This window comes from Pseudomonas sp. MWU347, assembly GCF_017947305.1.
Taxonomy (GTDB): Bacteria; Pseudomonadota; Gammaproteobacteria; order Pseudomonadales; family Pseudomonadaceae; genus Aquipseudomonas; species Aquipseudomonas putida_A.
In genome coordinates this window covers 1-56,443 of the sequence record NZ_JAFGZB010000008.1, presented here as the reverse complement: position 1 = coordinate 56,443, position 56,443 = coordinate 1, and the positions used below count along the sequence as shown (strand labels likewise).

Sequence of the window (56,443 nt, the reverse complement as noted above, 5' to 3'; positions counted from 1 at the left end):
AAGAGTCGCGTCAGGCGCTGGATAAATACACCGTCGACCTGACCAAGCGTGCCGAAGAAGGCAAGCTCGATCCGGTGATCGGCCGTGACGACGAAATTCGCCGCACCATTCAGGTTCTGCAGCGTCGCACCAAGAACAACCCGGTGCTGATCGGTGAACCTGGCGTGGGTAAAACCGCGATTGCCGAAGGTCTGGCCCAGCGCATCATCAACGGCGAAGTGCCGGACGGCCTCAAGGGCAAACGTCTGCTGTCGCTGGACATGGGCGCGCTGATTGCCGGTGCCAAGTATCGCGGTGAGTTCGAAGAGCGCCTGAAAGCGCTGCTCAATGAGCTGTCGAAGCAGGAAGGGCAGATCATTCTGTTCATCGACGAACTGCACACCATGGTCGGCGCTGGCAAGGGCGAAGGCTCGATGGATGCCGGCAACATGCTCAAACCGGCACTGGCGCGCGGTGAGCTGCACTGCGTCGGCGCAACCACGCTTAACGAGTACCGCCAATATATAGAGAAGGATGCGGCGCTTGAGCGGCGTTTCCAGAAAGTCCTGGTGGACGAGCCGAGTGAAGAAGACACCATCGCCATTCTGCGTGGCCTCAAGGAGCGTTACGAGGTTCACCATAAAGTGGCGATCACCGACGGCGCGATTATCGCCGCGGCCAAGCTCAGCCATCGTTACATCACGGATCGGCAGTTGCCGGACAAGGCCATCGACCTGATTGACGAGGCCGCCAGCCGTATTCGCATGGAGATCGACTCCAAGCCGGAAGTGCTGGATCGTCTGGAGCGTCGCCTGATTCAGCTCAAGGTTGAATCTCAGGCGCTGAAGAAAGAAAGCGATGAAGCGGCGATGAAACGCCTGGAAAAACTCCAGGAAGAAATCGTCCGCCTCGAGCGTGAATATTCGGATCTGGAAGAAATCTGGAACTCGGAAAAAGCCGAGGTACAGGGTTCGGCGCAGATTCAGCAAAAGATCGAGCAGTCGCGTCAGGAGCTGGAAGCGGCGCGCCGTAAAGGCGACCTCAACCGCATGGCCGAATTGCAGTACGGGGTGATCCCGGATCTGGAGCGCAGCCTGCAAATGGTCGACCAGCACGGCAAGAGCGAAAACCAGTTGCTGCGCAGCAAGGTGACCGAAGAGGAAATCGCCGAAGTCGTGTCGAAGTGGACCGGTATTCCGGTATCGAAAATGCTCGAAGGCGAGCGCGACAAGCTGATGAAGATGGAAAGCCTGTTGCACCAGCGTGTGATCGGTCAGGACGAAGCGGTGGTCGCGGTCGCCAACGCGGTACGGCGCTCGCGTGCCGGACTGGCGGATCCGAATCGTCCGAGCGGCTCGTTCATGTTCCTCGGCCCGACCGGTGTCGGTAAAACCGAGCTGTGCAAGGCGCTGGCCGAATTCCTCTTTGATACCGAAGAGGCAATGGTGCGGATCGACATGTCCGAGTTCATGGAGAAACATTCCGTGGCGCGGCTGATCGGGGCGCCACCAGGCTACGTGGGTTACGAGGAGGGCGGTTACCTGACCGAAGCGGTACGTCGCAAGCCTTACTCGGTGATCCTGCTGGACGAGGTCGAGAAGGCGCATCCGGATGTATTCAACATCCTGCTGCAAGTGCTTGAGGATGGACGGCTGACCGACAGCCACGGACGCACGGTGGATTTCCGCAATACCGTGATCGTCATGACCTCGAACCTCGGTTCGTCGCAGATCCAGGAACTGGTCGGTGATCGTGAGGCCCAGCGTGCAGCGGTGATGGACGCGCTGACGTCGCACTTCCGTCCCGAGTTCATCAACCGGGTCGACGAAGTAGTGATCTTCGAGCCACTGGCGCGGGATCAGATCGCGGGCATTACCGAGATCCAGTTGGGCCGTCTGCGCAGTCGTCTGGCCGAGCGCGAGCTGAAGCTGGAACTGAGCCCGGAAGCGATGGACAAGCTGATTGCCGTTGGTTACGACCCGGTTTATGGCGCACGCCCACTCAAACGTGCGATCCAGCGCTGGATCGAAAACCCGTTGGCGCAGTTGATCCTGTCGGGGCATTTCCTGCCGGGCGATACAGCAACCGGCAAGGTCGTGAACGACGAAATCGTTTTCGACTGAGCGGCAACGCCAATGAAATAAGGAAGGCCTCGCTTTGCGAGGCCTTTTTTTCGTTAGGCTGTTGAAGTCTAAGGAAAAGGCTTGTAAAGTGCGCCCCGCAGTCAGTCACCCGCAGCATCTCAGCTCACTGAGCTGAAATCTGAAATAAGTTGCAAATCATTAACTTGAAAGCGATTTAGGGGGTTGACAGAGGTGTTCTAGGTTGTAGAATAGCGCGCCTCAGACACACGAACGCAGCGATGCGAACGGAAGTCTAAGAGCTGTAAGTTTCATCGTTGTAAATTGAAATATGTAGTTCCGTGATAGCTCAGTCGGTAGAGCAAATGACTGTTAATCATTGGGTCCCAGGTTCGAGTCCTGGTCACGGAGCCAATTTCAAACCGGGGTATAGCGCAGTCCGGTAGCGCGCCTGCTTTGGGAGCAGGATGTCAGGAGTTCGAATCCCCTTACCCCGACCATTTTTGGGTCGTTAGCTCAGTTGGTAGAGCAGTTGGCTTTTAACCAATTGGTCGTAGGTTCGAATCCCACACGACCCACCATTTTTGAAACCAGGTAACACTGGGATCGAATCTTAAGATCAGAGGCCAAAAGCGCTGATCGAAGAAGGCGATCTTTGATAGGTCGCCTTTTTTTTACCGGGGTATAGCGCAGTCCGGTAGCGCGCCTGCTTTGGGAGCAGGATGTCAGGAGTTCGAATCCCCTTACCCCGACCATATTAAAAATCCTCGTATCGAAAGATACGGGGATTTTTTTTGTCCTCGCGAAAGACAATTCCCTTCAAGTCATCGTACAACTTGCCGATAGCCCGCTAACGAGAGGGGGACTGCCGCTGTTCGCCCCTTCAATCTGGCCAATACAAGAATAAGGGCGTCCGTCATGTTGCTTCGTCAGTTGAATATTGCTCCACGTGCCGCACTGGGTTTCGCCCTGATCGCGGTCCTGGTGGCGCTGCTTGGGGTATTCGCCTTGGGGCAGATGTCGAGCATCCGTAACAGTGAGGTCGCGGTAGAGAGCCAGTGGTTGCCGAGCATTCGCGGCGGTGACGAGATTCGCGAGCTGATGTTGCGGATCCGCACGATTTCCCTGCGCATGGCGCTTGATCAGGATCCGAAGAACGTCGCGACTTACCGCAGCCAGATGGATACCCGCGACAAGGAGCTGAGCGAGAAGATCGCCGCCTACGACAAACTGGTCACCACGGCGGAAGGCCAGCAGCTCTATGACCAGTTCAAAACAACCTTCGCCGCGTATCGCACCGGCATCGCGCAATCCTTCACCCTGGCCGATCAAGGCCAGCGTGATGAACTGACCAAATTGTTGCTGGTTGATATGAAGACCGTGGTCGACGGCTCCGGCAAGCAGCTCAATGACCTGGCGGATCTGTTCGCCAAACAGGTTGCTGCGGAGAGCCAGAAATCCGCTGACCACTATCAGACCTCACGCACCATCGTCAGTCTGTTCATCGCGCTGGCGGCGCTGGCCACGGTGGCGCTGGCCATGTTGCTCACCCGCAGCATCATTCGTCCGTTGAGCACGGCCGTCAGCGCTGCCGAAAGTGTGGCCCAAGGCGACCTGACCCGACCGATCGAAACCCACGGTAACGATGAAGTCAGCCGCTTACTCAAGGCCTTGGCAACCATGCAGCAGAACCTGCGGGAAACGCTGCAAGGCATCAGCGGTTCGGCCACGCAATTGGCCACCGCTGCCGATGAGCTCAACGCGGTGACGCTCGACAGCACACAAGGCCTGCAGCAGCAGAACAACGAAATCGAACAGGCCGCCACGGCGGTCAATGAAATGACCACGGCCGTTGAAGAAGTCGCGCGCAATGCGGTGTCGACGTCCGATGCCACCCGCCAATCCAGTGAGTCGGCGCAACTGGGGCAGGCGCGGGTCAGTGACACCGCATCGGCGATCAATGCGCTGGCCAGCGATGTGCAGCACACCGGCGAATTGGTGCAATCGCTGGCCAACCAGTCGCAAGACATCGGCAAAGTGCTGGATGTGATCCGTGCGATTGCCGAGCAGACTAATCTGCTTGCGCTCAACGCTGCCATCGAGGCGGCCCGCGCAGGGGAGAGCGGACGCGGTTTTGCGGTGGTTGCCGATGAGGTGCGGGCGCTGGCCTATCGCACTCAGCAATCGACGCAGGAGATCGAGCAGATGGTGCAGGGCATGCGCACCGGTTCAAGCCTGGCGCTGGATTCGATGCAGGCCAGCGCTGCGCGGGCCACGACCACGCTGGCGTTGGCCGAGCGCGCCGGGGAGGCGCTGGAAACCATCACCGCGTCAGTGCATGAGATTCATGAGCGCAATCTGGTGATTGCCAGTGCGGCGGAGGAGCAGGCGCAAGTCGCGCGGGAAGTGGATCGTAATCTGGTGAATATTCGCGACCTGTCAGTCCGTTCGGCAGCGGGAGCCGATCAGACCAGCGCGTCGAGTCACGAACTGTCGCAACTGGCCAACGCGCTGCAAGGCATGGTACGGCGCTTCCAGCTCTGATGTGCAGAGATCGATTGCAGGAGTGAGCTGGATTTTTGAGCTGCGCAAAACAGTGTGGGAGCGGGCTTGCTCGCGAAAGCGGTGTATCAGTCGACATGAATGTTGAATGACACGACCTCTTCGCGAGCAAGCCCGCTCCCACAGTTTTAGATCAATGCAGCTTCAAGCGTGGCTCGGTGCCGCGGCCGATCTTGCTGCCCAGCATCAGCATCGCCGTGCGGAACGGTCCGTACAGCGCCATCTGGTGCATGCGGTACAGCGACACGTAGAACATCCGCGCCAGCCAGCCCTCCAGCATCACACTGCCGGTCAGGTTACCCATCAAGTTACCCACAGCCGAAAAACGCGACAGCGAAATCAGCGAGCCGTAGTCGGTGTACTTGTACTCCGGCAGGGTTTTGCCCTCGATGCGCAGCTTCAGTGACTTGGCCAGCAACGACGCCTGTTGGTGCGCGGCTTGCGCACGCGGCGGCACGTTGCGATCCGAACCCGGTTGCGGGCAGGCGGCGCAGTCACCGAAGGCGAAAATGTTTTCGTCGCGGGTGGTCTGCAACGTCGGCAGCACTTGCAGTTGATTGATACGGTTGGTTTCCAGACCGTCGATGTCCTTGAGGAAACCCGGCGCGCGAATCCCGGCGGCCCAGACTTTCAGGCTGGCCTTGATCACATTGCCATCGGCGGTGATCAGGCTGTCGGCGGTCACTTCGCTGACCGAAGCGTTGGTCATCACATTGACCCCGAGTTTCTCCAGAGTCTTGTGCACCGGGCCGCTGATGCGCTCCGGCAGGGCTGGCAGCACCCGAGGGCCGGCTTCGATCAGGGTTATGTGCATGTTTTCCGGTTTGATTCGGTCCAGACCGTAGGCCGCCAGTTCGTGTGCGGCATTGTGCAGTTCTGCCGCCAGCTCGACACCCGTGGCGCCGGCCCCGACGATCGCCACACTGATCTGCTCGACCACATCGGTCTGCCCGGCATGCGCGCGCAGGTAATGGTTGAGCAGTTGCTGGTGAAAGCGCTCGGCCTGTTTGCGGGTGTCGAGGAACAGGCAGTGCTGCGCAGCGCCCTGGGTGCCGAAATCGTTGGTGGTGCTGCCGACGCTGATCACCAGCGAGTCGTAGGCCACTTCACGCGCAGGAACCAGTTCCACGCCGTTTTCGTCGTAGGTGGCGGCCAGCTGGATTTTCTTCTGCGCGCGATCAAGCCCGCTCATGCGTCCCAGCTGGAACTCGAAGTGGTTCCATTTCGCCTGGGCAACATAGTTGAGTTCATCCTCGGAAGAGTTCAGCGATCCGGCGGCCACTTCGTGCAGCAGGGGCTTCCAGATGTGCGTGAGGTTCGCGTCGACCAGCATCACACTGGCCGTGCCGCGCTTGCCCAGAGTCTTACCCAGACGGGTAGCCAACTCCAGACCGCCGGCGCCGCCGCCGACAATAACAATACGATGGGACATAGGGATCACTCGCAAGGTTTTTAAAGGAAATCGGTGCAATCACCTTCGCGAGCGCAATGCTGCTCATAGCGTCAGGTAACTGATAAGTCGGCTCAGCAGGCCCAGACCAATGGTCACTGCCAGCACCAGCACCAGGAGCATCCACGGCCGAAAAGGCCGTCGCTCGACACGGTGTTGGGACAGTTGCAGGTACTCTTCGACATGCTTTTGGTCTTCGGGGTTCAGGCGGCTGGTCATAAAGGCCTCGTCAGGTAGACGTTGCTGAATGTGCAGAAGCTACAGCGGTTTTCAACCGGGGTTGAACGCAGCATAGCCGCTGTCCGGAACCGGTTCGACAGACACACCGTCGTCGAGGCGAATGATCCCGCTTTGTAACACCCGCGCGGTAATTCCGCCATGCCCGCGCACCGCTTGAAAGGTGCCGGGACCGAGGTTGTTTTGCAGGCGCGCGCAGGGCTGGCACCAACCGGTGGTCTCGAATATTGCCTGACCGATGCGAAAGCGCCGACCCTTGAGACTAAACAGATTGATACCGCTGATGACCAGATTGCGCCGCAGGTCTTCAGGCCTCACGGGTTGATCGTCAGGCCGGCCCATCAACGCGCTGATGACCGCCAGGTGTTCGAACTGAATCAACGTTACTTGCCGTGCGTTGCGTACACCCGGGCGGGCGTGATCGCCGGTCAACCCCGCTTCGAGCCGTGCCTCGACCGCGTCTAGCTCGATCATCGGGCCGCGAGACTCGGGGCGCACGCCGATCCAGCGTACGCGGCCAGTCTGCGGGACGTCGGCAATCAACTGCTGCAGCGGCGTCACAGGCTGATCCCGACATCGAAGACGATACTGCGACCGAGGTTGCTGCGCAGAAAGTCCGGCGCATCGGGATGGGCGAACAGCACCCGGGCGAAGGTCGGGCCGACCAGCGACAGCGAGCGCCAACCCTGACGCAGATACTCGGTCGGCGGTGGAAAATGGCTGTTGAGGTCCAGCACTTCGCGCTTAAGGCTGGCGAAGGCGATGATGTCCAGTTCGCCCAGATCCATGCCGCGTTCCTTGTAGTTGTGCGCTTTTTTGCGCAAGGTCGGCGCCAGTCGCAGCAAGAATTCATTGGCCGGGATCCGCCGTGGCTTGGCTTCACGACGCACCAACTGGCTGAGGGAAAACGCACTGCGGCGGCGTTGCAGTTCATCGCGCCATTCGTCGTTGAGTCGGCGCCCTTCATCGAGAACGAAGAACACTTCGAAATTGGCATCGCGAAACAGCACGTCCGGCGGCTCGCCGGCGGGGGCGAACTCATCGGCACGGTAGGGAATGTTCAAGCCTTGCAGCAGGCGCTGGCAGACCCAACGCTCACGCTCCCATTTGCGGGCATTGGACAGGAACGCGTTGGCTTGCTCGGCCGCAATGGTCAGCAGGCGTAAGTAATCTGAGTCATCCATAGGCCAAGCTTAGCGTTCAAATGCGACAAGCAGAAAGCTTTGCATCGGCTGATGCCCGGAAGAGGGCGGTGTAGACTCCGATGAAGGAATCAAACCCATGGAGAAGGTAAGGGATTCATGATCGGTGCAGAACTGCTGTCGTCGACGAGCCTGACACTCGGCTGGCTGATTTACCTGCCGGTGTTGTTGTGGGCGATCTGTCGTGCGCCGTGGGTCGAGTTGTTCACTGACAGTCGCCGCCAGCATCTGCTGTTCGGCACGGTGTTCGCCTTGTTTCTGCTGTGGATGGTGCGCAGGGATTTCGACACCGGGGTTTCTTATCACTTCATCGGCATGACCGCCGTGACGTTGCTGCTCGACTGGCCGCTGGCGATCATCGGCGGGCTGGTGGCGCAGCTCGGGCTGGTGTTGCTCGGGCGCCAGGATCTGGCGGCGGTCGGGGTCAACGGTACGTTGCTGATCCTGTTGCCGGTGTTGATCACCGAGTGCGTGGCGATCCTCGTCGAGCGCGCCCAGCCGCGTAATCCGTTTGTGTATATCTTCTGTTCCGGGTTCTTTGCCGCAGCGTTGTCCGCATTGCTGTGTCTGACGCTGAGTCTGGGCCTGCTGTGGTACGACGGTCTGTTTGCCATGCCGGAATGGCTGGAAGATTTCATCGGCTACCTGTGGCTGCTGATCTTTCCCGAAGCGTTCATCAACGGCATGGTGATCAGCGCGCTGGTGGTGTTCAGCCCCGAGTGGCTGGAAACCTTCAACCGCACCCGCTACCTTTCGGCGCCCTGGAAGGACGACGATCCCAAGTCTTGATCCACATCAAATCCGTCATCCACGCGGCATTTCATGCTCGGCCAAATTCCTTCAGGAGCAGCGGCATGAGTGTTTACGAGTGGGCGAGGCAGGAGACCCGGCAGAGTCTGGACATGGCGCTGGAGGTGGGCTTCGATCCGGGCCTGAGTTTGCGCGCCTTGCTCAGCGCGGTGGTGCAACAGAGCAAGACGGTGCGCAACGCCGAAGACCTGGCCGACGAGTTGCGCTTTCTCGCGGAAAACCTCGACGACGATCAGGACTACGGCTTCATGCGGCCCTGATCGCGATCAGTGACGCGGGTCGAAATCGCCGGAGAACATTTCGTCTTCGGCATCCGGGGCGACCGGAATCTTGTGCTCTTCGGACGCCCAGGCGCCGAGGTCGATCAGCTTGCAGCGATCGGAGCAGAACGGGCGGAATTTGTTCTCGGGGGTAAATTCCACGGGGGCGCCGCAGGTTGGGCATTCGACGGTTGTAGGGCTCATGACTGGCCTCCGGATAAAGTCAGGTAAAAGTGATGCAGGCGCTCGACTTCGCTGTGCAACGAGGCGAGGTCGCGGTCGTTGACCACCACATCATCGGCACGGCTCACGCGGTCTTCACGGCTGGACTGGGCCTTGAGGATCGCCTGGACCTGCTGTTCGCTGGTCTGGTCACGCTGCAAGGTGCGTTCGATCTGCAGTTGTTGCGGGGCATCGATCACCAGAATTCTTTGAGTCATCGCGTACTGCCCGGATTCGATCAGCAACGGTGAAACCAGAATCGCGTAAGGCGATGTTGCCAGCCCCAGATGGTGCGCGATTTCCTCGGCGATCAACGGATGCAGCAGGGCTTCGAGCCAGCGGCGTTCTTCAGGCACTTCAAAGATCAACTTGCGCAGGGCCGCACGGTTCAGCGTGCCATCGGCTTGCAGGACACCGGAACCGAAGTGTTCAGCAATCTTCGCCAGTGCCGGGCGCCCCGGCTCGACCACCCAGCGCGCCGCGTGGTCGGCGTCGACCACATGGATCCCGAGATCGATGAAGTGCTGGGCCGCGGCGCTTTTGCCGCTGCCGATGCCGCCGGTCAGGCCGAGAATCCAGGGTTTTTCCACAGGGGTATTCATTTCAAACCGACAAACTGCCAATAGAAGTCGGTTATTTGACCACCCCAGAGCAAGGCAATCCAGCCGGCAATTGCCAGATACGGGCCGAAGGGCATCGGCGTCGAGGTTTTCTGCTCACGCAGACGTAGCAGAATCACTCCGACAATCGCCCCCACCAGCGACGACAGCAGGATTGTCAGCGGCAGAATCTGCCAGCCGCCCCAGGCCCCGAGCAGCGCCAGCAGCTTGAAATCGCCGTGGCCGATGCCGTCCTTGCCGGTCAGCAGCTTGAACAGCCAGAACACCGACCACAGCGCCATGTAACCGGCCACCGCACCCCACAACGCCGCGTGCAGCGAGACGAAAAGCCCGAAACTGTTGACGATCAGCCCCAGCCACAACAACGGCAACACCAGCACATCGGGCAGCAGTTGATGTTCGGTGTCGATCAGGCTCATCGCCAGCAGCCCCCAGGTAAGGACGATCAACAGGCCCGCCGGCCAGCCGAAACCCAAATGCCAGGCAACGAATGCCGAAAGCAGGCCGCAGGCCAGTTCGGTCAGGGGATAACGTTTGCTGATGGGCGCGGCACACGCCGAACAGCGTCCGCGCAGCACCAGGTAACTGAGCAGCGGAATGTTTTCCCAAGCCCGAATCCGGTGGCCGCAGTGTGGGCACTGGGAGTGCGGCAGCATCAGGTTGTAGGTCGGCAGTGGCGTTTCGGTCGGCAGGCCGAGGACGTCCTGCGCCTGCTGGCGCCAATCGCGCTCGAGCATTCTCGGCAGGCGCCAGACCAGTACGTTGAGGAAACTGCCGACCACCAGACCCAACAGCAGGGCGGTGCACACAAAGGCCAGCGGATACAGACTGAAGAGTTCGTCGATAGGCATGTCAGATCGCTGAGCCAAGCTGGAAGATCGGCAGGTACATGGCCACGACCAGCCCGCCGACGATGACCCCGAGCACCACCATGACGAACGGCTCCATCAGGCTGGTGAGGTTGTCGACCATGTTATCCACTTCCTCTTCATAAAAACCGGCGACCTTGTCGAGCATGTCATCCAGCGCGCCCGATTCCTCACCGATGGCGGTCATCTGCACCGCCATGTTGGGGAAGACGCCGGTGCTGCGCATCGAGAAATTCAGCTGCATGCCGGTGGCGACGTCCTGACGGATGCGCAGCACCGCGCGTTTGAACACCACGTTACCGGTGGCACCCGCCACCGAATCCAGTGCCTCCACCAGCGGTACGCCAGCGGCAAAGGTAGTCGACAGGGTGCGGGCGAATCGCGCCACTGCCGATTTGTACATCAGCGTGCCCACCAGCGGCAGCTTCAGCAGCCAGGTGTCCTTGCGGTCGCGCAAGGCCTGGGACTTCTTCAGCGCATGGCGGATGCCGAACACCGCCGCGATCAGCGCACCAAGTACCGCCCACCACCATTGCTGCAGGAACTCCGAGATACTGATTACCATCAGGGTGAAGGCCGGCAATTCGGCGCCGAAGCCGGAAAATACCGACTGAAACTGCGGCACCACTTTTACCAGCAGAATCCCGGTAACGACCATTGCCACCAGCACCACGGCGCTGGGGTAGGTCAGGGCTTTCTTGATCTTGGCCTTGAGCGCTTCGCTTTTTTCCTTATAGGTCGCGACCCGCTCAAGCAACGTATCGAGGGCGCCGGATTGCTCGCCGGCATCCACCAGGTTGCAATACAGCTCATCGAAATACTGCGGTTTCTTGCGCAGTGCGGCGGCGAAGCTGTTGCCGGCGGCCACTTCCTGCTTCACCTCGTCTACCAGTTTGCGCATCGCCGGGTTGTCGAAGCCTTCGCCAATGATGTCGAACGACTGCAGCAGCGGTACGCCGGCTTTCATCATGGTTGCCATCTGCCGGGTGAACAGGGCGATGTCCTGGGCCTTGATGCGTTTGCCGAGGCTGAGCAGGGAGGTGGATTTCTTCCGTACCTTGCCCGGATTGATTCCTTGCTTGCGCAGTTGGGCCTTGATCAGCGCGGGGTTCTGCCCGCTCAACTCGCCCGTGACTTTGCTGCCTTTGCGATCCGTGCCTTCCCAGGCGTAGATGCTGATTTTCGCTGCCTTGACCGCCATGTTCAGTCCTTGGTGACCCGGTTGATTTCTTCCAGGCTGGTGATGCCTTGCATGGCCTTGTGCAGGCCCGAGGTGCGCAGGTCGTCGAAGCCGTCGCGACGCATCTGGCTGTCGATTTCCAGCGAATTGCCTTCGGCCATGATCAGCCGTTGCAGGTCAGGGGTGTTTTTCACCACTTCGTAAATCCCCACGCGTCCCTTGTAGCCGCCGTTGCAGAGGTCGCAACCGACCGGCTCATAGATCGTGAAACTGCCGATCTGTTCCGGCGGGAAACCTTCCTTGATCAGTGTTTCGCGGGGGATCTCGATCGGTTTCTTGCAGTGGCTGCACAGCTTGCGCGCCAGGCGCTGTGCGATGATCAGGCTGACCGAGGTGGCGATGTTGAACCCGGGAATGCCCATGTTGTGCAGACGGGTCAGGGTTTCGGCAGCGCTGTTGGTGTGCAGCGTGGACAGCACCAGGTGGCCGGTCTGCGCGGCCTTGATCGCGATTTCGGCGGTTTCCAGGTCGCGGATTTCCCCGACCATGATCACGTCCGGATCCTGCCGCAGAAACGAACGCAGGGCCTGAGCAAAATCCAGCCCCTGTTTCGGATTGACGTTGACCTGGTTGATGCCTTCCATGTTGATTTCCACCGGGTCTTCGGCGGTGGAAATGTTGATGTCGACGGTGTTGAGAATATTGAGGCCGGTGTACAGCGATACGGTTTTCCCCGACCCGGTAGGTCCGGTTACCAGAATCATCCCTTGGGGCTGCTTGAGCGCGGCCATGTACAGGTCTTTCTGCGCCGGTTCGTAACCCAATGCATCGATGCCGATCTGCGCGCTGGACGGGTCGAGAATCCGGATCACCACTTTTTCGCCCCATAGGGTCGGTAAAGTGTTGACCCGGAAGTCGATGGACTTGGTCTTCGACAGGCGCATCTTGATCCGCCCGTCCTGGGGTTTGCGCCGTTCCGAGATATCCAGGCTGGCCATGACTTTCAGGCGTGCGGCGATTCGCCCGGCCAACTGGATCGGCGGTTTGGCCACCTCGCGCAGGATGCCATCGGTGCGCACCCGCACCCGGAAGGTCTTTTCGTAAGGTTCGAAGTGCAGGTCAGAGGAGCCACTCTTGATCGCGTCGAGCAGCATCTTGTGCACGAAACGCACGACCGGCGCGTCATCGGCGTCGAGTCCGCCGATGGCGTCCTGGCGGCTGTCGTCGACGGACTCGACATCCACGCCGTCGAGATCGACGTCGGCCATTTCTTCGAGGCCGCTGGCGTGGGTGTCGAAGAATTTCTCGATGGCCTCGGTGAGCTTGTCGTCCTCCACCAGAATGGCTTCGGTACTCAGCCCGGTGCTGAACTGAATGTCATTGATCGCCTGATGATTGCTCGGGTCGGAAATGCCCACGAACAGCTTGTTGCCACGGCGCCACAAGGGCAGGGCGTGATGCTGGCGCACCAGTTTTTCACTGACCAGGCCTTTGGGCTGGGTTTCCTTGTCCAGGCAATTGAGGTCCATGAAGGCCATACCGAAATGCTCGGAAGCGATCTCGGCCACCTGTGAGCTCTTCACCAGTTTGTTCTGCACCAGGTAGCTGACCAGCGACAGCCGATTGCGCTGCGCCTGTTGCCAAGCCTGCTGGGCGCTTTTTTCCGTAAGCAGTTCGGCCTGCACCAATTGCTTGGCCAGACCGCTCAGAGCGATGTCATTCATGGGGATTCCGGATGCTGACAGTTCATGACTTATAGCCTAGTCAAGTGACAGCGCCAAACACGCCCGGTACAGGTGACAAAAAGTGTCAGATAGTGCGGTTACGGGTTGTAGGAAAGCGCGACACGGCACCTTTATGCCGAGCGTGCGGGGTCTGCAAGCGGTTGGCACGGCCTATGCTGAGCCCTTTGCAGATCATGAGATTCCGACTCATGCATGGAGAGCCTGTCTATGAACAACCAAAAAGGTTTCACTCTGATCGAGCTGCTGATCGTGGTGGCGATCATCGGGATTCTGGCGACCATCGCCCTGCCGCAGTATTCGAAGTATCAGGCGCGATCAAAAGTGACTGCGGGGCTGGCGGAGATCAGTGCGATGAAGGTGCCGTTTGAGGACACCATCAATCAAGGTACCGCTCCGGATATAACCGCTGTGAATGGCGGTACAACCACCACCTCCAACTGTACGGTGGCGGTTACAGGTACAGCGGCGACGGGGGCGGGCAGCATCAGCTGCACACTGCTCAACGCGCCGGGACCGGTACTGGGCAAAACCATCACGCTTACTCGTTCGGGCGCTGCTACGGGTAATACCTCTGGTGTGTGGACCTGTGCCACGACAGTCAATCCCGATTACTCGCCAAAAGGCTGCACTGCCAGCGGCACTTGATGCGATGGCCTGATTGGCAAGTGCCCCGCTTTGCGGGGCATTTTTTTGTCTTTTGACGCTGGAAAAAAGCTTCAAGAATTTCAGCGTGTTAGGAACTTTCCGAAAAGCCGCAACTTGCATGTCGATAATGCACTTGTCATGCAAATTGCATGATTCCGAAAATTTGCTTAATTCGTAAATCATTGATTTAAAAGGATTTGTTGTCTTTCGAAAAGTTGGCACAGCCTTCGCAATATACCCAGTAACCCTGCTGACAAGACAACCAGCAGACTTTCCAGAAAAACAGGAGTTACTCGTATGAAGAAGTTCGCTATCACTGCCGCTGCTGCTACCGCGCTGACCCTGACCATGGCTTCCGGTGCTTTCGCACAATCCACCCAGGCTACTCAGGCTCCAATGACTCTGGCTGCTGGTGAAATGACCAAGGCTAAAGAAGCTACTTCCGATACCTGGATCACTACCAAAGTCAAAAGCGACCTGGTAACCGAAAAAGGCATCCCAGGTACCGATATCAAAGTTGAAACCAACAAAGGCGTTGTATCACTGTCCTCCACTGTTGCAGTGACCGAGGCTCAGAAAACCACCGCCGTGGCTATCGCCAAGAAAATCAAAGGCGTCAAAGCGGTCTCCGCTGACGGCCTGAAAGCCGAGTAAGGCATGACTTCTCGCCTGGACCGGGAGAAGGCGCGACAGACGGGCCGAGCAATACGTCTGCCGCAACTTTAGAGTTCATGCGAACGGTCACACGGATGTGACCATTACGGGCCCCGGCACTTGTGTCGGGGCCTGTTCTATTTCAGGGGCACCACAAAACAATTGTAGGAGTGAGCCTGCTCGCGATAGCGGTGTGTCAGATTGAGAAATCTGCTGACTGACACACCGCTATCGCGAGCAGGCTCACTCCTACAGGGGGGGTGAATTAATTACCGCGCTTGCTGTTGATCTGCCGCAGACGATTGCCTTCAAAGCGCAGATATTGATACATGCCGTTGCTCGGGCCGTAGGTCCATTCCTCGACCTGAAACTCTTCGCGGCGGTTGGCGCTGCGCTTGTAGCCGAGGACATCGCGGCTCACCGGTTCGCCACACTTCTGCAGTACTTCGCTGGCGCGGTCACCGAGGCTGACCAACTGACTGCCACAGCGCAGCGTGTCGGAGGCCAGCGCAGGGCTGCCAGCGAGCAGCAGCGTCAACGCAGCCAGCCATTTGTGGTTCATCATTCCGCGTCCAGGTGCATTTGCGTCACGACCCGACCATCGCTTTCGGCTTCGCCAAGGTTGGCGTCGATGAAGTACACCCGGTCATCCGCCAGTTGGCCCTTGTCGACCAGATAGTCCTTGATGCTGCTGGCGCGTTCCTGACCCAGCTGCCGCAGCAGTACATCGCTGGAACTCCAGAACTTGATCACACCATCACGCATTTTCGCCGTGCGTTCTTCTTTGCCCAGATCCTTCCATTCGGCCGGTGGCTGAGTTTTCAGACGGGTGCGGTAGATGCCTTCGAGCAGCGGGCCTTTCTCGCTCTCCGGCACTTGCAGCAGTGAAGCCTGGGCCGGCACCTTGTCGCCCCGGCGCTGGAGCATCTTGTAGTAGTTGTACTGGTATTCGCGCTCCAGACGCTGCTCGGCAATCAACGGGCCGTCGCTGCTCTGTGCGGCAGTGCCTTCGATTTCCAGACGCAGGGCTGGACGTTCCTTGAGGGCTTGGGACAGTTTATCCAGCGCTGCTTCGGCATCCTTGCTCAAATCGCTTGAGCCCGCAGCAAATGACACGGTACCGAGGTCTTCGGAGCCGCCACCGTTGATCAGTCCGCCAATCATCTTGAACGGTGCGGCGGCGGCCTTGACGATCAGGTTGCGCAGGGTCTGCCAGACAATCGGCATCACGCTGAACTGCGGGTTGTTGAGGTCGCCGGTCACTGGCAGTTCGATGGAGATCTTGCCGTCTACGTCCTTGAGCAGGGCAATCGCCAGTTTCAGCGGCAGGCTCACGGCATCCGGGCTGTCGACTTTCTCGCCGAGTTGCAACTGCTCGACCACCACTTTGTTTTCAGCCTTCAACTGGCCCTTGGTAATCAGGTAGTGCAGGTCGAGGTTGAGCCGGCCCTTGCGGATGCGGTAACCGGCGAACTTGCCGGAATACGGGGTCAGGGTAGTCAGCTCGACGCGTTTGAAACTGGTGGCGATGTCGAGGCTGGCCATCGGGTCGAACGGATTGACCGCGCCTTTGATGGTCACCGGGGCATAGCGGTCGACCTTGCCCTTGATGTCGACGCTGGCCGGTTTCGCCTGACGACTGTCGATGGTGCCGATCTGGCCGTTGAGCTGTTGAACCGCCGTAGCGAAATTCGGCGTCAGGCTGAAGTCGGCGAAGTTGGCCGAGCCGTCGTTGATCGCAATCGCGCCGATGTGAATGCCCAGTGGTTTGTCTTTACTGGCCGGTTTCGCCGCTGCGGTTTTCGCACCATTGTCGGCGGGCTGCGGGATCAGCAGATCGTCGATGTTGGTGGTGCGGTCGTCGTTGATCATGAACCGCGCGTACGGCTGGAACAGGTTGACCTTGTCGATCGACAGGCTGTCACCGTGTTGATAGTTGATGCCTTCAACCACCACTTGCTGCCACTTGAGGAAGTCGCGGGTTTTCAGGGTGTCGAGGGTGTGCAGTTGATCGATCTGCGCGCGCCCGGTCACGCCGAGTGCGAGGGGGGCGGTGCTCTTGAGGTTGACCTTGAGGTCGCTGCCGAGCATGCCGCTGCGCAGCTCAAGGCGAATGAACGGATTGATGTAGGACTGTGCAACCCGCAGGTCGATGTCCTGGGTTTTCACATTGAGCTGGGCGGTGACCGGCGCGAGGTTGACCACGCCATCGGCGTTGATCTTGCCTTGTTTGCCCAAGCCGCTGTCGAGCCTGACCTTGAAGGGCGAACCGTTGAGGCTGTCGAAATCCTGCAGATCAATGTTCAGCGGCGTCACATCCAGCGCCACCGGCGGGTTGGCCGAACGGTCGGCGAGATGCACGGTGTAGTTGCGTAGCTGGACGTCTTTGAGCAGCACTTGCCAGGGCTTGCTCGGCGCGACCGGTTCTTTCGGCGAGTCGGCGGCGGCCGGAGTGGTCTTGGGTTCGGCGGCGGCCTTGGCGGCAGGTTTCGATGGCTGGCTGGCGAACAGTTTCTGCCAGTCGAGCTGGCCGTCGGCTTCGAGCGCAACCCAGGTTTCCAGTTTGTTGCTGCGGATCTTGCCGACCACTACTTGCTGTTTGGCCAGGTCCAGCGAGGTTTCGCTGACATCGAGGCGTTCGAGTTTTGCCAACGGACGCCCGTCCGGCGCCTTGATCGCGAACGGCGCAATGCTCACCGCGACGTTGTTCAACAGCAGTTCGGTTTCTTTCGACAGATTCAGTTTGTATTCGGTGCTGAGATTCAGCACGCCGTCTTCGAGTACCAGCGGCAGCGCGTCACGCACGTAAGGCCAGAAGGATTTCATCTTGCCGTCGGTGACTTTCAAGGTGCCTTCGGAGGTGAACGGGATCAGGCTGAAGTTGCCTTTCCAGTCGATCTGCCCACCGGCCGGGCCGGCGGCGACCAGGGTCATGTCGGCGTTATCGTCGGGGAGGGTGCTGAGGTTTTTCAGCTCGAAGTCGAGTTTGTCGTAGATGAACTCGATCGGCTCACTCGGCCGGGCGTCCTGGAAATGTACGTTGCCACCGGCCAGCTGGATGCGATCGATGCGCAGCGGGAACGGCTTGGCATTCGGATCGGCCGGGGTCGGTTCGCTGGCGGGAATTTTGAACAGGCCCAGCAGATTGAGCTGGCCGTCCTTGGCGAAGAGGATTTCGGTCTTGGGCTTGTCCAGCTCGATATCGGCCAGATGCAGCGCCTTGGTCCACAGGCTGTCGAGTTGCAGGTTGGCATACAGTCGCTCGAAGCCGACCTGCTCCTTGCCCGGCTCACCGACGACCAAGCCCCACAGGGTGACTTCCAGGCTGAACGGATTGAGTTCGATGCGCTGGATATGCGCGGGCACCGTGGCGTAGTTCGCCAGTTGCTGGTTGGCGATACGCAGGGCGATGCCCGGCAAAATCAGAAACCCCAGCAGGCTGTAGAGGGCCAGAGCAGTCAACAAGGCGCCAATCGCGCGAATCAATCCTTTGGGCATGTGCGGCTTCATCTCTGAATCGGAGTGCCTTGGAGTATGGCACGCGATTCTGGTTCCGAAGTACATCGTGGGGGGCAGGATTGTTCAGATTGTTCTGTAGGACCAAGACACTGTGGGAGCGAGCTTGCTCGCGAAAGCGGTGGATCAGTCGAGAAATATGCTGACTGACGCGCCGCTTTCGCGAGCAAGCTCGCTCCCACATTGGATGGTTGCCAGTCCCGCAGGGGGGGTTACAGCTGCAGGATCAGGGTTTTCAGCGGTGGCTGCTGATCCAGCGACGGGAAATCCGCGCCCGGAGTCATCACGCTCCATTCGCGCACCGGTCGCCCGGCCTTCTCTGCACAACGCAGGACCTGTTCGCGCCAGTCGTCCATGCTGACTTTTGCCAGGTTGTTGCAGCAGATCAGCACGCCGTTGTCAGCGGTGGTCAGCAGCGCCGGTTTGAGCAGGCTCTGATAGTCGCGCAGCAGGTCGACGGTGCCGAAAGCACTCTTGGCCCAAGCGGGCGGGTCGAGCAGCACCAGATCGTATTGGCGCTGGTCGAGGCGCTGATAGCTCGGCAGTTTCTGCCCGCGCCGCTGGCTGATCGGCAGGCCGGCGAGCTGACGGATCGCCGGGAAGTAATCGGACTGGATGAATTGCATCTCGGGCAGTTGCGGGTTGAGCAGGCCGTTTTCTCGGCCGACTGCCAGATTGCCTTCGGCGAAGTCGAGGTTACACACCTCGCGCGCGCCACCGGCAGCGGCACTCAGGCCGACGCCACAGGTGTAGGCAAAGAGGTTGAGCACACTTTTGCCCTTGGCGTGATCCTTGACCCAGCCGCGAGTGTTGCGCAGGTCGAGAAACAGCAGCGGATCCTGCCCGGCATGCCGCCCGCGCACGCGATAGTTCAGGCCCCATTCGTGGCCGACCAGATCCGCCAGTGCGGCGGCGTCGGCTTTGTAGACGCTGTCTTCGCGATCGATGCGCGAGTTGCCCCGGGAGCGGTCGTTGTAGACCAGCAGGGTGTCAAACCCCAGGGTCTGATTGACCATGGCGTGCAGTTGCAGCAGGTCGTCACGCTCCAGGGTCTGGTGAAAACTTTGCACCAGCAATTGCGGACCGTAGCGGTCGACGGTCAGGCCACCGGCGCCTTCCTGGCTGCCGTGGAACAGCCGATAGCAATCGGTGCCCTGGCTGTGCAGCTCAGCGAGCAGATCCTGGCGTTTATCGAGGGCGGCGCGCAGCGCCTGATTCAAGGAAGACATGCGTGCGCCTTGCTGGTGAGAATTGAGGCGCGGGAGTTTAGCAGTTACCGAAGCCCTGAGACATTGCGCAGATCTGTGGCGAGGGAGCTTGCTCCCGCTTGAGTGCGAAGCGCTCGCAACATTCCGAGGGTCGCTGCGCAACCCAGCGGGAGCAAGCTCCCTCGCCACAGGTTCTGTGTATAAATCAGGTGAGCAGTCCCATTCGGCGTTTGGCCCGTTGCACCGACCCGTTGCGCATCGCCCAGCGCAGCATCGGCGCACTGCGCTTCACGCTGGCTCGGATCAACTGGCGTTGCAGCGGGTTCTGCCGTATGCCGAACATGGCGCTGGCCCAGTCCGGCAACAGATCGATGCCGGCCTTCATCATCAAGTCGCCAAACGGTCGGGCCAGCACGCTCGGGGCCGGGGCATCGAGCAGCAGGCGCAGGACTTCGCGGCTGCGCTCATCACAGAGCAATTGCGGACGCATGCGTTGCAGATAGTCGGCCACGGCTTGCCGCGATTTCGGCACATCCCGCGCACCCAGGCGCTCGGCGACCACGGCGATTTCCGCGTAGTAACGATCCTGATCCGCCGCCGACAATTGCGGGTTGCGGTAACGCAAATGCGCGGTGAGGAAGTTGCTGACCTCGGCCACATGCACCCAGGTCAGCAGGTCCGGATCGCTGGCGGCATACGGCCGGCCATCCGGCGCGGTACCGACCACCTGCAGGTGAATGCTGCGCACTTTGTCGATCAGCCATTCGGCGTCACGGCGCGAGCCGAAGGTGGTGCCGGAGACAAACTGACTGGTGCGGCGCAAACGACCGAGCATGTCCTGACGAAAATTCGAATGGTCCCAGACCCCGGCCAGCGCCAGCGGATGCAGGGCTTGCAGCAACAACGCGCTGATGCCGCCGATCAGCATGCTGCTGAAATCGCCGTGCACTTGCCAACTGATCGAGTCCGGGCCGAACAGCCCGGGATCGCCCTTGGGATTTTCCAGGTCAAGCTGACCGAGCGACAGCCCGGTCAGGCTCATGAGTTGCTGTTCGATACGGCTGCGGATGAATTCCATGACAACTCATTGCGGGTGGACGGGCGCGGGCGGTTGGCCGCGCCGGAGATGTTACTGATTCAGGCGCTTGTCGATCAGGCCCTGGACCACGCTCGGATCGGCCAGGGTCGAAGTGTCGCCGAGGCTGTCAAGTTCGTTGCAGGCGATCTTGCGCAGGATCCGCCGCATGATCTTGCCTGAACGGGTTTTCGGCAAGGCCGACGCCCACTGGATCAGGTCCGGTTTGGCGAAGCTGCCGATTTCCTTGCTGACGTGGGCGAGCAATTCTTTCTTCAGCTCATCGCTCGGTTCGACGCCGTTCATGGGGGTGACGAAGGCGTAGATGCCCTGGCCTTTGACGTCGTGCGGGTAACCGACCACGGCCGCCTCGGCGATGCTGTCGTGCAGCACCAGCGCGCTTTCCACTTCGGCGGTGCCGATGCGGTGGCCGGAGACGTTGATCACGTCATCGATGCGTCCGGTGATCCAGTAGTCGCCGTCCTCGTCACGGCGTGCGCCGTCGCCAGTGAAGTAATAGCCGGGGTAGGGCTTGAAGTAGGTGTCGACCATCCGTTGCGGGTCGCCGTAGACGCTGCGGATCTGCGCCGGCCAACTCGACTTGATTGCCAGCACGCCGCTGCCCGCGCCTTTGATTTCCTTGCCGTGCTCATCGAGCAGCACCGGTTGCACGCCGAACATCGGCTGCGTGGCGCAACCCGGTTTGATGCGTTTTGCACTGACCAACGGGCTGAGCATGATCCCGCCGGTTTCGGTCTGCCACCAGGTATCGACAATCGGGCAGCGCTGCTCGCCGACCACGTTGAAGTACCATTCCCACGCTTCCGGGTTGATCGGCTCACCGACGCTGCCGAGCAATCTGAGGCTTTGGCGCGAAGTTTCCTGCAGCGGCCCGGCACCTTCGCGCATCAGCGCACGCAGGGCGGTCGGTGCGGTGTAGAAGATGTTCACTTTGTGTTTGTCGATCACCTGCCAAAAGCGCGAGGTGCTCGGATAACTTGGCACGCCTTCGAAGATCAGGGTGGTCGCGCCGTTGGCCAGCGGGCCGTAGACGATGTAACTGTGGCCGGTCACCCAGCCGACGTCGGCGGTGCACCAGAACACTTCGCCATCGCGGTAATCGAGCACGTACTTGAAGGTCATCGCCGCTTGCAGCAGGTAGCCGCCGGTGGTGTGCAGCACGCCCTTGGGTTTGCCGGTGCTGCCGGAGGTGTAGAGGATGAACAGCGGATCTTCGGCGTCCATCGGTTCTGGCGGGCAATCGTCGCTGACGTCACGTACGGCCTGGTGATACCAGAGATCACGGCCCTCGACCCATTCGACCTGGCCTTGGCTGCGTTCGACTACGACGACGGTGCTGACGTCCGGGCAACTTTGCAGGGCCTTGTCGACGTTGTGCTTGAGTGGCACGAGCTTGCCGCCGCGTACGCCTTCATCGGCGGTGATCACGGTGCGGCAGTCGGCGTCGAGAATGCGGTCGCGCAAGGAGTCCGGGGAGAAGCCACCGAACACTACCGAGTGAATCGCGCCGATCCGCGCGCAGGCGAGCATGGCGTACGCCGCCTCGGGAATCATCGGCATGTAGATGCACACCCGATCACCTTTTTTCACCCCACGGCTTTTCAGCACATTGGCCAGGCGGCAGACATGATGGTGGAGTTTTTTGTAGGTGATCTGCGCCGATTCGGCCGGGTCGTCACCTTCCCAGAGGATCGCAGTCTGCTCGCCGCGCTGGGCGAGGTGGCGGTCGATGCAGTTGTAACTGACGTTCAGTTGGCCGCCGGCAAACCAGGACGCTTCACCGGTTTTCAGGTCGTAACGCTGAACGGTCTGCCACGGTGTGCTCCAGTCAAGGAAGCGCGTGGCCTGTTCGGCCCAGAAGGCGCTGGGGTGTTCAATGGATTCGCGGTACAGACGCTTATAGTCGTCCTGACTCAACTGCGCAGCCCGGCGGACGGCATCGGCTTTGGGGAACGTGCTGATATCGAACATGACGGTTCCTTATTCTTGTTGTGCGAAGAATAAAGATGCGCCGAGAGGGCCAAGGGTTCAAGCCGCATCAGGAATCTGATGTTTGAGCCTGATTTTGAATACACCCTAAAACAACTGTAGGAGTGAGCCTGCTCGCGATCGCGGTGTGTCATTCAACATCAATGCTGATTGACACCCCGCGATCGCGAGCAGGCTCACTCCTACAAGGGATTTTTTGCCCACAGGATCCGGGGAACCAAAACCTGTGGGCCGCACTATCAAATCACCCGCGGTGACGACCGCGGAAGTAGTTGATCAGGCCCTGGGTAGAAGCATCGTCAGCGACGGTTTCATCGCTGCCGACCAGACGGTTGTAAACGCCTTTGCCCAATTCCTTGCCCAGTTCCACGCCCCACTGGTCGAAGGCGTTGATGCCCCAGACCACGCTCTGCACGAACACTTTGTGCTCATACATGGCGACCAGCGCGCCGAGACGACGCGGGCTGATACGCTCGACCACAATGGTATTGCTCGGGCGGTTGCCCGGGATCACCTTGTGCGGTGCGAGTTTGTGCACCTGCTCTTCGCTCATGCCTTTTTCGCGCAGTTCGGCTTCGGCTTCCGGCAGGGTCTTGCCGAGCATCAGCGCCTGGCTCTGCGACAGGCAGTTGGCATACAGCCACTGATGGTGATCGGAGACCGGGTTGAAGCTGACGATCGGCACGATGAAATCGGCCGGGATCAGTTGGGTGCCCTGGTGCAGCAACTGGTGATACGCGTGTTGACCGTTGCAGCCGACGCCACCCCAGATCACCGGGCCGGTATCGGTCGACACCGAGGTGCCGTCCTGACGCACGCTCTTGCCGTTGGATTCCATGTCCAGCTGTTGCAAGTGCTTGGTGATGTTACGCAGGTAGTGGTCGTACGGCAGGATCGCGTGGCTTTGCGCGCCCCAGAAGTTGCCGTACCACACGCCGAGCAGGGCCAGCAGCACCGGCATGTTCTGTTCGAACGGTGCGCTCTGGAAATGCTGGTCCATGGTGTAGGCACCGGACAGCAGTTCCTTGAAGTTGGACATGCCGATGGCCAAAGCAATCGGCAGACCGATGGCCGACCACAGCGAGTAACGACCGCCGACCCAGTCCCACATCGGGAAGATGTTTTCTTCACGGATACCGAACGCGACTGCAGCAGCGTTGTTGCTCGACACCGCGATGAAGTGGCGATACAGCTCGGCCTCCGAACCACCCTGAGCCAGATACCAGGCGCGTGCGGCCTGAGCGTTCTTCAGGGTTTCGAGGGTGTTGAAGGACTTCGACGAAACGATGAACAGCGTGGTTTCGGCGCGCAGTTTTTGCGTCAGCTCGTGGAACTCACTGCCGTCGATGTTCGCCAGATAGTGGCAACGCACGCCTTTCTGCGCGTAGGACAACAGCGCTTCGGAGACCAGCTCCGGGCCGAGGAACGAACCACCGATGCCGATGTTGACCACGTCCGTGATCGGCTTCTCGGTGTAACCACGCCACAGGCCGTCGTGGATGCGGCCGACCAGATCCGTGATCTGGTTCAGCACCTTGTGCACTTCCGGCATCACGTTGACGCCGTTGACCGACAGCTTGTCGCCTACCGGGCGGCGCAGGGCGGTGTGCAGCGCCGGGCGACCTTCGGAGGCGTTGACGATTTCGCCGTCGAACAGCGCTTTGATCGCGCCTTTCAGATCGACTTCATTGGCCAGACCCACCAGCAGGTTGCGGGTTTCGGCGTTGATCAGGTTCTTCGAATAATCGAGAAACAGTCCGCAGCTGCTGAGTGTGAATTGATTGAAGCGCTGCGGATCGGCGTTGAAGGCTTCGCGCATGCTGAAATCCTGCATGGCTTGGCGGTGATCTTTCAACGCTTGCCAGGCAGGCAGAGCGGTAACGTCATGAGGAGTGCGGTAGTACGCCATCGCTGCGGTTTTCCTTTTTACTTGAACGGCCTTTTGAACACAGAACAGACCGATACGCCATGTTTGGGCGAGGGTCAAATGCGTCGACACGATTTTTCAACGCAGGGCGAATACAGTAAACCTCGCGCTGCGATCTGTCTTGACTTCTTCTGACCTGTTCCCTGTACTTTTTTAACATCAATACCGGGAACGGGCCGACCAACGGAAGGGGAGTGGCGCGTCGAAGCGGCTCAGGCCACCTGAACCGGAATGGCGTTGCTGGTGTGGCTGAGCTCGTTGCCCGGGGCCATGTACAGCATGCGCGGCTTGAAATTCAGCAGTTCCGCTTCGCTGTAATGGGCGTAGGCGCAAATGATCACGCGGTCGCCGACCTTGGCTTTATGCGCGGCTGCACCATTGACCGAAATCATCCGCGAACCCTCTTCGCCACGAATCGCGTAGGTGGTGAAACGCTCGCCATTGTCGACGTTATAGATCTGGATCTGCTCGTACTCACGGATGCCGGACAAGTCCAGCCACTCGCCATCAATGGCGCAGGAACCTTCGTAATCGAGTACCGCATGAGTGACTTCGGCGCGGTGCAGCTTGGCCTTGAGCATGATGGCGTGCATGAGGGATTTCCCGGGTTGGAAGCAAACGGCGGGCAGTGTGCCCGAAGGCTTTGGGGGCGGCAATATGGTCTGTGTGGACACCAGAAACCAATGTGGGAGCGGGCTTGCTCGCGAATGCGGTGTGTCAGTCAACCTATCTGCTGAATGATGCACCGCATTCGCGAGCAAGCCCGCTCCCACAGGGGTATTGCGGTGTTTTTTAGACTGGGCTATCGAGGTTCAGGTGCAGGTTGTCGATCAACCGCGTGGTGCCGAGGAACGCCGCCACCAGAATCACCAGATCGCGGTCTTCTGCCGTCGCCGGACGCAAGGTCAGGGCATGACGGATTTCCAGGTAATCCGGACGCAGGCCGGCGGCTTCCAGCTGTTGCACCTGGGCTGTGATCAGCGCCGGAAAATCACGCTCGCCTTGTTTGATCGACTCGGCAATCGCGCTCAGGGTGCGGTAGACCACTGGCGCCACCGCGCGTTGATCTTCGCTGAGGAAACCGTTGCGCGACGACAGCGCCAGGCCATCGGCCGCACGCACGGTGGGTTCGCCGATGATCTGGATCGGCATGTTCAGGTCATGCACCAGCGCGCGGATCACCGCCAGTTGCTGAAAGTCTTTCTGGCCGAAGATCGCCAGATCCGGCTGAACCATGTTGAACAGCTTGCTGACCACCGTCGCCACGCCCTCGAAGTGCCCCGGACGGCTAGCGCCGCACAGGCCTTCGGACAGTTGCGGCACGCTGACCCGGGTCTGCCCGGCCATGCCGTCGGGGTACATCTCTTCGACGGTCGGGGCGAACAGCAAGTGGCAGCCGGCTTGCAGCAGCTTTTCCTTATCCGCCGCCAGGGTGCGCGGGTACTTGTCGAGGTCTTCGCCGGCGCCGAACTGCAGCGGGTTGACGAAAATGCTCGCGACCACGAAGTCCACGCGCTGGGAGGCTTTGGTGATCAGCGCGACATGGCCGCTGTGCAGGTTGCCCATGGTCGGCACGAAGCCGATGCGCTTGCCTTCACTGCGGGCGCGCGCCACGGCGGCGCGAAGTTCGCGTACGGTTTTAACGGTGTTCATGCAGAGAATCCGTGTTCGATCCCAGGGAAAGTAACGCCTTTGACTTCGTTGACGTAGGCCTTCAGTGCGGACTGGATGCTGTCCTGACCCTGCATGAAGTTCTTGACGAATTTCGGCACGCGGCCGGTGATCGACAGGCCGAGCATGTCGTGCAGCACCAGTACCTGGCCGTCGGTATCGCTACCGGCGCCGATGCCGATGACCGGAATCTTCACGGCCTGGCTGATTTCGGCGGCCAGTTCGCTCGGCACGCATTCGAGCAGCAGCATGGCGGCGCCAGCCTGTTCCAGCGAGATCGCGTCGGCACGCATCTGCCGCGCCTGGTTCTCGTTGCGGCCCTGCACTTTATAGCCGCCAAGAATGTTCACCGCTTGTGGGGTCAGGCCCATGTGCGCGCAGACCGGCACACCGCGCTCGGCCAGCAGGCGGATCGACTCCGCCAGCCACAGCGCACCTTCGACCTTGATCATGTGCGCGCCGGCCTGCATCAGCGTGGCGCTGTTGGTCAGGGTTTGTTCGATAGTGGCGTTGGCCATGAACGGCAGGTCGGCCAGGATCAGGGCGTCGGTGTTGCCGCGTTTGACGCACGCGGTGTGGTAGGCCATTTCTGCGATGGTCACCGGCAAGGTGCTGTCGTGCCCTTGCAGAACCATGCCGAGGGAGTCGCCCACCAGCAGCACTTCGACACCGGCCTCGTTGCAGGCGTGGGCGAAGGTCGCGTCATAGCAGGTCAGCATGGTGATCTTTTCACCTTTCTGCTTGAGGCTCTGGAGCGTGGTCAGGGTGATGGCTGGCATGTAAAAAATCCTCGTTCAGGCGCTCTGGAAACTACTGCGAGTAACGCGCGTGATTCTTCGTCTACTCAGGCGCACGGTCTTTTGTCGTGCTTATAAGGCCTGGATTGCGCCCGTATGTGCCGGGTTGGCGGCAGCGGGACGCCTATAGTCGTGAGGAGCCAAGCGGAAGTCAATTGCGTGTGTTACCGCATTGTTACGAGGGGAGTGTTACCGGCGTTACTGATGCGATTCAGCGGCGCGGCGGGGCTGATTGGCGGGTTTTTTGTCCGACAAAAAATCAGAATTGGAATACTCGATGTGGGAGCGGGCTTGCTCGCGAAAGCGGTGGGTCTGTTGACTGATTGAGTGACTGACACGACGCTTTCGCGAGCAAGCCCGCTCCCACAGGAGGTGTGGTTTCAAGCGTGCGCGAGGCGTTCGAGGCCTACGAACGGGCAGGCGGCGAGCAGATCGGACAGAGCGCGGCCATCGGCCAGGCGCAGGTCAGCGGGAGCCAGTTCGGCTAGGGGATAGAGCACGAACGCCCGTTCCTGAATTTGATAATGCGGGACTTTCAGCCGCGGCTCGTCGATCAGGCGATCGCCGAACAACAGGATGTCCAGATCGAGCGTGCGCGGGCCCCAGCGTTCGAGGCGTTCGCGGCCCTGATCGTTCTCGATCGCTTGCAACGCATCGAGCAGATCGAGCGGCGCGAGATCACTGTCGAGGGCGGCGACCGCGTTGGTGTAACGCGGTTGCCCTGGCAGCAGTGAATCGCTCTGATAGAGCGCCGAAACACCAGCAAGGGAAGTCTGCGGCAATTGCCCCAGCGCGTTGAGCGCGCTGCGCAATTGTTCGGCCGGGTCAGCGAGGTTGCTGCCCAGGCCGATATAGATGCGTTCCATGCCTTATTCGCCCGAGGCGCTCGGAGCTCCGGCGCGCTTGCGCTTGGAGCCGCTGCTGCGGCGACGTTTGCGCGGCGCGCCGCTGGCGTCATCGCCCTTGCCGCTGAGTTCGCGAATCATCTCGCGACGCTCGCTGTCGTTGGCGTCCTGATAATCCGTCCACCATTCGCCCAGGCCATCGGTCTGCTCGCCAGCGCTTTCACGCAACAGCAGGAAGTCGTAACCGGCGCGGAAACGTGGATTGTCCAGCAGCAGGTCGGCGCGCTTGCCACTGCGGCGTGGCAGGCGTTCCTGCATGTCCCAGATCTCGCGGATCGGCATGGTGAAGCGCTTTGGAATGGCGATGCGCTGGCACTGTTCGGCGATCAGCTCGTGCGCACCTTCCTGCATCGCCGGAATCGGCGGCATGCCACGCTCTTGCAGACGCAACACGCGGGCCGGCAGCGCAGGCCAGAGCAGGGCGGCAAACAGGAACGCCGGGGTCACCGGTTTGTTCTGCTTGATGCGCAGGTCGGTGTTGGTCAGCGCTTCGCTGATCAGCGTGTGGGTGTATTCCGGGTTGTGCTCCAGTGCGTCGGCACTGGCCGGGAACAACGGGGCAAACAGCTGCAGATCGACCAGCATCTCGAACGTGATTGCGCCATGGCCGGAGAGGAACAGCTTGAGCACTTCCTCGAACAGGCGGGCCGACGGGATTTCGCGCAGCATCGGCGCCAGTTCGCGAATTGGCTGCACGGTGTGTTTTTCGATGCCGAAATTCAGCTTGGCGGCGAAACGTACGGCTCGCAGCATGCGTACCGGGTCTTCCTGATAACGCTGCTTCGGATCGCCGATCAGACGGATCAGGTGATTGCGGATGTCGTGTACGCCGTTGGCGTAATCGAGAATGCGCTCGCTGACCGGATCGTAATACAGGGCGTTGATGGTGAAGTCGCGGCGTTGCGCGTCTTCTTCCAGGGTGCCATAGACGTTGTCACGCAGAATCCGCCCGCTCTCGTTACGCGAAGACTGGTTGCTGTCTTCGTCGTCTTCATTGACCGGGTGATTGGCGCGGAAGGTCGCGACTTCAATGATTTCGCGACCGAAATGGATATGCACCAGTTTGAAGCGGCGACCGATGATCCGCGCATTGCGGAATTCGGCACGGACTTGCTCGGGGGTGGCGCTGGTGGCGACGTCGAAGTCCTTGGGCGTGATGCCCAACAGCATGTCACGCACGCAACCACCGACCAGATAGGCCTGGTAGCCGGCGCCCTGCAAGCGTTCGACGATATTGACCGCATAGCGGCTGAATTGCCCTTTTTGCAGCGAGTGTTGGCCGCTATTGAGCACTTCAGGGGTGCTGCGGATGTGTTGCGTACGACGCACGGGTGTTCGGAATGACTGGAACAACTTCTTCAGCATGGGATGCACTGTTTGAAGGAATGTTCGGCCATACCAAAGAATGACCGCATGATGGGCGCAGATTCTAGCATTTAGTCGGGGGATGGTGTAGGACGCAGCGGATTTGCGCTGTAAGTCGCAGGCTAAAGGCTTTGGGGGCGGGTTTTTGCGGGGGGGAAGAAACTACAAGGGGAGCCGAAGCTCCCCCAGAAGTAGTTGCGTGCTCTTTTTATTATTGATTCGGGCTTCTTGTTTTTGTTGAGTGCCCTCGCCATGAAGCTTTTCCTTCATGACCCTCCCAATCGGGAGCCAAGAGCAAACGGATTGCTTTGGTCGCTGTGTTGCAGTGATCTTGCGATCCAACCAGTACAGGCTCTGTCTTAGGACAGTTTTTGTTGTTCTCGGCCTGGTCGTGGGGCTAGCCCCAAATACAACGCCTCTCCAAAAGAATCAGTTAGCTGCGCCTCTCGCCGTCTTGTTTTTATTGTGCGTGAGTCGATTCGTCTTATTTTTATTGTCTTGTGCATTGCTTGTTATTGTTCTTGTACCAAACATATAGCAGGTGCCGTGCCAACTTTTGCGAAGCCCAATAAAACAAGGGGTTAGGTCGATATAACGGTTTTCTCGGGGCGAAAAAAAGCCGGGGTTTCGTTACCGATAACCCCGGCTTCTGTTACGTGAAAGGACTGAGGTAACAGTTTTTTCACATCCTCAAGCGTTACCCGCACACTCGACAGGTAACGTTCAGCTCTCGCTGGTGACCCCGGTCTTGCGCCGTGGAATACCCAGGCGCTGGCGGCGTTCCCACAGGCACTTGCGGCTGACGCCCAGTTTGCGCGCCAGTTCGGTCTCGGTCATGTGGTCCTGATGCTCAAGAACGAAGTGCTGGAAGTAATCTTCCAGCGACAGGTCTTCGGTCGGCTCATGGCTGCTGTTGCTGGTGTTACCTGCGGTTTGCGCAGGCAAGCCGATGAACTCGTCGTCTTCCAGATCGCTCAACTCGATGTCGATGCCCAGCAGGTCGGCAGAGATTTCCGGGCTTTCGCTCAGGATCACTGCGCGCTCGACTGCGTTTTCCAGCTCGCGCACGTTACCCGGCCAGGAATAGTGCCGGATGGCCTGTTCGGCATCGGCGGCAAATTTCAGGTCGGTACGGTTGATGCGCGCGCTCTGGCGAGCGAGGAACGCCGTGGCGATTTCGTTGACGTCGGCGCCACGTTCACGCAGAGCCGGCAATTTCAGAGCGATCACGTGCAGGCGGTAATACAGGTCTTCACGGAACTGGCCGATTTTCGCCAGGCTCTTGAGGTCGCGGTGGGTCGCGGCGATCAAGCGCACATCGACTTTTTGCGACTGCACCGAACCCACACGGCGAATCTCGCCTTCCTGCAGCACGCGCAGCAGGCGGGCCTGGGCTTCCAGCGGCAGTTCGCCGATCTCGTCGAGGAACAGCGTGCCGCCGTCCGCCGCTTCCACCAGACCGGCGCGACCGGCGCTGGCGCCAGTGAACGCGCCTTTTTCGTGGCCGAACAGTTCGGACTCGATCAGGCTTTCCGGAATGGCTGCGCAGTTCACCGAAATCATCGGTGCCTTGGCGCGCTTGGACAGATTGTGCAGGGCGCGGGCCACCAGCTCTTTACCGGTGCCGGACTCGCCCTGGATCAGGACATTGGAATCGGTCGGTGCGACCTTGCGGATCTTGCTGTACAGATCCTGCATCGGCGGGCACGAGCCAATGATGCCGATCTCGCCGTTGCTGTTGTCGACAGACGACTTGCCGCTGCCATTGGCTGCTTTGCCGGCAGGCACTTCGCCGGCGGCAGGCGTCGACTGGTGATCACGCAGGATCCGTGCGACGGCCTGGAGCATTTCATCGTGATCGAAAGGCTTGGCGATGTAGTCCACCGCGCCCATCTTCATCGAGTCGACCGCCGAGCGCAGGCTGGCGTAGCTGGTCATGATCAGCACCGGTTTGCCCTGGCCAAGCTTGATCAGCTCTGTGCCGGGGGCGCCAGGCAGGCGCAGGTCGCTGACGATCAGATCGAATGTGGGAATACTGAAGCGTTCTTGTGCTTCCTGCACAGAACCGGCTTCGCTGACCTGATACTGGTTACGTTCCAGCAGGCGGCGCAAGGCGGAGCGGATAATGGTTTCGTCTTCGACGATCAAAATGTGCGGCATTGATTCGATACTCTCGACGGTCTCAGTTCACAGCGGACGTCGCTTCGACATGACGCGGTAAGGTCACCCGGATACGGGTGCCGCGCTGGCTTTGTACATCAGCCGGGCTGTCGATGGTGATTTGTCCATAATGCTCTTCAACGATGGAATAGACCAGTGCAAGGCCCAGACCGGTACCTTCACCCGGATCCTTGGTGGTGAAGAAAGGTTCGAACAATCGGTCCATGATGTTCTGCGGAATACCACTGCCTTCGTCTTCGACGATCAGATCGACCGTGTGTTCGCCGGCTTCACTCTTGACCCGTACGGCACTGTGCGGCGGCGAGGCGTCGCGGGCATTGGAGAGCAGATTGATCAGCACCTGGGCGAGGCGCTGCGGATCGCCTTCGACCCAGTGATCGGGGTCGCACAGGTTGTAGAACTGCACTTCGAAGTTGCGCCGGTTCAGCGCCAGCAGGCCAATTGCATCCTGCGCGACTTCGGCCAGACAGACGGGTTCGTCGCTGTGCTGGTGGCTGCCGGCGTGGGCGAAGCTCATCAGCGACTGCACAATGCGCGACACGCGCTTGGTCTGTTCGAGAATCTGCCCGCTGATTTCGGTCAGTTCGCCATCTTCTTCACGCTCTTCGCGCAGGTTCTGCGCCAGACAGGCGATACCGGTGATCGGGTTGCCGATTTCATGGGCCACACCCGCCGCCAGTCGGCCGATGCTCGCCAGACGCTCGGAGTGCACCAGTTTGTCTTCAAGCATTTGGGTTTCGGTCAGGTCTTCCACTAGCAGCACCAGGCCGCTGTTGCCCGGGGCCAACGGCTCATCGATCGCTGCTTTGTGCAGATTGAGCCAGCGGGTCTGGCCGTCTAGGGCCAGGTGCTGCTTGTGCAAATGTTCATCGGGCAGGTTGATGAAGCCTTGCAGCAATTGCTTCCACGGATTGGCGATGGTGCTCAGGCGCGAACCCACCACCCGTTGCGCGGCGATGCCGGTGAGTTCTTCCATGGCCTTGTTCCACATCAGGATCTCTTGATCCTTGGCCAGCGAGCAGACGCCCATTGGCAGTTCCTGCAGGGTCTGGCGGTGGTAGCGGCGCAAGGCGTCAAGCTCGGCGGCCAGCCCGGTGAGGCGCGAGTGGTAGTCCTCGAGGCGGCTTTCGATGAAGTGGATGTCTTCGGTTACGTAGTTCTCGCCGCCAGCCTTGTACGGCAGGAAGGTTTCGACCATGTCCTGCGCCACGCTCGGGCCCATCAGGCCGGAGAGGTTGGCTTCGATGCGGTCGCGCAAGCGGCGCAAGGCATAAGGACGGCGTTCGTCGAACGGCAGATAGAGGTCGCGCAGGGCCTGCTCGACTTCTTTCTGCGCCGCCTTGGCGCCTAGCGGTTTGGCCAGTTGCGTGGCGAACTCCTGGGGCGAGGCGGCGTGCAGTTCACGACGTTGCGGACGGCGCACGTTATCCACCGCGCAGGCTTCGGCGGCGCTGGCTTCTTCAGGGCTGGCGTTGGTGAACAGCGAGATCAGCGTGAACATCAGCACGTTGGCCGCCAGCGAGGCGATCGCCGCCATGTGCCAGCTGGTGTCGTCCAGCACGTAGATCATGTTCAGCAGTGGAATGTAGAAACCCTGCAGGTTGCCGACCAGCGGCAACAGCATGGTCACCACCCACACCAGTATCCCCGCCAGCAAGCCGGCGATAAAGCCGCGACGGTTGGCGGTCGGCCAGTACAGCACCGAGAGCACGCCGGGCAGGAATTGCAAGGTTGCAACGAAGGCGACGATGCCGAGGTTGGCCAGGTCCTGTCCGGCGCCGAGCATCAGGTAAAAGCAGAAACCGGCCATGATGATCGCGACGATCAGCGCCCGGCGGGTCCACTTCAGCCAGCGGTAGATATTGCCTTCGGCCGGTGGCTGGTACAGCGGCAGCACCAAGTGGTTCAGCGCCATGCCCGACAGCGCCAGGGTGGTGACGATGATCAAGCCACTGGCGGCCGACAGTCCGCCGACGTACGCCAGCAAGGCCAGCGGTTTGCTGTTGGCGGCAATGCCGATGCCGAGGGTGAAGTATTCCGGGTCAGTGGTGGCGCCGAGTTTCAGGCCAGCCCAGAGAATCAGCGGAACCGCCAGACTCATCAGCAACAGGAACAGCGGCAGGCCCCAGCTGGCACTGACCAGCGAGCGCGGATTGAGGTTTTCGGTGAAGGTCATGTGGTACATGTGCGGCATCACGATCGCCGAGGCGAAGAACACCAGCAACAGCGTGCGCCACGGCCCTTCCTGCAGCGGCGTGTGCAGCGCGGCGAGGGCGGTCTGGTTTTGCAGCAACCACAGTTCAAGCTGTTGCGGGCCGTCGAACACGCCGTACAGCGCATAGAGGCCGACGCCGCCGAGGGCTATCAGTTTGATCACCGATTCGAAGGCAATCGCGAACACCAGCCCTTCGTGTTTCTCGCGGGTGGCGATATGCCGGGAGCCGAAGAAGATCGTGAACAGAATGATCAGCGCACAGAACGCCAGCGCGACGCGGCTCTGGATCGGCTCGCCGGTGAGGATGCCGATGGAGTCGGCCACCGCCTGAATCTGCAACGCCAGCAGCGGCAGTACGCCGATCAGCATGAAGATCGTGGTCAGCGCGCCGGCCCAGGTGCTGCGGAAGCGGAAGGCGAACAGATCCGCCAGCGACGACAGTTGATAGGTGCGGGTGATTTTCAGGATCGGATACAGCAGCACCGGCGCCAGCAGAAACGCGCCGGACACCCCAAGGTAACTGGAGAGAAAGCCGTAGCCGTACTGATAGGCCAGGCCCACGGTGCCGTAAAACGCCCACGCACTGGCGTAGACCCCCAACGACAGGGTGTAGGTCAACGGGTGGCGAATGATCGCTCGCGGGATCATGCCCCGTTCGCTGATCCAGGCGACGCCGAACAGCACCGTCAGGTACGCGGCGCTGACCAGGATCATCTGGGTCAGGCTAAAGCTCATCGGCATCTTTTTGGCTCTGCAGGATGAAGGTCACGACAATCAGGATCAACCAGAGCAGATACGGCCGATACCAGGCGCCCGTGGCGTCGATCCACCAATCCATGATGGCTGGCGAAAACAGATAGATTCCCACGACCAGAAGCAGGACCAAGCGATAGATGTACATCCCGGCCTCTCTTTTTTATGCGCGTGCCCGAAAACGTGCGGCGATGGTAACGGATGGGCGCGCCACTGCAAGTGTCGTCATTGCAGTTGCGCTTCGGGCAGGGTCAGTGTGCGCGGGATCTTTGTCGCATCCCAGTGGGCTGCGCCCCATTTGAGCAATTCCTCGGGTGTGGCATGGGCCAGTTCGGCACCGGGGTTTTGTCCCAGCGCTCGCAGGGCCCGCAGCAGCAAAGGAGTGGCCTGATCCGCCTCAAGCGGCGGCGAACGGTAGGATTTGCCGAGTTTGTTGCCGTCCGGCTGCGTGATCAATGGCAAGTGCAGATAGCGCGGCTGACGCAGGCCCAACAGTTCTTGCAGGTAGAGCTGGCGCGGCGTGGAATCGAGCAGGTCGGCACCGCGTACGATGTCGGTGATGCCTTGCCAGGCGTCATCCAGCACCACGGCCAGTTGATAGGCGTAGAGGCCGTCGCGGCGGCGAATCACGAAATCGCCGACGTCGCGCCCCAGATGCTGGCGGAACTCGCCCTGCACGCGGTCGATGAAGTGGTATTCCAGTTCCGGCACGCGCAGGCGGATCGCCGCGTCTTGCTGCTCATGGCCGGCATTGCGGCACAAGCCCGGGTAAATGCCGTGATACGGCTCCAGCTGCTTGCGCGAACAGGTGCAGGCGTAGGCCAGGCCGTGATTGAACAGACTGTTGAGGACTTCGGCGTAGGCGTCGTGCCGGTCACTCTGGCGCACCATTTCGCCGTCCCATTCGAAACCGTAGCTTTCCAGCGCTTTGAGAATGGCCGCCTGCGCGCCGGGCTCTTCCCGGGGGGGATCGAGATCTTCCATACGCACCAGCCAGCGCCCGCCGACCGCGCGTGCGTCGAGATAAGAGGCGAGGGCGGCAACCAGCGAGCCGAAGTGCAGATGGCCACTGGGGGTGGGGGCGAAGCGGCCGATGTAGGCGGGGGCGGTTTTGGCAGTCATGTGGACAATATAACTTTTCAGGATTCGCGCAGATTACCCCTGTGGGAGCGGGCTTGCTCGCGAAAGCGTCGGCTCAGACATCTTTGATGTTGAATGACACACCGAATTCGGGAGCAAGCCCCCTCCCACCAAAAGCGCAAACAGGGCAAAAGGTAGAAACATTACCCCTGTGGGAGCGGGCTTGCTCGCGAAAGCGTCAGTTCAGACAACCTGGATGTTGAATGGCCGGCCGCATTCGGGAGCAAGCCCCCTCCCACAAAAGCAAGGCAAAAGGGTAAAGGCAAAAGGCAGAAACAAAAACGGAGCGTTCGCACGCTCCGTTTTTCGTTCAGGTCGAGATTACTTGCCGACCTGCTTTTCCTTGATTTCCGCCAGGGTCTTGCAGTCGATGCACAGATCGGCGGTAGGACGGGCTTCAAGGCGCTTGACGCCGATCTCGATGCCGCAGGATTCGCACCAGCCGTACTCTTCGTCCTGGATCAGTTCGAGAGTCTTGTCGATCTTCTTGATCAGTTTGCGCTCGCGGTCGCGGGCGCGCAGCTCGAGGGCGAATTCTTCTTCCTGGCTGGCACGGTCGGCCGGGTCAGGGAAGTTGGCCGCTTCGTCTTTCATGTGATCAACAGTACGGTCGACTTCCTGCATCAAGTCCTGTTTCCACTTGTTCAGGATCTTGGTGAAGTGCGCGCGCATCGGGGCGCCCATGTACTCCTCGCCTTCCTTCGGAACGTAAGGTTCGAAGCCGCTGATCGTCACTTGCTGCTGTTGCTTTGCTTGGGTGGGCATGAAATGGACCGCCTCTACTCTTGTAATCCATTGCGCAGGATTGCTCCATCACCGACACCTGCCGGCCCTGCGGCTGCAAGCGGGCGAACTTACCAGATCAATTCGGCCTGCGCTACTCCCGGATGTCGAGGCCCCGGCGGGTGGCGCTTGCAGAAGTCTGGCAAGCCATGTCTGACAGTGATGGAGACCTGATCAATCTCTGATTTTAGTCAATCCTGGAGCGTACGCGCATATCGTTACAGTCCAGCGTTCTTGAGGCTGTGACCGCGACGGGTTCTCGCTCGTTCCGGCAGATGGGTAGAATCGTCTCTTTTTCCCCGTCGAAGGAAAACCAATGGCTCAGCCTTACAGTGCGCGCAGTCGTGCGATCGAACCGTTCCATGTGATGGCGCTGCTGGCGCGGGCAAACGAACTGCAGGCCGAAGGTCACGACGTGATCCACCTGGAAATCGGCGAGCCGGACTTCACCACGGCCGAGCCGATCATCCGTGCCGGGCAGGCTGCGCTGACGGCGGGCAAGACCCGCTACACCGCCGCGCGGGGTATTCCCGAGTTGCGCGAGGCGATTTCCGGGTTCTATCAGACACGTTACGGTTTGAACATCGATCCACGACGGATCCTGATCACGCCGGGTGGCTCCGGCGCCCTGTTGCTGGCCAGTGCCTTGCTTGTCGATCCGGGCAAACACTGGCTGCTGGCAGATCCGGGCTACCCGTGCAACCGGCACTTCCTGCGTCTGGTCGAAGGCGCGGCGCAACTCGTGCCGGTCGGGCCGGAGGTGCGTTACCAACTGACCCCGGATCTGGTGGCGCGGCATTGGGATCACGACAGCGTTGGTGCGTTGGTGGCATCGCCAGCCAACCCCACCGGTACCATCCTGACCCGTGATGAACTGGCCGGTTTATCCACCGCAATCAAGGCGCGCCACGGCCACCTGGTGGTGGACGAGATCTACCACGGCCTGACTTATGGCACCGATGCCGCCAGCGTGCTGGAAGTGGATGACGGTGCCTTTGTCCTCAATAGTTTCTCCAAATATTTCGGCATGACCGGTTGGCGGCTCGGCTGGCTGGTGGCGCCGGATGCGGCCGTCAGTGAGCTGGAAAAACTCGCACAAAACCTGTACATCAGCGCCCCGAGCATGGCGCAGTACGCCGCTTTGGCCTGCTTCGAGCCGGACACCATCAGCATCCTCGAAGAGCGCCGCGCCGAATTTGGCCGCCGCCGCGACTTCCTGCTGCCGGCGTTGCGCGAATTGGGTTTCAATATCGCCGTCGAGCCGGAGGGCGCGTTCTATTTGTACGCCGATATCAGCCAGTTTGGCGGTGATGCCTTCGCGTTCTGTCGACATTTCCTCGAAACCGAGCATGTTGCCTTCACCCCGGGGTTGGATTTCGGCCGTTATCAGGCCAGCCACCATGTGCGTTTCGCTTACACGCAAAACCTCCCTCGCTTACAGGAAGCGGTGGAACGTATCGCTCGCGGCTTGAAGAGCTGGCAAGGCTGATGCGCTTTTATCCGGCTCTGGAAGAGGCGCGGCTGATTCGCCGCTACAAACGTTTTCTGGCGGACGTTGAAACGGTCAATGGCGAGTTGTTGACCCTGCACTGCCCGAACACCGGCTCGATGCTCAACTGCCAGGTCGAAGGCGGGCAAGTGTGGTTCAGTCGCTCAAACGACCCGAAGCGCAAACTGCCCGGCACTTGGGAAATCGGGGAAACGCCGCAGGGTCGACTGTTCTGCGTGAACACCGGCCGCGCCAACGCCCTCGTTGAAGAGGCGCTGCAGGCCGGTGTCATCAGCGAGTTGAACGGCTTCACGGCGCTTAAACGCGAAGTGGCATACGGTCAGGAAAAAAGCCGTATCGATTTCCGCCTTGAATACCCGAGCGGGCCGGCTTATGTGGAAGTGAAGAGTGTCACTTTGGGGTTCGACGGGACGAATGTCGCGGCCTTTCCCGACGCAGTTACCCAGCGCGGCGCCAAGCATTTGCGCGAGCTGGCGCATCTGGCCCGTGACGGTATTCGTGCGGTGCAGTTGTATTGCGTCAATCTCAGCGGGATTGAAGCGGTGCGACCGGCCGAAGAAATCGATTCGGCGTACGCGGATGCCCTGCGTGAAGCGGTGGCGTGCGGGGTCGAGGTGTTGGCCTACGGTGTGCGCTTGAACCACGAAGAGATGGTGATCGACCGGCGGCTGGACGTTTTGCTCAGCGGTTAAACATCTATCCACAGCCCCTCTGCGTCTTCGCGGCAGGGGATGGCGGTCAGGGATTGCCCGGCGCAGGGCCCGGCGACGCATTCGCCGTCCTCGATCAGAAACAGTGCGCCGTGGGTGGCGCACTGGATCAGGCTGTTGCTCGGGTCGAGAAACTGGTCGGGGTGCCATTCCAGACCGACGCCGCGATGCGGGCAACGGTTGAGATAAACATAGGCCTGACCATTGCGGCGTACGGCAAACAGTTTGTTGCCGTCGATGTCGAACCCACGGCTGCCCGCCTCAGCGAGATCGGCGCCGGCGCACAAAAACTTCATGGCTATCCTCAAATGTCTGCTCGTTTCAGGAAATGTCCGAGCTTGACGTTTAAATGCAAACAATTATCAAATGGCCGCCTTCGCCCACTGCGCGCAACCGCCGTCAAGGATACTTGGCTCGCCGGTTCGCTGCCCGGGAAAACTTTTCAAGGAAAGCTGCGTATGCGCCTGATTACCCGCGTTGCCGTGCTGTGTGTCGGACTGCTCGCCAGCCTTCAGGCGACAGCTGCCGATTTGCCACAACGTTGGGTCAGTGCCGGTGGCGCGCTATCGGAGTGGGTGAGCGTGTTGGGCGGCGAATCTAAACTGGTCGGCGTCGACACCACCAGCCAGCATCCGCAATCGCTGAAGAAGCTGCCCAGCATCGGCTATCAACGCAGTCTCTCGGCAGAAGGCATTCTCAGTCTGCGCCCGGACATCCTCATTGGCACCGAAGAAATGGGCCCGCCACCGGTTATCGCTCAAGTGAAAAACGCCAAGGTACATGTCGAACTGTTCTCGGCGCAGCCGGATCTGCCGACACTGGAAAAAAACATCACGCATCTCGGGCAGTTGCTCGGCGCGCAAGCCCAGGCGGCGCAGTTGCTGGAAAGTTATCAACAGCAGCTAACCGCGCAGAAAGCCCGAGTCGCCGAGTTGCAGGCCAAGCGTAAGACGCCCGGTGTGCTAGTGCTGATCGGGCATGCCGGCGGCAAACCGTTGATTGCCGGCAAGGACACTGCCGCCGACTGGCTGCTGCAACGGGCCGGCGGACATAACCTGGCGACGCATACCGGTTACAAACCGTTCTCCGTGGAGTCGCTGGCCGGACTCGATCCTGAAGTGCTGGTGTTCGCTGATCGGGCGTTGACCGGCGAGGCGGCGAAAGCCGCGCTGTTCAAGGAAAACCCGATTCTCAATTCAAGCCGCGCGGCCAAGGCCGGACGGGTGCTGGAGCTGGATCCGACGCTGCTGGTCGGCGGGCTCGGGCCGCGTTTACCGGCGGTACTGAAGAGTTTGTCTGACGGCTTCTACCCGACTCCGAGCGGCCAATGACCGTACTGGTCAAACCACGAAGCCTGTTTATCGGCCTGACGCTTCTGTGTTTGCTGGCCATCTGGCTGTCGTTGGCGTTGGGGCCGGTGAGTCTGCCGTTGTTCGATACGTTGCGCGCGGCTCTGCGCATGCTCGGCGTGCCGCTGGCGCCGGATGGGCTGGAGCAGGCTGAGCTGATTCTCGGGCAAATCCGTCTGCCGCGCACCTTGCTTGGATTGGCTGTCGGCGGTGTGCTGGCGTTGTCCGGTGTGGCGATGCAGGGCTTGTTTCGCAATCCGCTGGCCGATCCCGGGTTGGTCGGGGTTTCCAGTGGGGCAGCGCTGGGTGCGGCGGTGGCGATTGTCGGCGGGTCATTTTTTGGCGGTTTGCCGGAGTGGTTCGGGCCGTACCTGTTGTCGGCGTGCGCGTTTCTCGGTGGACTGGGGGTGACGGCGCTGGTCTATCGGCTCGGTCGGCGCAACGGCCAGACTAACGTCGCGACCATGCTGCTGGCCGGGATCGCCCTGACGGCATTGGCAAGCTCGGCGGTGGGTCTGTTCACCTATCTGGCGGATGACGGGACTTTGCGTACGCTGACTTTCTGGAATCTGGGCAGCCTCAATGGCGCCAGTTACGCGCGTTTGTGGCCTTTGCTGATTATCAGCACTGGCGTCGCGCTTTGGTTGCCGCGGCGTGCCAAGGCGCTGAATGCGTTGCTGCTCGGGGAGTCCGAAGCCGGGCACCTGGGGATTGATGTCGAACGGCTCAAACGTGAATTGGTGTTCTGCACGGCGTTGGGTGTTGGCGCGGCGGTAGCGGCAGCCGGGATGATCGGTTTCGTCGGGCTGGTGGTGCCCCATCTGGTGCGTTTATTGGCCGGGCCCGATCACCGGGTGTTGCTGCCAGCGTCGGTACTGGCGGGTGCGAGCCTGTTGTTGCTGGCGGATCTGGTGGCGCGGCTGGCGCTGGCGCCGGCGGAGTTGCCGATCGGTATCGTCACGGCGTTTATCGGCGCGCCGTTCTTCCTCTACCTGTTGCTGCGAGGTCGTGCCTGATGCTGCGTGCGCACAATCTGCACATCCGTCGCGGACGCAAGACCGTCCTCAGCGACGTCACCCTGCAGCTTGAACCCGGTGAGGTGTTGGGTGTGCTCGGACCGAACGGTGCCGGCAAAAGCACCTTGCTCGGTGCCCTGTGCGGTGAGCTGGCGGCCAGTGAAGGTGAGGTGTTGCTCGACGACAAGGTGCTGAGTCACTGGACAGGTACGCAGCGCGCTCAGCGCCTGGCGGTGTTGCCGCAGGTGTCGACCCTGGATTTTGCCTTTCGCGTGGAAGAAGTGGTCGGCATGGGCCGTCTGCCTTATCAGAGCGGTCGGGCGCGCGACGACGAGATCGTTGCGGCAGCGCTGGCCGCTGCGGATGCCGGGCATCTGAGCGGGCGCAGTTATCTGGCGTTGTCGGGTGGCGAGCGCCAGCGTGTCCATCTGGCGCGGGTGCTGGCGCAGCTATGGCCAGGGCAGGCCGGACAAACCCTGTTGCTGGATGAGCCGACCTCGATGCTCGATCCCTTGCATCAACACACCACGTTGCAGGCGGTGCGCGAGTTTGCCGATCGTGGCGCGGCGGTGCTGGTCATCCTGCATGATCTGAATCTCGCGGCGCGCTATTGTGATCGGGTGTTGCTGCTCGAAGGCGGGCGCCCGGTGGCGCTGGATACGCCGCAGCAAGTCTTGCGACCGGATACGCTCAAGGCCGTGTTCGGCCTTGAGGTTTTGGTGCAACCGCACCCGGAGCGCGGGCATCCGCTGATCATCGCCCGCTGATTTCTCATCGAGGTGTTGGTATGCGCGGGATGTGGTTGTTAGCGGTGTTGCTGCTTGCAGGGTGTCAGCATGTTGCCCCGCCCCCGCCAATCAGTGGCGAAATTCGTGATCTGCACAGCGGCCAGATACTGACGGCACAGGAACTGCTGACGCGTCTGTCGGGGCCGCAACTGCTCATCATCGGCGAGCAGCATGACAACGCCGATCACCACGCCGCGCAGTTGTGGCTGTTGCAGGCACTTGGGGAGCAGCGTCCTCAGGGCAGTCTGCTGCTGGAAATGCTCACGCCGAAGCAACAGCCGAACGTTGACCAGGTTCGCCATGCAGCAGCGCCCCCTACTGATCTTCCCGCCGCGTTGGCCTGGCAGGATGGCTGGGACTGGAATTTCTATGGACCGATCATTCGGTTTGCCCTCACGCAACCCTATCCGCTGTTGGCGGCCAATCTGGATGACAGTGAAATCCGCGCTGTCTACCGCCAGTCGCCAGCCCTGAGCGGTGTTCGCAGCAATGCGGCATTGGTGAAAGCCACGCTGCTCGAACAGATCAGCGATTCACATTGCGGCTTGCTGCCCAAATCACAGATGCCGGCGATGCTCGCGGTTCAGCAACAGCGCGATCGACGCATGGCCGAACGTTTGCTGGCAGCGCCGATGCCAGCCTTGCTGCTGACGGGTGCCTGGCATGCGCGCAAGGATGCTGGCGTGCCGCTGCATGTTCTGGATCTGGGCGCAGCCCAAGCGCCAACGGTGCTGATGCTGGCCGAGCAGGGCGCCGAGGTGACTGCGGCGATGGCCGATTACGTCTGGTACACCCCGGCCACGCCCGCGCAGGATTACTGCGCACAGATGCGCAAACAGTTCGGCCAGTGACTTTTCCACAGGCAAAAAAAGACCCGGTAAAAACCGGGTCAAATAACCGTGATTAGCCTGATGAGGAGATAATCTGAGAGTCCGAACCAAGGGCTTTTCAGAATATCGACTGATCTCGCGACCAGTTGTGATAATCATAGCGATTCTCATTAGCGAGTCAACCACTGTTTTTCCGTTTGCTTGATTTAGTCGTGCAAATGGCCGGAATGTCCCGGAAACAGGGGGCTTAACGCGCAGCCTTGATCGCACTCAGTTGCGTGATCTGCTGATTAAGCTGGCCGATGCGCCTGGCCATGCTCTCAATCAGGCTGTGGGCAATCTTCGGATTGTTACGGGTCATGCTCAGAAACTGCTCGCCTGGAATCAGCATCACCGTGCTTGGCTCGCGAGCGATGACAGTGGCATTGCGCGGTTCACCGGTGAACACCGCCATGGCGCCGAAAATCTCGTCCTTGGGCACTTCGCCGACCTTGTGCCCATCAACAAACGCTTCGGCATGCCCCTCGATGATCACGAAGACGTGATCAGCGGCATCGCCCTGCCGGATCAACACCTCACCACTCTCGACCCGTTTGAAGCCATTGGTGCTGCGAAACTCCCGTGGCTTCAGTTCGGCCACCGCGTGAGCCAGCAGCGCCATCTGCCCCAGCAGATACTCAAGCCACTGCTCGGCCCGGCCCGGCTCGGCGTACAAATGCTGGAACAAATCGGTTCGCCGATAGGGCAACAAGCGCGATGGCCCGTCGCTGCGCAGTCGGCAATCGGCCCAGGCGTCACCTTGCTGTAGACCGAGCAGATCACCTTCCTGCCAGTAAAACAACGCACGGCCGCCGATATAGCCGTGGATCACGCCTTCTGTCAGCAGAAACAGCTGATCGTGTGGGAGCTGCTCCATCAGGTCGTCAGAGATTTCTGGCTCAAAGGCTGGCCCGCACGGCGCAAGGCCTTCCAGCCAGCGCGCGGGCAAGCTCTGCAAACGATTGATCAGTGCATCGACCGGTGCCGATTGTTCTCCGAGCAGATACATGGCCGTCAGTGCCTGTTCAGTTCTTGTGGCGCGAGGAAATGGCTTCGAGCTGCTTGTTCAAGGCGTCTTTGCGTTCGGCCGGGATGTCGTTCCAGTGCACATCCATCAGCGCCCCTTCGATCGCGTACAACAACACCTTTGATGCGCGAAACCCGCGGGTACGCACGGCCCGATAGGCGTCCACCGCCCCCAGGCGACGCAAGTCCGAGGCGCTGTGGATGCCCACGGCATGCAGCCACTGCGCCGACGTCTTGCCAAGATTCTTCAGGTGTTGCAGTTCATCATTCATCAAGCCTCCTTGCGACGGCCGAATGGTGCGTGGGCGATCTTCTCAGGAGTGTAGCCATCAGTAGGAAAAGCGTGGTTGTTTGGTCGGATTCGACGCAAACGCTTCTAAGAAAGGGGCTGCGAACGCAGAAAGGAGGGAAGAAACGCGAAAACATGTAGGAGCGGGGCTTGCTCGCGAAGGCGTCCTGTCAGCCACCAGATGTATCGACTGACACTACGCCTTCGCGAGCAAGCCCGCTCCCACACGGGAAAGGCGTCGGGTCAGAGAAAGATAAAAAATATCAGCGAGTGCGATAGCGCAGGCGGGTGCCGAAATTCATCGACATCAGGATCTCGTCCGCACTCAGTTCCGGCGGGAAGTACGCGCCGGAAATCTGCGCATGGGCCAGGCTCGCGCCTTCGAGTGATGCATTACGGAAGTCGATGCCACGCAAATCGGCAGAACGGAAGTAGGCGTCCCGAAAATCCACGCCATCGGCGTTCAGTTCACGTAGATCGAGACCCCGGAAGTCGCCACCGACCATGTCGATCGGGCCGTCGTTCGGGCGTTCCTTGTTGAAGCCTGTGATGTCGTCTTTGTGCAGCAGGGCATAAAGCGGGGTGTCGAGAAGTTTCGGCTGGCTCATGTCACATCACCTGTTGGTTTTATGACGCCAGTATAGTGCCACTATTTGACGGCCGTGAAGCAAGCGAGGGCTTCACGGCCGAAATAGTTTCTTAAAGGCCCGGCAAGCGCTGGCGGATCTGTGCGACTACGGTGTCGAGGGTCCCGCTTTCATTGGTCTGTACGCGTTTGCTGCGCAGAATTTCTTCTGGCGTCAGCGCTTCGCGGCTGGCCTGCTGGGCCTCGATGACCGCCAGCGTGGCGTCGGAAGGATCCTTCTTGTCTGCCTGACGAATCGCCAGCCAGCTCTCGATTACGGCTTGCGGTGCGTTGCAGTCGAGAATCAGGAACGGCGTGCCGGTGGCTTCGGCGACTTGAGCGGCGTTGTCGCGTTGCTCGCGCTTGAGGTAGGTCGCATCGATCACTACCGGGAAACCGGCGTGCAGAATCACTCCGGCAATCTCATGCAGACGGGCATAAGTGGCGGCGCTGGCGTCGGCACTGTAAATCCCGGCCTGCACGTCGTTGGCTACGGTCTGCTCGCCGAACAGGCGCTTGCGCTCGACATCGGAACGCAGGCGAATCGCGCCCAGCGCTTCGACCAGACGCATCGCCACGTGGCTCTTGCCGACAGCCGATACGCCGTGGGTGATGGCCATGAAGCGCGATGGAATGGTGCTGTAGCTTTCCGCCAGGTTGGCGTAGTTGCGGTACTGGCGCAGGGTGGTGGCGCGCTGCACCGGGGTGGCATCCGCCGGCATGCTGAACAGTGCAACTTTGGCGCGAACCAGTGCGCGGTAGGCTTTATAGAAGTTCAGCACTTCCAGGCCTTGATAATCGCCGGTCAGCTCCAGGTATTGGCTGATGAAGCGGCGGGCCAGGGATTTCAGGCCACGGTCTTCCAGGTCCATCGCCAGGAAACCGGTGTCGGCCCAGACGTCGGTGAAGCGGAACGGTTCGTTGAACTCGATGCAGTCGAAGATCACCACTTTGCCATTGATGACAGTGGCGTTGCCCAGGTGGATGTCACCGTGGCATTCGCGAGTGAAACCCTCGGCCTTGCGCTGGCTGAACAGTGCCTTGAGACGATCGAAGCTGCTCTCGGCCCAGGCTTTCAGGGCTTCGAGTTGCAGCAGATCGTTTTTGTCGCTGAGGAACGGCAGGATCTGCTCGAAGTTCTGGCGCACCGGGGCCATCACGCTGTCCGGGGTACCGGCCTCGTGGTCGGCCGGGACTTTTGGCGCACTGAGGTGGAATTTGGCGATCTGCTCGGCCATTTCATCAATGTGCTGGGTGGTCAACTCACCGTTGGCTTGCAGGGTGCTGAGCAGGCCGGTCTGCGGAAATTGACGCATCTTCAGCACATATTCGATCACCGGGCCGTCGCCACCCAGTTGTGGCGCATCAACGCTGCCGGTCACCGGCAACACGTCCAGATACAAATCATCGGTCAGGCGCTGGTTCAGACGCAGTTCTTCAGCGCAGAAATGTGCGCGCGACTCCAGGCCAGTGAAGTCGAGGAAGCCGAAATTCACTGGCTTCTTCACTTTATAAGCAAACGGGCCGGTGAGGATCACCCACGAGATATGGGTTTCGATGACCTGGAACCCTTCGACGGGGTGCGGGTAGAGGGCCGGGTTTTGCAGGGCAGCGATCAGGGACTGGCTCACGGGCGATCCTTCAGAGACTGGGAAATTCGAGGTCGCCATTATGGCCGCTCGCCAGCCTGACGCAAACCTCGGAGCGCTCCTGTTGAGTATGAATAAAGTGCGTATAATCCGCCGCCATGACTCGAACTCGATCCCCCCGTACCAAGAAAAAACCAGTCTCCAAGGGCCTCAGCCCATGGTTGAGCTGGGCCATTAAACTCAGTCTGGTCGGCCTTGTGGTGCTGGCCGGCTTCGCCGTTTACCTCGATGCCGTGGTGCAGGAGAAGTTCTCCGGCAAGCGCTGGACCATCCCGGCCAAGGTCTACGCGCGTCCGCTTGAGCTGTTCGTCGGACAAAAGCTGAGCAAGGACGATTTCCTCACCGAGCTCGATGCCTTGGGCTATCGCCGCGAAGCCGTGAGCAATGGTCCCGGCGCTGCCGCCGTCAACGGCAATACCGTTGATCTGAACACTCGTGGCTTCCAGTTCTATGAAGGCCTGGAAAAAGCCCAGCCGGTGCGCGTGCGCTTCTCCGGCGACTATGTGGCCGAACTCTCGGGGCTCAATGGCGGAAAATTGTCCGTGGTGCGGCTCGAGCCGCTGATGATCGGCGGCATCTACCCGAAAAACCTCGAAGACCGCATCCTGATCAAGCTCGATCAGGTGCCACCGTACCTGCTGGAAACCCTGGTAGCGGTGGAAGACCGCGACTATTACAGCCACTGGGGCGTGTCGCCGAAATCGATTGCCCGGGCCATCTGGGTCAACACCTCTGGCGGCAAGATGACCCAGGGCGGCAGTACGCTGACCCAGCAACTGGTGAAGAACTTCTACCTCACCAACGAGCGCAGCCTGAGCCGCAAGCTCACCGAAGCGATGATGGCGATGCTGCTGGAACTGCACTACGACAAAAAGGAAATTCTTGAGGCCTACCTCAATGAAGTCTTTGTCGGGCAGGACGGTCAGCGTGCCGTGCACGGTTTCGGTCTGGCCAGCCAGTTCTTCTTTGGTCAGCCACTTTCCGAGCTGAAGCTGCATCAGGTCGCTTTGCTGGTCGGCATGGTCAAGGGCCCGTCCTACTACAACCCGCGCCGCAACCCCGAGCGCGCGCTGGAGCGGCGTAACCTGGTGCTCGACGTGCTTGAGCAGCAAGGCGTGGCGACTGCCGAACAGGTTGAAGCGGCGAAGAAAATGCCCTTGGGCGTGACCACGCGCGGCAAGCTTGCCGACAGCTCGTTCCCGGGCTTTATCGATCTGGTCAAACGCCAGTTGCGCGAAGACTATCGCGACGAGGACTTGACCGAAGAAGGCTTGCGGATCTTCACCAGTTTCGACCCGATTCTGCAGATGAAGGCCGAAGCGTCGGTGAATGACACCTTTAAACGCCTGGCTGGACGCAAGGGCTCCGATGACGTGGAAGCGGCGATGGTCGTGACCAACCCGGAAACCGGCGAAGTGCAGGCGATGATCGGCAGTCGTCAGGCCAGTTACGCCGGTTTCAACCGGGCGCTGGACGCCGTGCGGCCGATCGGTTCCCTGGTCAAGCCAGCGGTGTATCTGACCGCACTGGAAAAACCGAGCCGTTACACGCTGACCAGTTGGCTGTCGGATGATCCGCTGTCGATCAAAGGCGCGGACGGCCAGGTGTGGAAGCCACAGAACTACGACCGTCGCTCCCACGGCACAGTCTTCCTCTATCAAGGGCTGGCGCATTCGTACAACCTGTCGACCTCGCGCCTGGGTCTGGAAGTCGGTGTGCCGAATGTGCTCAAGACCCTTGCGCGTCTGGGCGTGACCCGGGAATTCCCGGCGTTCCCGTCGATGCTGCTCGGGGCTGGCGGCATGACCCCGATCGAAGTGGCGACCATGTATCAGACCCTCGCCAACGGTGGTTTCAATACGCCGATGCGCGGGATTCGCAGTGTGCTGACCGCCGATGGCGAACCACTCAAGCGTTATCCGTTCCAGATCGAGCAGCGTTTCGATCCGGCGTCCATCTACCTGATCCAGAACGCCATGCAGCGTGTGATGCGTGAAGGTACCGGCAGCTCGGTTTATAACGTGCTGCCAAAGACCCTGACGCTGGCCGGCAAGACCGGTACCAGTAACGATTCGCGTGACAGCTGGTTCGCCGGTTTCAGTCAGGATCTGCTGGCGGTGGTCTGGCTGGGTCGCGACGACAACGGCAAGACCCCGTTCACCGGGGCGACCGGTGCATTGCAGGTCTGGACCAGTTTCATGCGCAAAGCCGATCCGCTGCCGCTAGACATGCCGCAGCCGGACAACATTGTGCAGGCGTGGGTCGATTCGCGTACCGGGCAAGGCTCCGATGCCAACTGTCCGGGGGCGGTGCAGATGCCGTATATTCGCGGCAGCGAACCGCCACCCGGCGCCGCGTGTGCAAGCGAAACGCCTGCCTCCCCGGAGTCGGTGATGGATTGGGTCAAGGGCTGGATGAATTAAGCAAAGAGGGTTTCAAGTGAACAAGTGGTTGATTCCAGCGGTGACTGCCGTGGCTTTGCTCAGCGGCTGCTCTACCGTGCAGCGTGGTTCGATCCCGGTGGTGGACTCCGGCACAGCCGTATCCAACAGCGAACGGCTGTCGGCCAACGGCGGTTTCCGCAAGACGACGGTCAAACGCCCAGTCCAGGGCCAGGCGCAATCCCAGGCCATCCCGCAAGGCGATACCGGCGTGGTGGTGATGGTGCCGGGTGGCGGCGCCACAACATCGGCACCGATCAGCTCCTCGCCGATCGTTCCGGGCCCGGCTTCCGGCGGAATCACCGCAGGGCCGTACAACCCGTCGCCGGTAGAGTCGGCACCGATCAACTCCGGCAGCTACAGCATGCCTTCGACGCCAAGCGGGATTCCTTCGGCCAGCAGTGGCGGTGGTCTGTCGGCGGACGAACAGCTCGATGGCCCGGTTCTCGCCTTGCTGACCACTGCGCAACAGCAGCAGGCCGGTGGCGACCTCAACGGTGCGTCTTCCAGCCTGGAGCGCGCTCAACGCGTTGCCCCGCGTGAGCCGCAAGTGCTCTATCGTCTGGCGCAAGTGCGCATGGCCCAAGGCGACGCGCCACAGGCGGAGCAGTTCGCCCGTCGTGCGCTGACCATGGCCAACGGTCGTCCGGACTTGCAGGCCAACCTGTGGGAGATCATCGCGCAGTCCCGTGAGAAACAAGGCGATTCCGCCGGCGCAGCGCTGGCTCGTCAGAAGGCCAAGGTTTCGCTGTGATGGATTCCCGTTTCCCGAAAATCGCCGATCAGTTGCTGCTGATCGAGCGTGAACTGCGCGCGCAGGGTTGGTGGGATGACGTTCAGCCATCGGCCGAAGCCCTGAGCAGTGTCGAACCGTTTTCGGTCGACACGCTGGATTTCGAGCAATGGCTGCAATGGATCTTCCTGCCACGGATGAAAATGATCCTTGAACAGGATCTGCCGTTGCCCAATGCCTCGGGCATTCAGGAAATGGCTGAAATGGTCTTCGCCCAGCGCAATCTGCAGGGCAAGGATCGACAGCTGCAGGTGCTGCTCAAAGAGTTTGACCTGCTGATCACCGCTTCCCGCTAGAGCCGATCCCCTGTAGGAGCTGCCGCAGGCTGCGATCTTTTGATCTTGCTTTCAAAGATCAAAAGATCGTGCGATCGCGGCCCGAGCCTGCGACAGCTCCTACAGGTGACTATTCGCAGTTCTGCGCAATCTGCTTCTGCGCTTCGACAATGCGCTCCTGCCGCTGCGCATCATCCAGCCGCCGTAATTGTCCTTCCACTTCCTCCCTCAACCGCGGATTGTTCTGCAATTGCGCCAGGTTCGTCCGTGCCTGTTCGCAAAATGCCTTGAGCTGCGCCTGCTGCTCCGCCACCTGTTTCTTCACCTTGTCGTCGATGGCTTTCTGATCGCCCAGCGCACCGCTGCCAGGCATGGCGGCAGGTTTCGGTGGGGGCGAGGAGGGCGTCTGCACAGTCGTCGCCGGCAGCCCTTGCGGTGGCTGCGCATCGAAGTGCGTGACGCCCTGGGCATCTACCCATTTGTAGATTTGAGCGGCCGAGCACCAGGGGCTGAGGCCGATCAGCAGAGTTAACAGAAGCGTTCGCATGCTGATTCCTTGGCAAAATTGCGCAATTGACGCTAACAGAGTAGCTGTTTTCAGGTTTTTTCTTGCGTTCTCATGTGCTTACCCACAATTAAGCACATTGACGGCTTGACTTGGAGAGGGCGAAACAGAAGAATCCAAAGTCCGCTGTAGAGGGACTGCCAGAAGCAGACCCACTCGGTAGATCATGAGGCGCATATCCGCGTCGACCTGTTACACCCGCAACGCGTTACCTCGCGCTGGGTGGGAAAGGCCCGCAACACTTGGGACGATCCCAATACTTGCTCAGTCAGTGCTGACGTAGTCGGCGACCACCGTCGCTCATGCTCTGCCGAGAAGTAAACCTATTAAGACCCGCCCCTTTTGTGTGGACGGTATTCTGGCGTTTTAGAGGTGAACAACGTGGAGCTTTTATCTGGCGGTGAGATGCTCGTCCGCTTCTTGCGTGACGAAGGCGTCAAATATATCTACGGGTACCCGGGTGGTGCTCTTCTTCATGTTTACGATGCCCTGTTCAAAGAACCGGAAGTGACCCACATCCTGGTTCGTCACGAACAAGCGGCCACCCATATGGCTGACGGTTACGCCCGTGCCACCGGTAAAGCCGGCGTGGTATTGGTGACATCAGGTCCTGGCGCCACAAACGCCATCACCGGTATCGCCACCGCCTATATGGATTCGATTCCAATGGTGATCATTTCCGGTCAGGTGCCAAGCACCATGGTCGGCACCGACGCGTTCCAGGAAACCGACATGATCGGTATCTCCCGGCCGATCGTGAAGCACAGCTTCATGATCAAGCACGCCTCGGAAATCCCGGAAGTCATGAAGAAGGCCTTCTACCTGGCGCAGTCCGGTCGTCCGGGCCCGGTCGTGGTCGATATCCCGAAAGACATGACCAACCCGGCCGAGAAGTTCGAATACATCTTCCCGAAAAAAGCCAAGCTGCGTTCCTACAGCCCGGCCGTCCGCGGTCACTCCGGGCAAATCCGCAAGGCGGCAGAAATGCTCCTGGCAGCCAAACGCCCAGTGCTCTATTCCGGTGGCGGCGTGATCCTCGGCAACGGTTCCGCACCGCTGACCGAACTGGCGAAAATGCTCAACCTGCCAGTGACCAACACCTTGATGGGCCTGGGCGGTTTCCCTGGCACCGACCGGCAGTTCATCGGCATGCTCGGCATGCACGGCAGCTACACCGCCAACCTGGCGATGCACCATGCCGACGTGATCCTGGCTGTCGGCGCGCGTTTCGATGACCGTGTGATCAACGGCGCGGCGAAGTTCTGCCCGAACGCCAAGATCATCCACATCGACATCGACCCGGCTTCGATCTCCAAGACCATCAAGGCCGACGTGCCAATCGTTGGCCCGGTGGAGAGCGTCCTGACCGAAATGGTCGCGATCCTCAAGGAAATCGGCGAGACCCCGAACAAGGAGTCCGTTGCCAGTTGGTGGAAGCAAGTCGATGAGTGGCGCGGTGATCGCGGCCTGTTCCCATATGAAAAGGGCGACGGCAGCCTGATCAAGCCACAGACCGTGATCGAGACCCTGTGCGAAGTGACCAAAGGCGATGCCTTCATCACTTCCGACGTGGGCCAGCACCAGATGTTCGCGGCGCAGTACTACACGTTCAACAAGCCGAACCGCTGGATCAACTCCGGTGGTCTGGGCACCATGGGCTTCGGTTTCCCGGCGGCCATGGGCATCAAGTTGAGCTTCCCGGATGACGACGTTGCCTGCGTCACCGGTGAAGGCAGCATCCAGATGAACATCCAGGAGCTGTCGACCTGCCTGCAATATGGCTTGCCGGTGAAAATCGTCATCCTGAACAACGGTGTTCTGGGGATGGTTCGTCAGTGGCAGGACATGAGCTATGGCAGCCGCCACTCGCACTCTTATATGGAGTCGCTGCCTGACTTCGTCAAACTGGCTGAGGCCTACGGTCACGTCGGCGTGCGCATCACCGATTCGAAAGACTTGAAGTCGAAGATGGAAGAGGCGTTCGCCATGAAAGATCGTCTGGTGGTGATCGATATTTCGGTCGATACCAGCGAGCACGTCTATCCGATGCAGATCAAAGACGGCTCCATGCGCGATATGTGGCTGAGCAAGACGGAGCGTACTTAATCATGCGGCACATTATTTCCCTGCTTCTGGAAAACGAACCCGGCGCTTTGTCTCGCGTAGTCGGCCTGTTCTCGCAGCGCAACTACAACATTGAAAGCCTGACGGTGGCGCCAACCGAAGACCCGACTCTGTCGCGTCTGACGCTGACCACTGTTGGCCACGATGAAATCATCGAGCAGATCACCAAAAACCTGAACAAGCTGATCGAAGTGGTCAAGCTGGTGGACCTGTCGGAAAGCGCTCACATCGAGCGCGAGCTGATGCTGGTCAAGGTCAAGGCCACTGGCGCCCAGCGCGCCGAGATCAAACGCACCACCGATATTTACCGTGGACAGATCGTCGACGTCAGCGCCAGCGTGTATACCGTTCAATTGACCGGTACCAGCGACAAGCTCGACAGCTTCATTCAGTCCATCGGCACCGCATCGATTCTGGAAACCGTCCGTAGCGGCGTGACCGGCATTGCCCGCGGCGACAAAGTACTCAGCATCTAAACCAAATTAGCGAATGGCCTGAACGGCCTGGATATATAGGGGAAATTCATGAAAGTTTTCTACGATAAAGACTGCGACCTGTCGATCATCCAGGGCAAGAAAGTTGCCATCATCGGTTACGGTTCCCAGGGCCACGCCCAGGCGTGCAACCTGAAAGACTCCGGTGTCGACGTTACCGTCGGTCTGCGTAAAGGTTCGGCTACCGTTGCCAAAGCCGAAGCTCACGGCCTGAAAGTGACCGACGTGGCCGCCGCTGTTGCCGGTGCCGACCTGGTCATGATCCTGACCCCGGACGAATTCCAGTCCCAGCTGTACAAGAACGAAATCGAGCCGAACATCAAGAAAGGCGCCACCCTGGCCTTCTCCCACGGCTTCGCGATCCACTACAACCAGGTTGTTCCGCGTGCCGACCTCGACGTGATCATGATCGCGCCTAAAGCGCCGGGTCACACCGTGCGTTCCGAGTTCGTGAAGGGCGGCGGTATCCCTGACCTGATCGCGATCTACCAAGACGCTTCGGGCAACGCCAAAAACGTTGCACTGTCCTACGCAGCTGGCGTGGGTGGCGGTCGTACCGGCATCATCGAAACCACCTTCAAGGACGAGACCGAAACCGACCTGTTCGGCGAGCAAGCCGTACTGTGCGGCGGTACCGTTGAGCTGGTGAAAGCCGGTTTCGAAACTCTGGTTGAAGCTGGCTACGCGCCGGAAATGGCCTACTTCGAGTGCCTGCACGAACTGAAGCTGATCGTTGACCTCATGTACGAAGGCGGTATCGCCAACATGAACTACTCGATCTCCAACAACGCTGAATACGGCGAGTACGTGACCGGCCCGGAAGTGATCAACGCCGAATCCCGTCAGGCCATGCGCAACGCCCTGAAACGTATTCAGGACGGCGAATACGCCAAAATGTTCATCAGCGAAGGCGCGACCGGCTACCCTTCGATGACCGCCAAGCGTCGTAACAACGCCGCTCACGGTATCGAAATCATCGGCGAGCAACTGCGCTCCATGATGCCGTGGATCGGTGCCAACAAGATCGTCGACAAAGCCAAAAACTAAGTCGTCATCCTTGTACGAAAAACGCGGCCTCGGCCGCGTTTTTTCGTTTGAAACCGATGGTTCTGGTATAAAGCTGCATCGTTTGTGGCCGAACCGTCGTCACAGGCACCTGTCGAAACTTTCCAAACCGTTGCAAGGTAATGTCCATGAGCGAACGTCCCGAAGAGCCGAACCAGGCTTCTGACGCCGAAAGCCTGCTGCCCATCGATGAACATGTCGAGGAAGGGCACGACGCAGAAGGTCGTAAAGTCCGGCATCGTGGTATCTATCTGCTGCCGAATCTGTTCACCACTGCGAACCTGTTCGCAGGGTTTTATTCCATCATCAACTCGATGAGTGCCCAGGCTGCCTTGAGCGCCGGTGACTCTGCGAATGCGAGCAAGTATTTCGCCTTCGCCGCGATCGCGATTTTTGTGGCCATGGTGCTCGATGGTCTTGATGGCCGTGTAGCGCGCATGACCAATACGCAAAGTGCCTTCGGCGCCGAGTATGACTCGTTGTCGGACATGGTCGCGTTCGGTGTAGCGCCGGCGCTGCTGGCCTTTGGCTGGGCATTGGGCGACATGGGCAAGGTCGGCTGGATGGTCGCCTTCATCTATGTAGCCGGCGCGGCATTGCGTCTGGCGCGTTTCAATACCCAGGTCGGTACGGCTGACAAGCGATACTTCATCGGCCTGGCCAGCCCGGCAGCTGCCGGCGTGGTCGCAGGCATCGTCTGGGCGTTCAGCGATTACGGCATTCAGGGTTCGAAGATGTCGTTCCTGGTCGCCTTGATGGTGGCGGCTGCCGGCATGTTGATGGTCAGCAACATCAAGTACAACAGCTTCAAGGAGCTGGACTTGAAGGGGCGCGTGCCGTTCGTGGCGATCCTCGCCGTGGTGCTGGTGTTCGCCGTGGTGTTCAGCGATCCACCGCGAATTCTACTGCTGGTGTTCCTCGGTTACGCCGCTTCCGGTCCTGTGCAATACCTGTTGCGTCTTCGTCGTCACAAAAACGCCGAATGATGTAATTTCCCGCATACTCCGCAGTCTATGGGTGCATCTGTCCTCCAAAGCTGCGGAGTTGCCATGCTGATCAAAATCCCCAAAGCGTCCGACTGCCATGAGTCGGATGTCACGCCTGAATCCATTTATCTTTCTCGTCGCCAATTGCTCGGAGCTACCGCGGCCGGTATCGCCGTGAGCAGCCTGCCGCGTTGGGCCAGTGCCGGGGATGCGGCGCGTTATGCCGATGTCGAGCCGGGCAAGACGCCTGCCTGGTTTGCCGAGAAGCTTCCTTCTACCAAGTGGGGCGCCGTCAACGCCAAGGACGAGGCGATCACGCCTTATAAAGACGCGACCCATTACAACAACTTCTATGAGTTCGGTACCGACAAGGGTGATCCGGCGGCCAATGCCGGTTCGCTGAAAACCGAGCCGTGGAGCGTTGTCGTCGATGGGGAGGTGGGTAAGCCAGGGCGTTACGCGCTGGAGGACTTCATGAAGCCGTACCAGTTGGAGGAGCGTATCTATCGCCTTCGCTGTGTTGAGGCGTGGTCGATGGTCATCCCGTGGATCGGCTTTCCGATCTCTGCGCTGCTCAAACAGGTCGAACCCACCTCCAACGCCAAGTACATTCGCTTTGAGACTCTGCAGGATCCCAAAAGCATGCCAGGCCAGCGTTCGGGGTTCGCCCTGATCGATTGGCCTTATGTAGAAGGCTTGCGCCTGGATGAGGCGATGAATCCCTTGGCGATTCTGGCGGTAGGCATGTATGGCCGCGAGTTGCCGAATCAGAACGGTGCGCCGCTGCGTCTGGTGGTGCCGTGGAAGTACGGCTTCAAGAGTGTGAAGTCCATTGTGCGGATCAGTCTGGTCAGCGAGCAGCCCAAGACCACTTGGCAGAGCATCGCGGCAGATGAATACGGGTTTTATGCCAACGTGAATCCGACGGTTGATCATCCGCGCTGGACTCAGGCACGGGAGCGGCGTCTGCCGAACAGTCTGTTCAAGCCGAATGTGCGTGATACACAGATGTTCAACGGCTATGCGGATGAAGTCGCTTCTTTATATACAGGGCTCGATCTGCGGAAGAACTACTGATGCGATATCCGTTCTGGCGTGTAGGCGTTTTTATCGCTGCGGCGATTTGGCCATTGCTTTGGTTTTATCAGGCGTTCGCCGATTTGCTCGGGCCGGATCCTGGCAAAGTCTTGGTTGATCGATTGGGGCTGGGGACGCTGGTATTGCTGCTGATCACTTTGAGCATGACGCCGTTGCAGAAATTGACGGGGTGGGCGGGCTGGATTGCTGTGCGCCGTCAGTTGGGACTTTGGTGTTTTGCCTATGTGGGTCTGCATTTGTTCAGCTATATGGCGTTTATCCTCGGCTTCGACTGGTCGCAGTTGGGCGTGGAGTTGTGTAAGCGGCCATACATTATTGTCGGCACACTGGGTTTTCTCGGGTTGTTGGCGTTGGCAGTAACCTCTAATCGCTACAGCCAGCGTCGTTTAGGTGTGCGCTGGAAGAAACTGCATCGGTTGGTCTACGTGATTCTGGGGCTGGGATTGCTTCATATGTTGTGGATCGTGCGTGCTGATCTCAAGGAGTGGGCGATCTATGCCTTTATAGGTGCAGTGCTTTTACTGCTGCGTGTGCCTGCCGTTGCCCGTCGAATCCCGCGTTTATTGGCTAAAAAGCAGGTTTTGCAATAAAACTGAAATTAACGGTTGACGGCAGATTCAGGAGGTCTATAATTCGCCCCACTTCCGGCGCAGTCGAAACGGAAAACTCCTTGAGATTCAATGAGTTACGCAGTTTTCGGCAGCGGCTC

At 60.0% G+C, this 56,443-nt stretch carries 52 protein-coding genes and 4 tRNA genes (1 of these 56 cut by a window edge); 25 read left to right on the top strand and 31 right to left on the bottom strand.

Annotation, left to right across the window (positions count from 1 at the left end; all coding sequences use genetic code 11):
* The 6 genes from clpB to KCG87_RS17855 form a co-directional block, all read left to right on the top strand.
* A protein-coding gene (gene clpB, locus KCG87_RS17880) for an ATP-dependent chaperone ClpB (RefSeq protein WP_027612807.1) crosses the window boundary here: on the top strand, positions 1-2,102 show its 3' portion. 463 nt of this gene lie to the left of the window's left edge; the window shows 2,102 of its 2,565 coding nt (coding positions 464-2,565); its start codon lies beyond the left edge, outside the window; the stop codon is at positions 2,100-2,102.
* A gap of 296 nt (positions 2,103-2,398) precedes the next feature.
* Positions 2,399-2,474, top strand: a tRNA-Asn gene (locus KCG87_RS17875).
* Positions 2,475-2,483: 9 nt separating this feature from the next.
* A tRNA-Pro gene (locus KCG87_RS17870) sits at positions 2,484-2,560 on the top strand.
* A gap of 5 nt (positions 2,561-2,565) precedes the next feature.
* A tRNA-Lys gene (locus tag KCG87_RS17865) sits at positions 2,566-2,641 on the top strand.
* A 97-nt stretch (positions 2,642-2,738) separates the two neighbouring features.
* Positions 2,739-2,815 (top strand) — tRNA-Pro (locus KCG87_RS17860).
* Positions 2,816-2,978: 163 nt separating this feature from the next.
* Positions 2,979-4,604, top strand: a complete 1,626-nt coding sequence (locus tag KCG87_RS17855; RefSeq protein ID WP_210558641.1) for a methyl-accepting chemotaxis protein — start codon at positions 2,979-2,981, stop codon at positions 4,602-4,604.
* A gap of 151 nt (positions 4,605-4,755) precedes the next feature.
* Here the strand turns inward: KCG87_RS17855 and KCG87_RS17850 are convergent, their stop codons facing one another.
* The 4 genes from KCG87_RS17850 to KCG87_RS17835 all read right to left on the bottom strand — a co-directional run bounded on the left by KCG87_RS17850 (position 4,756) and on the right by KCG87_RS17835 (position 7,493).
* Positions 4,756-6,054 (bottom strand): NAD(P)/FAD-dependent oxidoreductase, encoded by a 1,299-nt coding sequence (locus KCG87_RS17850; RefSeq protein ID WP_047600277.1) that lies wholly within the window; start codon positions 6,052-6,054, stop codon positions 4,756-4,758.
* A 63-nt stretch (positions 6,055-6,117) separates the two neighbouring features.
* The gene (locus KCG87_RS17845; protein ID WP_003228304.1) at positions 6,118-6,291 is read right to left on the bottom strand and encodes a DUF3094 family protein; all 174 of its coding nucleotides are present in this window, start codon (positions 6,289-6,291) and stop codon (positions 6,118-6,120) included.
* A gap of 51 nt (positions 6,292-6,342) precedes the next feature.
* Positions 6,343-6,870: an MOSC domain-containing protein gene (locus KCG87_RS17840; RefSeq protein ID WP_098965671.1), complete on the bottom strand. Its 528-nt coding sequence runs from the start codon at positions 6,868-6,870 to the stop codon at positions 6,343-6,345.
* The gene (locus KCG87_RS17835) at positions 6,867-7,493 is read right to left on the bottom strand and encodes a DUF1780 domain-containing protein (protein ID WP_003228301.1); all 627 of its coding nucleotides are present in this window, start codon (positions 7,491-7,493) and stop codon (positions 6,867-6,869) included. Before KCG87_RS17835 ends, KCG87_RS17840 begins: the two co-directional genes overlap by 4 nt.
* 117 nt (positions 7,494-7,610) lie before the next feature.
* Here KCG87_RS17835 and KCG87_RS17830 point away from each other — a divergent pair, with 117 nt between their 5' ends.
* Both KCG87_RS17830 and KCG87_RS17825 read left to right on the top strand, forming a co-directional pair.
* On the top strand, positions 7,611-8,300 hold the full coding sequence (locus tag KCG87_RS17830) for an energy-coupling factor ABC transporter permease (protein WP_135296585.1): 690 nt from the start codon (positions 7,611-7,613) through the stop codon (positions 8,298-8,300).
* Between the two features lie 65 nt (positions 8,301-8,365).
* Positions 8,366-8,581, top strand: a complete 216-nt coding sequence (locus tag KCG87_RS17825; protein ID WP_003228298.1) for a hypothetical protein — start codon at positions 8,366-8,368, stop codon at positions 8,579-8,581.
* Positions 8,582-8,587: 6 nt separating this feature from the next.
* Here KCG87_RS17825 and yacG read toward each other — a convergent pair whose 3' ends face one another.
* From yacG to pilB, 5 genes are read right to left on the bottom strand one after another with little or no spacing between them, the layout of a single operon-like run.
* Complete coding sequence (gene yacG / locus KCG87_RS17820; RefSeq protein ID WP_003228296.1) at positions 8,588-8,785, bottom strand: DNA gyrase inhibitor YacG; 198 nt, start codon at positions 8,783-8,785, stop codon at positions 8,588-8,590.
* Entirely contained in the window at positions 8,782-9,405 is a 624-nt protein-coding gene (gene coaE / locus KCG87_RS17815; RefSeq protein WP_210558642.1) for a dephospho-CoA kinase, read from the bottom strand. The genes yacG and coaE overlap by 4 nt, the downstream gene beginning before the upstream one ends.
* Complete coding sequence (locus KCG87_RS17810) at positions 9,402-10,274, bottom strand: A24 family peptidase (protein ID WP_210558643.1); 873 nt, start codon at positions 10,272-10,274, stop codon at positions 9,402-9,404. Before KCG87_RS17810 ends, coaE begins: the two co-directional genes overlap by 4 nt.
* 1 nt (position 10,275) lies before the next feature.
* Positions 10,276-11,493: a type II secretion system F family protein gene (locus KCG87_RS17805; RefSeq protein ID WP_098965663.1), complete on the bottom strand. Its 1,218-nt coding sequence runs from the start codon at positions 11,491-11,493 to the stop codon at positions 10,276-10,278.
* A 2-nt stretch (positions 11,494-11,495) separates the two neighbouring features.
* Positions 11,496-13,196 carry a type IV-A pilus assembly ATPase PilB gene (pilB, locus tag KCG87_RS17800; protein ID WP_098965662.1) on the bottom strand — a complete coding sequence of 567 codons (1,701 nt, stop codon included), beginning with the start codon at positions 13,194-13,196 and terminating at the stop codon, positions 11,496-11,498.
* A 228-nt stretch (positions 13,197-13,424) separates the two neighbouring features.
* On the opposite strand from pilB, the gene KCG87_RS17795 reads away from it, so the two are divergent.
* Positions 13,425-13,862 (top strand): pilin, encoded by a 438-nt coding sequence (locus tag KCG87_RS17795; protein WP_097089220.1) that lies wholly within the window; start codon positions 13,425-13,427, stop codon positions 13,860-13,862.
* A gap of 297 nt (positions 13,863-14,159) precedes the next feature.
* A complete protein-coding gene (locus tag KCG87_RS17790; RefSeq protein ID WP_025108814.1) occupies positions 14,160-14,516 on the top strand; it encodes a BON domain-containing protein in 357 nt (118 codons plus the stop codon).
* Positions 14,517-14,781: 265 nt separating this feature from the next.
* Here KCG87_RS17790 and KCG87_RS17785 read toward each other — a convergent pair whose 3' ends face one another.
* The 16 genes from KCG87_RS17785 to dksA all read right to left on the bottom strand — a co-directional run bounded on the left by KCG87_RS17785 (position 14,782) and on the right by dksA (position 36,044).
* On the bottom strand, positions 14,782-15,078 hold the full coding sequence (locus KCG87_RS17785) for a DUF2845 domain-containing protein (protein ID WP_134787354.1): 297 nt from the start codon (positions 15,076-15,078) through the stop codon (positions 14,782-14,784).
* Entirely contained in the window at positions 15,078-18,026 is a 2,949-nt protein-coding gene (locus KCG87_RS17780; RefSeq protein ID WP_210558644.1) for a DUF748 domain-containing protein, read from the bottom strand. The genes KCG87_RS17785 and KCG87_RS17780 overlap by 1 nt, the downstream gene beginning before the upstream one ends.
* Before the next feature lie 218 nt (positions 18,027-18,244).
* Positions 18,245-19,261: a class I SAM-dependent methyltransferase gene (locus KCG87_RS17775; RefSeq protein ID WP_098965654.1), complete on the bottom strand. Its 1,017-nt coding sequence runs from the start codon at positions 19,259-19,261 to the stop codon at positions 18,245-18,247.
* Positions 19,262-19,445: 184 nt separating this feature from the next.
* On the bottom strand, positions 19,446-20,318 hold the full coding sequence (locus tag KCG87_RS17770) for an oxygenase MpaB family protein (protein ID WP_210558645.1): 873 nt from the start codon (positions 20,316-20,318) through the stop codon (positions 19,446-19,448).
* 51 nt (positions 20,319-20,369) lie between these two features.
* Positions 20,370-22,307 (bottom strand): acetate--CoA ligase, encoded by a 1,938-nt coding sequence (acs, locus tag KCG87_RS17765; RefSeq protein ID WP_210558646.1) that lies wholly within the window; start codon positions 22,305-22,307, stop codon positions 20,370-20,372.
* Between the two features lie 262 nt (positions 22,308-22,569).
* A complete protein-coding gene (gene pgi / locus KCG87_RS17760) occupies positions 22,570-24,234 on the bottom strand; it encodes a glucose-6-phosphate isomerase (protein ID WP_027614102.1) in 1,665 nt (554 codons plus the stop codon).
* 230 nt (positions 24,235-24,464) lie between these two features.
* Positions 24,465-24,845, bottom strand: coding sequence for an aspartate 1-decarboxylase (gene panD / locus KCG87_RS17755; protein ID WP_003228271.1), 381 nt, complete (start codon positions 24,843-24,845; stop codon positions 24,465-24,467).
* Between the two features lie 199 nt (positions 24,846-25,044).
* Complete coding sequence (panC, locus tag KCG87_RS17750; RefSeq protein WP_210558647.1) at positions 25,045-25,905, bottom strand: pantoate--beta-alanine ligase; 861 nt, start codon at positions 25,903-25,905, stop codon at positions 25,045-25,047.
* A complete protein-coding gene (panB, locus tag KCG87_RS17745) occupies positions 25,902-26,702 on the bottom strand; it encodes a 3-methyl-2-oxobutanoate hydroxymethyltransferase (protein WP_095668303.1) in 801 nt (266 codons plus the stop codon). Before panB ends, panC begins: the two co-directional genes overlap by 4 nt.
* A gap of 398 nt (positions 26,703-27,100) precedes the next feature.
* The gene (gene folK / locus KCG87_RS17740; protein WP_210558648.1) at positions 27,101-27,586 is read right to left on the bottom strand and encodes a 2-amino-4-hydroxy-6-hydroxymethyldihydropteridine diphosphokinase; all 486 of its coding nucleotides are present in this window, start codon (positions 27,584-27,586) and stop codon (positions 27,101-27,103) included.
* Positions 27,587-27,589: 3 nt separating this feature from the next.
* Positions 27,590-28,990: a polynucleotide adenylyltransferase PcnB gene (locus tag KCG87_RS17735; RefSeq protein WP_007963895.1), complete on the bottom strand. Its 1,401-nt coding sequence runs from the start codon at positions 28,988-28,990 to the stop codon at positions 27,590-27,592.
* A 723-nt stretch (positions 28,991-29,713) separates the two neighbouring features.
* Positions 29,714-31,150 (bottom strand): sigma-54 dependent transcriptional regulator, encoded by a 1,437-nt coding sequence (locus KCG87_RS17730; protein ID WP_134787346.1) that lies wholly within the window; start codon positions 31,148-31,150, stop codon positions 29,714-29,716.
* Between the two features lie 22 nt (positions 31,151-31,172).
* Positions 31,173-34,127, bottom strand: coding sequence for a sensor histidine kinase (locus tag KCG87_RS17725; protein WP_027614096.1), 2,955 nt, complete (start codon positions 34,125-34,127; stop codon positions 31,173-31,175).
* Entirely contained in the window at positions 34,111-34,287 is a 177-nt protein-coding gene (locus KCG87_RS17720; protein ID WP_003176118.1) for a hypothetical protein, read from the bottom strand. The genes KCG87_RS17725 and KCG87_RS17720 overlap by 17 nt, the downstream gene beginning before the upstream one ends.
* A 77-nt stretch (positions 34,288-34,364) precedes the next feature.
* On the bottom strand, positions 34,365-35,261 hold the full coding sequence (gene gluQRS / locus KCG87_RS17715) for a tRNA glutamyl-Q(34) synthetase GluQRS (RefSeq protein WP_098965640.1): 897 nt from the start codon (positions 35,259-35,261) through the stop codon (positions 34,365-34,367).
* A 339-nt stretch (positions 35,262-35,600) separates the two neighbouring features.
* Positions 35,601-36,044 carry an RNA polymerase-binding protein DksA gene (gene dksA / locus KCG87_RS17710; RefSeq protein ID WP_027614094.1) on the bottom strand — a complete coding sequence of 148 codons (444 nt, stop codon included), beginning with the start codon at positions 36,042-36,044 and terminating at the stop codon, positions 35,601-35,603.
* Between the two features lie 334 nt (positions 36,045-36,378).
* On the opposite strand from dksA, the gene KCG87_RS17705 reads away from it, so the two are divergent.
* Together KCG87_RS17705 and sfsA are read left to right on the top strand one after the other, a co-directional pair.
* Complete coding sequence (locus KCG87_RS17705; protein ID WP_210558649.1) at positions 36,379-37,551, top strand: pyridoxal phosphate-dependent aminotransferase; 1,173 nt, start codon at positions 36,379-36,381, stop codon at positions 37,549-37,551.
* Positions 37,551-38,264, top strand: a complete 714-nt coding sequence (sfsA, locus tag KCG87_RS17700; RefSeq protein WP_135296575.1) for a DNA/RNA nuclease SfsA — start codon at positions 37,551-37,553, stop codon at positions 38,262-38,264. Before KCG87_RS17705 ends, sfsA begins: the two co-directional genes overlap by 1 nt.
* Here sfsA and KCG87_RS17695 read toward each other — a convergent pair.
* On the bottom strand, positions 38,261-38,578 hold the full coding sequence (locus KCG87_RS17695) for a Rieske (2Fe-2S) protein (protein ID WP_210558650.1): 318 nt from the start codon (positions 38,576-38,578) through the stop codon (positions 38,261-38,263). The genes sfsA and KCG87_RS17695 overlap by 4 nt on opposite strands.
* 162 nt (positions 38,579-38,740) lie before the next feature.
* On the opposite strand from KCG87_RS17695, the gene KCG87_RS17690 reads away from it, so the two are divergent.
* From KCG87_RS17690 to KCG87_RS17675, 4 genes are read left to right on the top strand one after another with little or no spacing between them, the layout of a single operon-like run.
* Complete coding sequence (locus tag KCG87_RS17690) at positions 38,741-39,613, top strand: ABC transporter substrate-binding protein (RefSeq protein ID WP_210558651.1); 873 nt, start codon at positions 38,741-38,743, stop codon at positions 39,611-39,613.
* 50 nt (positions 39,614-39,663) lie between these two features.
* Entirely contained in the window at positions 39,664-40,647 is a 984-nt protein-coding gene (locus KCG87_RS17685) for an iron ABC transporter permease (RefSeq protein WP_210558658.1), read from the top strand.
* Positions 40,647-41,414 carry a heme ABC transporter ATP-binding protein gene (locus KCG87_RS17680; RefSeq protein ID WP_098965630.1) on the top strand — a complete coding sequence of 256 codons (768 nt, stop codon included), beginning with the start codon at positions 40,647-40,649 and terminating at the stop codon, positions 41,412-41,414. Before KCG87_RS17685 ends, KCG87_RS17680 begins: the two co-directional genes overlap by 1 nt.
* A gap of 20 nt (positions 41,415-41,434) precedes the next feature.
* The gene (locus KCG87_RS17675) at positions 41,435-42,286 is read left to right on the top strand and encodes a ChaN family lipoprotein (RefSeq protein ID WP_210558652.1); all 852 of its coding nucleotides are present in this window, start codon (positions 41,435-41,437) and stop codon (positions 42,284-42,286) included.
* A 226-nt stretch (positions 42,287-42,512) separates the two neighbouring features.
* Here KCG87_RS17675 and KCG87_RS17670 read toward each other — a convergent pair whose 3' ends face one another.
* The 4 genes from KCG87_RS17670 to KCG87_RS17655 all read right to left on the bottom strand — a co-directional run bounded on the left by KCG87_RS17670 (position 42,513) and on the right by KCG87_RS17655 (position 45,875).
* Positions 42,513-43,313 (bottom strand): Crp/Fnr family transcriptional regulator, encoded by an 801-nt coding sequence (locus tag KCG87_RS17670; RefSeq protein ID WP_210558653.1) that lies wholly within the window; start codon positions 43,311-43,313, stop codon positions 42,513-42,515.
* Positions 43,314-43,329: 16 nt separating this feature from the next.
* Positions 43,330-43,602, bottom strand: a complete 273-nt coding sequence (locus KCG87_RS17665; RefSeq protein ID WP_003228231.1) for a TfoX/Sxy family protein — start codon at positions 43,600-43,602, stop codon at positions 43,330-43,332.
* A gap of 280 nt (positions 43,603-43,882) precedes the next feature.
* Positions 43,883-44,227, bottom strand: a complete 345-nt coding sequence (locus tag KCG87_RS17660; protein WP_098965625.1) for a pentapeptide repeat-containing protein — start codon at positions 44,225-44,227, stop codon at positions 43,883-43,885.
* A gap of 91 nt (positions 44,228-44,318) precedes the next feature.
* On the bottom strand, positions 44,319-45,875 hold the full coding sequence (locus KCG87_RS17655; protein ID WP_210558654.1) for a bifunctional aminoglycoside phosphotransferase/ATP-binding protein: 1,557 nt from the start codon (positions 45,873-45,875) through the stop codon (positions 44,319-44,321).
* A gap of 116 nt (positions 45,876-45,991) precedes the next feature.
* Here KCG87_RS17655 and mrcB point away from each other — a divergent pair, with 116 nt between their 5' ends.
* The 3 genes from mrcB to KCG87_RS17640 are packed head-to-tail and all read left to right on the top strand — an operon-like array spanning position 45,992 to position 49,423.
* Positions 45,992-48,316, top strand: a complete 2,325-nt coding sequence (mrcB, locus tag KCG87_RS17650; RefSeq protein WP_097089183.1) for a penicillin-binding protein 1B — start codon at positions 45,992-45,994, stop codon at positions 48,314-48,316.
* Between the two features lie 16 nt (positions 48,317-48,332).
* Positions 48,333-49,088, top strand: coding sequence for a hypothetical protein (locus KCG87_RS17645; protein ID WP_098965620.1), 756 nt, complete (start codon positions 48,333-48,335; stop codon positions 49,086-49,088).
* Positions 49,088-49,423, top strand: a complete 336-nt coding sequence (locus KCG87_RS17640; protein WP_097089181.1) for a YqcC family protein — start codon at positions 49,088-49,090, stop codon at positions 49,421-49,423. The genes KCG87_RS17645 and KCG87_RS17640 overlap by 1 nt, the downstream gene beginning before the upstream one ends.
* Positions 49,424-49,532: 109 nt before the next feature.
* Here the strand turns inward: KCG87_RS17640 and KCG87_RS17635 are convergent, their stop codons facing one another.
* Positions 49,533-49,949: a DUF4124 domain-containing protein gene (locus KCG87_RS17635; protein WP_095140088.1), complete on the bottom strand. Its 417-nt coding sequence runs from the start codon at positions 49,947-49,949 to the stop codon at positions 49,533-49,535.
* Positions 49,950-50,348: 399 nt separating this feature from the next.
* On the opposite strand from KCG87_RS17635, the gene KCG87_RS17630 reads away from it, so the two are divergent.
* The 6 genes from KCG87_RS17630 (at position 50,349) to msrQ (ending at position 56,324) form a co-directional block, all read left to right on the top strand.
* The gene (locus KCG87_RS17630; RefSeq protein ID WP_027614081.1) at positions 50,349-52,073 is read left to right on the top strand and encodes an acetolactate synthase 3 large subunit; all 1,725 of its coding nucleotides are present in this window, start codon (positions 50,349-50,351) and stop codon (positions 52,071-52,073) included.
* Between the two features lie 2 nt (positions 52,074-52,075).
* Positions 52,076-52,567 carry an acetolactate synthase small subunit gene (ilvN, locus tag KCG87_RS17625; RefSeq protein ID WP_003205610.1) on the top strand — a complete coding sequence of 164 codons (492 nt, stop codon included), beginning with the start codon at positions 52,076-52,078 and terminating at the stop codon, positions 52,565-52,567.
* A 48-nt stretch (positions 52,568-52,615) separates the two neighbouring features.
* Positions 52,616-53,632: a ketol-acid reductoisomerase gene (gene ilvC, locus KCG87_RS17620; RefSeq protein WP_007959661.1), complete on the top strand. Its 1,017-nt coding sequence runs from the start codon at positions 52,616-52,618 to the stop codon at positions 53,630-53,632.
* Positions 53,633-53,778: 146 nt separating this feature from the next.
* Entirely contained in the window at positions 53,779-54,636 is an 858-nt protein-coding gene (pssA, locus tag KCG87_RS17615) for a CDP-diacylglycerol--serine O-phosphatidyltransferase (protein ID WP_027614080.1), read from the top strand.
* 63 nt (positions 54,637-54,699) lie between these two features.
* A complete protein-coding gene (msrP, locus tag KCG87_RS17610) occupies positions 54,700-55,713 on the top strand; it encodes a protein-methionine-sulfoxide reductase catalytic subunit MsrP (protein WP_134787335.1) in 1,014 nt (337 codons plus the stop codon).
* Positions 55,713-56,324 (top strand): protein-methionine-sulfoxide reductase heme-binding subunit MsrQ, encoded by a 612-nt coding sequence (msrQ, locus tag KCG87_RS17605; protein ID WP_210558655.1) that lies wholly within the window; start codon positions 55,713-55,715, stop codon positions 56,322-56,324. Before msrP ends, msrQ begins: the two co-directional genes overlap by 1 nt.
* The last annotated feature ends 119 nt before the right edge of the window (positions 56,325-56,443 follow it).

Bases quoted from the DNA above. Each gene is read 5' to 3' on its own strand.
- gluQRS (WP_098965640.1), bottom strand. From the start codon at position 35,261: ATGACTGCCAAAACCGCCCCCGCCTACATCGGCCGCTTCGCCCCCACC.
- KCG87_RS17785 (WP_134787354.1), bottom strand. From the start codon at position 15,078: ATGAACCACAAATGGCTGGCTGCGTTGACGCTGCTGCTCGCTGGCAGC.
- pilB (WP_098965662.1), bottom strand. From the start codon at position 13,196: ATGAATGACATCGCTCTGAGCGGTCTGGCCAAGCAATTGGTGCAGGCC.
- KCG87_RS17730 (WP_134787346.1), bottom strand. From the start codon at position 31,150: ATGCCGCACATTTTGATCGTCGAAGACGAAACCATTATCCGCTCCGCC.
- KCG87_RS17845 (WP_003228304.1), bottom strand. From the start codon at position 6,291: ATGACCAGCCGCCTGAACCCCGAAGACCAAAAGCATGTCGAAGAGTAC.
- KCG87_RS17635 (WP_095140088.1), bottom strand. From the start codon at position 49,949: ATGCGAACGCTTCTGTTAACTCTGCTGATCGGCCTCAGCCCCTGGTGC.
- KCG87_RS17855 (WP_210558641.1), top strand. From the start codon at position 2,979: ATGTTGCTTCGTCAGTTGAATATTGCTCCACGTGCCGCACTGGGTTTC.
- folK (WP_210558648.1), bottom strand. From the start codon at position 27,586: ATGGAACGCATCTATATCGGCCTGGGCAGCAACCTCGCTGACCCGGCC.
- KCG87_RS17725 (WP_027614096.1), bottom strand. From the start codon at position 34,127: ATGCCGATGAGCTTTAGCCTGACCCAGATGATCCTGGTCAGCGCCGCG.
- mrcB (WP_097089183.1), top strand. From the start codon at position 45,992: ATGACTCGAACTCGATCCCCCCGTACCAAGAAAAAACCAGTCTCCAAG.
- KCG87_RS17665 (WP_003228231.1), bottom strand. From the start codon at position 43,602: ATGAATGATGAACTGCAACACCTGAAGAATCTTGGCAAGACGTCGGCG.
- KCG87_RS17680 (WP_098965630.1), top strand. From the start codon at position 40,647: ATGCTGCGTGCGCACAATCTGCACATCCGTCGCGGACGCAAGACCGTC.
- KCG87_RS17835 (WP_003228301.1), bottom strand. From the start codon at position 7,493: ATGGATGACTCAGATTACTTACGCCTGCTGACCATTGCGGCCGAGCAA.
- KCG87_RS17705 (WP_210558649.1), top strand. From the start codon at position 36,379: ATGGCTCAGCCTTACAGTGCGCGCAGTCGTGCGATCGAACCGTTCCAT.
- acs (WP_210558646.1), bottom strand. From the start codon at position 22,307: ATGTTCGATATCAGCACGTTCCCCAAAGCCGATGCCGTCCGCCGGGCT.
- KCG87_RS17640 (WP_097089181.1), top strand. From the start codon at position 49,088: ATGGATTCCCGTTTCCCGAAAATCGCCGATCAGTTGCTGCTGATCGAG.
- KCG87_RS17795 (WP_097089220.1), top strand. From the start codon at position 13,425: ATGAACAACCAAAAAGGTTTCACTCTGATCGAGCTGCTGATCGTGGTG.
- KCG87_RS17695 (WP_210558650.1), bottom strand. From the start codon at position 38,578: ATGAAGTTTTTGTGCGCCGGCGCCGATCTCGCTGAGGCGGGCAGCCGT.
- KCG87_RS17805 (WP_098965663.1), bottom strand. From the start codon at position 11,493: ATGGCGGTCAAGGCAGCGAAAATCAGCATCTACGCCTGGGAAGGCACG.
- pssA (WP_027614080.1), top strand. From the start codon at position 53,779: ATGAGCGAACGTCCCGAAGAGCCGAACCAGGCTTCTGACGCCGAAAGC.
- KCG87_RS17810 (WP_210558643.1), bottom strand. From the start codon at position 10,274: ATGCCTATCGACGAACTCTTCAGTCTGTATCCGCTGGCCTTTGTGTGC.
- panC (WP_210558647.1), bottom strand. From the start codon at position 25,905: ATGAACACCGTTAAAACCGTACGCGAACTTCGCGCCGCCGTGGCGCGC.
- KCG87_RS17830 (WP_135296585.1), top strand. From the start codon at position 7,611: ATGATCGGTGCAGAACTGCTGTCGTCGACGAGCCTGACACTCGGCTGG.
- KCG87_RS17780 (WP_210558644.1), bottom strand. From the start codon at position 18,026: ATGAAGCCGCACATGCCCAAAGGATTGATTCGCGCGATTGGCGCCTTG.
- KCG87_RS17825 (WP_003228298.1), top strand. From the start codon at position 8,366: ATGAGTGTTTACGAGTGGGCGAGGCAGGAGACCCGGCAGAGTCTGGAC.
- KCG87_RS17775 (WP_098965654.1), bottom strand. From the start codon at position 19,261: ATGTCTTCCTTGAATCAGGCGCTGCGCGCCGCCCTCGATAAACGCCAG.
- ilvC (WP_007959661.1), top strand. From the start codon at position 52,616: ATGAAAGTTTTCTACGATAAAGACTGCGACCTGTCGATCATCCAGGGC.
- pgi (WP_027614102.1), bottom strand. From the start codon at position 24,234: ATGGCGTACTACCGCACTCCTCATGACGTTACCGCTCTGCCTGCCTGG.
- KCG87_RS17720 (WP_003176118.1), bottom strand. From the start codon at position 34,287: ATGTACATCTATCGCTTGGTCCTGCTTCTGGTCGTGGGAATCTATCTG.
- yacG (WP_003228296.1), bottom strand. From the start codon at position 8,785: ATGAGCCCTACAACCGTCGAATGCCCAACCTGCGGCGCCCCCGTGGAA.
- panD (WP_003228271.1), bottom strand. From the start codon at position 24,845: ATGCACGCCATCATGCTCAAGGCCAAGCTGCACCGCGCCGAAGTCACT.
- KCG87_RS17675 (WP_210558652.1), top strand. From the start codon at position 41,435: ATGCGCGGGATGTGGTTGTTAGCGGTGTTGCTGCTTGCAGGGTGTCAG.
- dksA (WP_027614094.1), bottom strand. From the start codon at position 36,044: ATGCCCACCCAAGCAAAGCAACAGCAGCAAGTGACGATCAGCGGCTTC.
- sfsA (WP_135296575.1), top strand. From the start codon at position 37,551: ATGCGCTTTTATCCGGCTCTGGAAGAGGCGCGGCTGATTCGCCGCTAC.
- ilvN (WP_003205610.1), top strand. From the start codon at position 52,076: ATGCGGCACATTATTTCCCTGCTTCTGGAAAACGAACCCGGCGCTTTG.
- KCG87_RS17690 (WP_210558651.1), top strand. From the start codon at position 38,741: ATGCGCCTGATTACCCGCGTTGCCGTGCTGTGTGTCGGACTGCTCGCC.
- KCG87_RS17670 (WP_210558653.1), bottom strand. From the start codon at position 43,313: ATGTATCTGCTCGGAGAACAATCGGCACCGGTCGATGCACTGATCAAT.
- msrP (WP_134787335.1), top strand. From the start codon at position 54,700: ATGCTGATCAAAATCCCCAAAGCGTCCGACTGCCATGAGTCGGATGTC.
- KCG87_RS17660 (WP_098965625.1), bottom strand. From the start codon at position 44,227: ATGAGCCAGCCGAAACTTCTCGACACCCCGCTTTATGCCCTGCTGCAC.
- coaE (WP_210558642.1), bottom strand. From the start codon at position 9,405: ATGAATACCCCTGTGGAAAAACCCTGGATTCTCGGCCTGACCGGCGGC.
- KCG87_RS17770 (WP_210558645.1), bottom strand. From the start codon at position 20,318: ATGGAATTCATCCGCAGCCGTATCGAACAGCAACTCATGAGCCTGACC.
- msrQ (WP_210558655.1), top strand. From the start codon at position 55,713: ATGCGATATCCGTTCTGGCGTGTAGGCGTTTTTATCGCTGCGGCGATT.
- KCG87_RS17850 (WP_047600277.1), bottom strand. From the start codon at position 6,054: ATGTCCCATCGTATTGTTATTGTCGGCGGCGGCGCCGGCGGTCTGGAG.
- KCG87_RS17735 (WP_007963895.1), bottom strand. From the start codon at position 28,990: ATGCTGAAGAAGTTGTTCCAGTCATTCCGAACACCCGTGCGTCGTACG.
- KCG87_RS17790 (WP_025108814.1), top strand. From the start codon at position 14,160: ATGAAGAAGTTCGCTATCACTGCCGCTGCTGCTACCGCGCTGACCCTG.
- panB (WP_095668303.1), bottom strand. From the start codon at position 26,702: ATGCCAGCCATCACCCTGACCACGCTCCAGAGCCTCAAGCAGAAAGGT.